Here is a 57,671-nt window from a genome sequence, read left to right as displayed (position 1 = left end):
CGTAGGTAATATCATGAGACGCCATAGAATCGAATTTAATCTTCAAATTATCCATCGATGCTGACGTATTATGATTTTTTAAAATAGAATAGGCAATCGTTCCCTTCTTTGCGTCTTCTTTGGAAACAGTCTTTCCCGTAAGCTGCTGAACCTTAGCCGCTTCCTGTTCCGGTACGATATCCTTACCGTTAACTAAATAGACACCACCATCGTATAACTGAATCATACGTAACCCCTCCTTTGTCATCGCTGACGCGACGGCTTTTCACAATATGAAATTTAGTAAAATAATTTTCACAATATAAAATTTATTCCATTTCAGTAAATATTATATCATACAAAAAAAGGCCTTGACTACCCTTTAAACGTTACATAGTTTGCATGATTTTTATTTTACTTTGTCCATTAATATGCTATAATAACTTATACTTTACAGGAATATTCTGAAAAATATTCCCTATAAAAAAAATATGAATATTCCTGAATAACCGATAATTTATAAGTTATTCCTCTATATTCATACTCGAAGGAAAGAGAGGAATCAAATTGGATAAAAATATTTATTTAGCCCAATTTTACGGCAAGTCACAGAACTACACGCAGATTCCCCGCGAATGGTTTTCCAAGTACGGTGTAAAGCGTGGCTTGCGTAATGAAGATCATACCGGCGTCCTCGTCGGTTTGACCCGCATTGCCGATGTCGTCGGCTACCGTCGCGACGAAAATGACCAAAAAATCGACTGTGACGGCATCTTATACTACCGCGGCATCGATATTCGCGAGCTGGTCAAAGAAACGAATTATAAAGGTTATTTATACGAAGAAGCGAGTTTTCTTCTCCTCTTCGGCTACTTGCCGACCGAAGACGAATTGAAAGCCTTCTGTAAGGTGCTGCAAAACGGATATGATCTGCCCGATGACTTTTTGGAAATGAACCTCCTTCGCCTGCCGGGCAAAAATCTGATGAACAAGCTGCAGCACGCCTTGTTGACCTTGTACAACTATGATCCCGATCCGGACAATACGGATGTATATCAGACCCTGCGCAAAGGGCTGAACATCATGAGCAAGCTGCCCTCCATTGCCGTCTATGCTTATATGTCCAAGATTCACTATTACAATCGTAAGAGTCTGGTCATTCACTACCCTCGCAAGGACTATTCGACAGCCGAAAATATTTTATCCATGCTGCGCCCGGACAGCAAATTCTCTCCCAAAGAAGCGCAGCTCCTCGATCTCTTGCTCTTTCTCCATGCCGACCACGGCGGCGGTACCAACTCGACCTTTACCAATATCGTCGTTTCCTCTACAGACACCGATATTTATTCGAGTATGGCAAGTTCCGTCGGCGCCCTTAAAGGACCGCGTCACGGCGGCGCCAACATCCGTGTCTCCTTGATGATGGAACAGATCATCGATGCCATCGGCATCAAGGCTACGGACGACCAAATTGTGGAAGTCATCCATCAAATACTCAATAAAACCTTCAAGGGAAGCGACAAGGGCCTGGTATACGGTTTCGGCCATGCCGTCTATACCCTGTCCGACCCCCGAGCTGAAATCATGCGTCATTACTGCGGCATCTTGGCCAAAGAAAAAGGCATGAACGACGTCTTCCGCTTCTACAACCGTTTTGAAAGATTGGCCATGGATACCCTTACCAAAGAAAAAGGCGTCACCATGTGCAGCAACGTCGATTTTTACAGCGGCTTTGCCTATAATATGCTGGGCATTCCCCGCGATTTATACACGCCGCTGTTCGTCATCAGCCGTATGGTCGGCTGGCTGGCCCACAACATCGAACACAAGCTCTACGACAACCGCATCGTCCGTCCGGCCGCCAAGTACGTCGGCGACCTCATGGATTATATTCCCCGAAAGGACAGATAACCATGAAGACAATCACCGTATTCAAAGGCGACGGCATCGGTCCCGAAATCACCGATGCTGTCCTTGCCATCCTCGACGCTGCCAAAGCGCCTCTCAGCTACGAAATTTTCAATGTCGGCGCTGCTGAATATGAAAAGAACGGCGCCCTCATTCCCGATGCTGCCTTTGCTTCTTTTGAAAAGACCCGCATCCTCTTAAAGTCGCCCATTACGACGCCCATTGGCAAGGGATTTCGTTCGTTAAACGTCACCTTGCGCAATAAATACGATCTCTATGCCAATATCCGTCCGGCCAAGTCGAATACGGCCGTACCGACCCCCTTCCCCAACGTCGACGTCGTCACCTTCCGTGAAAACACAGAAGATTTATATATCGGCGTCGAATATAAGATGAATGAAGATACGGTTCACGCCATCAAACTCATCACGAGAAAAGCCAGTGAACGCATCATTCGCTCGGCCTTTGAATATGCCATTGCCCACGGACGCAAAAAAGTCACTTGTGTCCATAAGGCCAACATCCTCAAGATGAGCGACGGTTTATTCCTCGACACCTTCCGCACCGTCGCCGCTGACTATCCGCAGATTGAAAGCGATGATAAAATCGTCGACAACACCTGCATGCAGCTGGTCATGCGTCCGGAACAGTTCGATGTCATCGTCATGCCAAACCTCTACGGCGATATTATTTCCGACCTTACGAGCGGCCTCATCGGCGGCCTGGGTCTCCTGCCTTCCATGAATATCGGCGACGATTACGCCATGTTCGAAGCCGTCCACGGCAGCGCTCCCGATATTGCCGGCAAGCACATTGCCAATCCGACGGCTCTTCTTTGGTCAGCCTGCATGCTCCTTGAACATATCGGCGAAACGGCCATTGCCGAAAAGATTCGCAAAGCCGTCGATGCCGTCCTGGCAGAAAAGAACGCCCTCACGCCGGACCTTGGCGGAAAGGCGACGACCGAAGCCTATCGCGACGCTGTCATCGCCCATTTATAAAGAATCATATCATGAATAAAAATCGGACCTCTCGAGGGAGAGATCCGATTTTTTTTATGAGACAGAAGAGGCTTATTTTGCCAGAGACTTTGCAAAATCGTGCCCAAAGTCACGGCAGAGGTTTTGTGATTCCATGTCGGGGTTCCACTGGCAGCGGAGTCCGTCGTTAACCAGTTCAAATCCGGCTTCTTTTAAAAGGCCCGTAATCTGTTTGACCGATTCACCGCTCCAGCCGTAGCTGCCAAAGGCTGCGGCCTTCTTGTTTTTAAACTTCAGACCGCGAATCATTTCCATGATACCGCCGATAGAGTAGAGAAATCCGTAGTTGATTGTCGGTGAGCCGACTAAAATAGCCTTCGATTTGAAGACTTCCGTGACGATATCGTTCTTATCGTCGACGGCTGAATTATACAACTTGACCGTCAGCGTCGGATCGGCCTCACGAAGGCCTTGGGCAATCGATTCAGCCATGCGCCGCGTGGCGTTCCACATCGTATCATAAATGATGGTAATCTGATTTTCCTGATATTCTTTAGCCCACTTCTGATACGTTTCCACGATTTGCAGGGGATTATCGCGCCAGATGACGCCGTGGCTGGGGCAGATCATGTTGACGGGAACGTTCATCTTTAAGATCTCATCAATCTTACGGATGACCATGGGACTGTAGAGATTCAAGATATTGGCATAATACTTCATGGCTTCATGATAGAGTTCTGCCTGGTCGACGCAGTCGTTATACATCCATTCGCTGGCAAAATGCTGACCGAAGCCGTCATTACTGAAGAGGATATTGTCACCGGTCATATAGGTAAACATCGTATCCGGCCAGTGGAGCATGGGCGCTTCAATGAATACCAGCTTACTGTCGCCCAGATCCAGGGTATCGCCCGTTTTGACGTTGACGTAATTCCAATCTTGGTGATACAGCCCGCGAAGAATGGCTTCGCCTTTTTGGGTACAGTAAATGGGAACGTCGGGGATTTCCCGCATCAAAGCCGGCAGTGCCCCACTGTGGTCATTTTCATTATGATTCATGACGATGTAATCGATTTTATTCAAGTCGATTTCCTGTTTTAAGTAATCGACGAATTCTTCATCGAAGGGTTTCCATACCGTATCGATCAAGGCGACTTTCTGGTCGCGAACTAGATAGGAATTATAAGACGAACCCTTTTCCGTCGAATATTCATGGCCGTGAAACTTATTCAGTTCCCAATCGATTTTTCCGACCCAAGTAACTTTTTCTGTAATTTTTCTTCCCATAAGGCATACTCCTTTCGCGGCAGACTAGCTGCTGACTCACGACATACCGAAACAAGAGGGCTTATCACTGCCCTTTCTGAGTTCAGTATATCCAATGAGGGGACAAATATCCATTGCAATTCCAACAAAATTCAACATCCTTGCCAAAAAAGTATACTTTGGTTAAAGCCCTTATCCATCGTCACAAACTGTCTGAATCGATGAATCCATGTTATAATTTAATTACAAAAACTTATTCTGAGGGGAGAAACCACTATGAATATCACCGTCTTAGGCTGTGGCCGCTGGGGCAGTTTCCATGCCTGGTATGCCGACCATATCGGTCATGACGTGACCTTATGGGGACGACCGGGTTCTAAAAACCTGAGCCGCCTGAAAGAAACAAGGAAAAATGATTATCTTACCTTACCGAACGCAATCACCCTGACCGACGACCTGAAAGAGGCCATGTCCGGTGCCGATATCTGCATTATTTCTATCAGTGCCCAGCAGCTTCGTTCCTTTGCCAAGGATATTCGGAGCGCCGGATACGACAAGCACTTGCCCTTCGTATTGGCCATGAAGGGCCTCGAAGCCGGCAGCGGCAAGCGGCTGACAACGGTAATGGCAGAAGAACTTGGGGAGGCCGTACGGACTGCGGTCTGGGTCGGCCCCGGCCATGTCCAGGACTTCATTAGCGGCATGCCCAATTGTATGGTCATCGCCTCGGCAGACGATGAGTTGACCCATTTCTTAGTCGATACTTTTACCAGCCCGCTGATCCGCTTCTATTACGGCCAAGATCTTCTCGGCATTGAAATCGGAGCTGCTGCCAAAAACGTCGTCGGTATTGCAGCCGGCATGCTCGACGGGGCCCATATGACGGCCTTAAAAGGTGCCCTCATGGCCCGCGGTGCCCATGAGTTATCGGTTTTAGTCTCTGCCATGGGCGGCCAGGCCATGACCGTGTACGGCCTCAGTCACTTAGGCGACTATGAAGCGACCCTCTTTTCGCCGCACAGCAACAACCGCCGCTTCGGCCAAGATTTTATCGAAGGAAACACTTTTTCAAAACTTGCTGAAGGCGTCAGCACGACCGAAGCCCTGTTAGATCTATCGGCCCACTACGGCGTAGAACTGCCCATTACGTCGGCCGTTCATTCCATCATACAGGAACATCAGGACCCTCATGAAGTCTTAAAAAATCTCTTTCTCCGCTCGACCAAAAGTGAATAAGTACGACAAAAGGAGCTGTACCCATTGATTGAGGTACAGCTCCCTTTTTTCATGCCTTTATTTTTCTTCTTCATCATCTTCAGAATAATCTGGATTGCGAGTGACGAGGATTTTATCGACGCGGAGGTTATCCATATCGACGACTTCAAAGGTAAAGTCCTTCCATACGTAGGTATCCGTTTCCCGTGGGATCCGGCCGACACCATAGGTAATCAGGCCGGCCAGGGTTTTATACAAGTCTTCTTCTTCGTCAGGCAGTTCATCTTCGATGCCGAAGAAATCTTTAAATTCTTCAATCGTAAGCAGTCCTTCGATAAGCCAGTCGTTCGGTCCCCGTTGGATGATGCGATTGGCTTCTTCCTTCTTTTCTTCTTCCCCGGCCGGCATGATGCCGACTAATTCTTCGAGGATATCGTGAAGGGTCAGGATGCCGCTAAAGTTTCCGTATTCATCAAGGACGGCGACTTCATGAACGCTGTGTTCGCGAAAGACGTGGACGACTTTCATGATGTCCATCGATTCCGGAATATAAATCGGTTTGTGGACGCATTCTTCTACAATAACAGGCAGAGACGCCGGTTTTTGATGGCGAATATTTTCATAATACTTCTGAAAGATTTCACTGACCGATACCATGCCGATGAAGTCATCCAAAGACCCCCGCCCGACAGGAAGATTATTGTGATTGAAAGCCACCAATTCATTCATCATCGTCGCTTCCGGATCTTCCACGTCGAGCCAATCGACTTGGGTCCGGTTAGTCATGATGTCGCCGACGTCCATATCGGCCAGGCGAAAGACGCGGGTGACCAGCTCCGGTTCTTCTTTTTCAAAAGCCCCGAGTTCGACGCCCTGCTCTAAGAGCAATTTTATTTCGTCTTCCGTAACCGGCAGCACTTCCGGCTTCTTGACACCCATCATTTTGGTGACAGCCGTCGTCGACCACGACAGGATCCAGACGACAGGCGTACAAATGGCCGAAAAGTACAGCATGGGACGGGCCAGCAAGCAGGCTACTTTTTCAGGATTGTCAATGGCAATCCGTTTAGGAACAATTTCACCGAGGATAATCGTCAAATAGGTAATCAATACGACGACACTGGTCAGACTGATCGTATAGGCATACGGTTCAAGGCCTGGAATCTTGGCTACATAAACGGATAAAGGGCCGGCCATTTCCGTACCGCCGTAGACACCGGTCAGGAGGCTGATCAAGGTGATGCCGAACTGGACCGTAGAAAACATCTTATTCGGATTTTCACGCAGTTTCAGGACGATAGCCGCCGACTTGCTACCTTCATCGGCAATCGCTTCCAATCGAGATTGATGACTGCTGACGATAGCCATTTCCAATAATGAAAAGACGCCGTTGCCAAAGATAAGTAAGATGATGACCAGTAACTGTTTTCCTAGGGAAAACTCCACAGTAGATACACTCTCCTTTTAGATTACCACCAAGGTCCTACACCGATGCCGATTCCACCGCCATGATGCCATCCGCTGCCCCAGCCAATACCGATACCGACACCGACGCTGGGATTATTGCGGGACTTTGATTCTCTGCGGTCCGCTTCATCGACGACGGTAATTTCTTTAGTCACCGTGCGAAGGGAATCGCCGATTTTCACATCGACGACGAGATCGACTTTCCCCGCTTCCAGCGGGCGGATATTCATATGCTCCGTAATATCGGCAATTTTCGTATTGAGGCTGGTCGCCTTGATATCATAGGGAATCATTCCCGGTACATGAACGCGGATGATACCGTAACTGCCAAGAGGGATTTTTTGCGGATACACGACGACTTCAACCTTATCCATCAGCTTTTCGGCACTGCCGTAGATAAGGGATGCCTGCTGGTCGTTCTGAAGCTTCCAGGCACTGCTCTCATCTTTAGCCACAAAATAGTTTCCCTTTAAGACGTGGGAGTCCGTATCGTAAGCTTTGACGTGATAGAAGTAGTCGCCGACGACCTGCTTGTCAACGCGAAAATAATAATCGCCTGTAAGGCCTGTCGTCTGCGGCGGCAAGGCCATAAGCAATCCGGTTACCTTGTCATAGGTACGGCCTTCAAGAATATAAAAATCACTCAAATTCTTCATATTTACCGTCGGATCAGTGAGGATGACGGCTGACGACTGTCCCGTCTGCGTACCTTCCGGAACGCCGTCGGCCAGGACTGTCATCGTACTGACTGTCAGACAAAGGGCAGCGAGAAGCAGGTGCCATTTTTTCATCGGTAATCCCTCCTTATGATAAGGTAACGAGATAAATTATTTTTTTAGTTTATGAATGCCTTCCAGACGATGCATGGCTTCGGCTAAGGTTTCATCGCGGACGGCAAACTGCAATCTTGCCAAGTGATGGACAGGTTCTTTAAAAAAGGTCGATGCCGGAACGAGGGCGACACCGATTTTTTCCGCTAAATCCCGGCAAAAGGCTTCATCGTCATCATACCCGTAGGTACCGATGTCGAGGAGCATATAAAAAGCTCCTTGAGGGACGTTATGAGCTATGCCGATGGCATCGAGGCCCTTCATGACGAAATCTCGCTTTTTCCGATAGAGCTCTCGAAGGCACTGATAGTAGTCAGGACCGAACTCCAGACCGGTTACAGCCGCTTCTTGAAGGGGACTGGGAGCACTGATCGTCAGATAGACGTGCAGCTTTTTAATAGCATCGGTTACTGATGGAGAGGCAAAGATATAGCCTAACCGCCAGCCCGTAATCGAATACGTCTTCGATAGGGAGCCGCAGGAAATGGTCCGTTCATACATCCCGGGAAGGGTCGAAAAATAGGTATACTCCGTCGGTTCGTAGACGATGTGTTCATAGACTTCATCGATGACGGCAAAGGTATCATACTTTTCGACAAGGGACGCAATGGTAAGCAGTTCTTCTTTCGAAAAAACCTTACCGCAGGGATTGGACGGGTTACAAATAAAGATTGCCTTCGGCCGCTGTTTAAAGGCCGCTTCTAATTCATCGCCGTCAAAGGTGTAATCATCCCCTTTGAGGGACACATAAATCGGCTCGGCGCCGCAGAGCAGGGCATCCGTTGCGTAGGCTTCATAAAAAGGTGAAAAGAGGATGATTTTGTCGCCGGGATTGACGATGGCCATCATGGCCGTCATCAGCGCTTCCGTACCGCCGCAGGTAACGACGATTTCCGTTTCCGGATCGGGGCGCCTTCCGGTAAAGCTTTTTCGATAATCAGCCAGAGCCCGGCGCAGGTTCGAAGCCCCGTTATCGAGACTGTACTGATGAGGTCCCTCCTTGGCGACTTCGGCCAAGCGGTCGAGCATAGCCTTAGGCGGCGGAAAATCGGGAAAGCCCTCTGACAGGTTAATGGCCCCGCAGCCTTCAGCTACCTTTGACATGCGGGCAATGACGGAATCGGTAAATAAGTTTATCTTTCGAGAAAGTTTCGGCATAGGTTCTCCTGATTATAAGTCGAGGTTACGGACCTTTTTCGCATTGTCTTCAATGAATTTACGCCGCGGTTCGACCTTATCGCCCATGAGGACCGAAAAAATACGGTCGGCTTCCACAGCATCTTCCAAGTGGACTTGGAGCATGGTCCGGTTTTCCGGATCCATCGTCGTTTCCCAGAGCTGTTCCGGATTCATTTCACCAAGACCTTTATAACGCTGGACGACGACAGAATTGTTGTCGCGTCCTAATTCATCGAGCTTGCTCTGCATCGATTCATCGGTATAGAAATACCATACCTGTTTTCCCTTGCGTACCTGATACAGCGGCGGCTGAGCGATGAAGACGTGGCCTTCCGTAATGAGGGGCTTCATAAACCGATAGAAGAAGGTCAAGAGCAGCGTGCGGATATGGGCACCGTCGACATCGGCATCGGTCATGATGATAATTTTATCGTAACGGCGTTTGCTGATGTCGAATTCCTGACCGATACCGGTACCGAAAGCCGTGATCATGGAGCGAATTTCTTCGTTAGCCAAAATCTTATCGAGACGAGCTTTTTCGACATTGATGATTTTCCCGCGGAGCGGAAGGATAGCCTGGAATCTTCGATCTCGGCCCTGTTTGGCGCTGCCGCCTGCCGAGTCACCTTCGACTAAGTAAATTTCCGTCTGATCAGGATTTTTTTCTGAGCAGTCGGCCAATTTACCGGGAAGACTACTGATTTCCAAAGCATTTTTCCGGCGCGTCAATTCGCGGGCACGGCGGGCTGCCTGGCGGGCACGAGACGCCGAAATGGTCTTATTGATGACCGCCTTTGCTTCCGACGGATGTTCTTCAAAAAATTCTTTCAAGCCATCAGAAATGATGTTATCGACGATGCCTTTGACTTCGCCATTTCCGAGCTTGGTCTTCGTCTGCCCTTCAAACTGAGGTTCCCGGACTTTGACACTTATGACAGCCGTCAACCCTTCGCGGACGTCTTCACCGGATAAATTATCTTCATTGTCCTTTAAAATACCGGCACTGCGGCCATAGTCGTTGATGGTACGAGTCAAACCGGAACGGAACCCGCTGAGGTGCGTGCCCCCTTCTTCGGTAAAGATATCATTGACAAAGGTCAGGATATTTTCACTGTAGCCGTCGTTATACTGCATAGCGATATCGACGATAACCTTATTTTTTTCACCATCGATGCTGACCACCGTCGGATTAACGGCCTGGTGTTTTTCATTTAAGAAGGAAACAAAGGAAACGAGACCGCCTTCATAGCAGTATACTTCTTGTTTGCCTTCGCCTCTTTTATCCGTAAGTGTGATGTTTAAGCCTTTATTCAAAAATGCGAGTTCCCGCAGGCGGGTCTTCAGGGTATTGAAATCGTATACCGTATCGGGGAAAATGTCATGATCCGGTTTAAACGAGACTCGGGTTCCCGTTTCTTCCCCGGCTTCCAAGGGCCGGATTTTTTTCAACGGCGACTCCGTCAACCCGCGGGCAAAAGAAATGTCCCATAGATAGCCGTCGCGCTTTACTTCGACCTTAGTCCAGGCACTCAGAGCATTGACGACAGAAATACCGACGCCATGAAGGCCGCCGGAAATGGGATAGCCGTCGCCGCCGAATTTACCGCCGGCATGGAGGACAGTCAATACGACTTCAACAGCAGGCTTGCCGATCTTATGCATGGCAACCGGAATCCCACGGCCGTTATCGACAACGGTGATACTGTTGTCTTCCTGAATCGTAACTTCGATATGTGTACAATACCCGGCCAAGGCTTCGTCGATACTATTGTCGACGACTTCATAAACCAGATGGTGCAGACCGCGTTCAGACGTACTGCCGATGTACATCCCAGGCCGTTTACGAACGGCTTCCAGGCCTTCTAATACTTGAATCTGTTCGGCACCATATCGCGCTTTGTCTTTCGACATATAAATTCTCAACTCCTGTTTCTTGCAATTTTTAATGATTAACTAGGCAACTAACACTTTATTATACCGTAAAATCAATAATTTTTAAATACGTACCGCCCTTACGCCTGTTCGCAATGCGACAAAATCTGCAAACATTTCTGATATCGGCGAAGCATGGTCTCCCCGGTCAGGGGCAGAGAATAGACTGCCTCCCCGGTAATCACTAAAGAGCGCCAATTCCGTTCTGACGAAACTCCGACCTCTCGCACGGGGAGATCGAAAGACTGTAAAATAGCCGCGCCCTTTTGTTTCGGATACGGTACGATAGCCACGATATCCTTGATGGGAATCATCGTGTCAGGACTCAGATGGAGATACATTATGTTCTGGTTTCCTCCGATATTTTGCAACGAGATTTTCAATAAATTTAGGCGGTATATCGCCGGGGACACGGCGGGTAATGAGGATGGCCAAAACGAGGTCATCAGCAGCCGTATCGTATTCATAATACACCTTTTCAATATACCGATAGATAAGGCTGCGCCTAACGTCATTATAGGCCTGTTCACCGGATTTATCCGTTGTCGGAACAGTCAGGGCCTCGGCCATTTTCTCCCAGGTCAGCCAGGGCATATCTTCTAAAACGGCACGTACCTTCATTTTCAGGGCATGGTGGGCAGCGCTCCGGCAAAAGATGCAAATCTTTTCGCCTTTAGCCATCCAGCGGCCACAGGAGGGACAGGGAATGAAGCCGCTTACGGCATAGGCTTTTACCCGTTTAGCCTGGGCAAAACGAAGCTGTACGACCCGTTCCCGTAAGCCGTCCGGGAGGTTTTCCGTTTCACGACGAATGTTGGCCACCGTCGAATCGTCAAGAATGACTTGGCGGATATTCCCCTCAGGAAGGACATCTTTTTCTTCTCCTTCTAAGGTTTCATAGACCGTCTGAACCGGCTTTTTCCCCTTTTTGACAAAACGGACATCGGCAATAGCCTGATGCCCAATATAGGAATTAACTTCCTCTATTATTTTATTTTTATACATAAATAAATAATTCATGTAAACGGGATTCATGACGGCAATGACAATAACATTATTCTTAAAATCTAATATATATGAATATTTAGCAATTTGCTCGCCTACGATTTTTTTCCAGTCCCGCTTAGCCTGGTACATCCGGTAGGGAAGGAGCAGACGGTGTTTGGCCAAGACTTCAGGAATGGCAAGTCCGGCTTTTTCAAGTTTAAGACTTCGCTTCTCCATGAGAAACCACCCTCCCTTGTTCAATACAGATGGGATGACAGCCATCCATACCGGCAAAAATGTCAGGCTCTGTCGTCGTAATAAAGGTTTGAATCCGGTTGCGGACAAAGTCCAGCAAGGCCTGGCGCCGGCTTTGATCGAGCTCACTCATGACGTCATCCAATAAGAGAACGGGGTATTCGCCGGTCTCCGATTTGATAAATTCCAGCTCCGACAATTTCAGCGCCAAGACAGCCGTCCGCTGTTGTCCCTGAGAACCGTATTTCTTTAAATCCCCTTGGCCGACAGAAAATAAGAGATCGTCACGATGAGGCCCGACCGACGTAGCTTGACGGCGGATATCTTCAGGGAGATGCTGCTGTAAGCAATCATAATACCATTTCGGATCAGTCTGATGGCGGCCCTCCCCAGTCCCATAAGGTTGGACATAGGTCAGATGGAGCATTTCTTTTCCCCGACTGAGCCTTTTATGGAGAACCCCTGCCAAAAACGATAATTTCTGAAGAGCTTCTAAGCGTTTGCTTACGATGGACGCTGCAAAACCGGCAATCTGACGATCCCATTCATCAAGCGATTGATTGCCGTTGTATTTCATCTTTTTCAATAAGAGATTGCGCTGCGACACGGCCCGGTTATACTGCAGTAAATCCCGGTAATAAGACCGGCTGACCTGAGAAATCTCCATGTCGATAAAACGGCGCCGCAAAGAAGGGCTGCCCTTGATGAGCTGAAGGTCATCGGGCGAAAACAGGACCTCATTCAAGGTTCCGATCAATTCTTTCTGCGATACCTTTGTTTCATTGACCCACAGTTCTTTTTTCTCGAGTTTGGACAAGATCACTTTTATCTGCTGTGTCGTATCGTTACGGTTAAAATCGATGATAACGCTGGCTTTCTCGTGCTCCCAGGAAATGAGATCAGAATCGGCAATGCCCCGATAAGACTTGCCGATTCCGCCTAAATATAAAGATTCCAGAAGATTGGTCTTCCCTTGTCCGTTTTGCCCATATAAGAGAATCGTCGCCTTAGGAAAGGAGATTTTTTGATTCTCATAATTTCGGAACCGGTGCAGTCGAACCGACTCAATCATCATAATTATTCACCTTTAATCAAATATGTACCGACATCCTTAATTTCTACCGTATCTCCCGGATAGAGTTTTTTTCTCTTAGCTTTGCATAAAATTCCATTTACTAAAATTTTATCTTCATCCAATAAAAAGCGGATTTCGCCGCCGCTTTGTAAAATACTGGCCCATTTCAAAAACTGGTCCAATTGGATCATCGGCGTTTCAATTTTAATTGTTTCCATTATTTTGTCCTCATAGGGGTTACAACAAATACACAAGAATCGTCATCCTTATCCTGAACGAGCATCGGGCTGTTTTCTTTCGATTTCAAGATGACGTCGCTGCTCTGACAATGTTTCAAGATGTCGAGGATAAATTTTCCATTGAAGGAGATATCCAATTCTTCGCCGTCCATGTCGCAGGAGACGTAGTCTTCGACGGTACCGTAATCGGGATGCTGACTCATCAATTTAATCTGGCCCTCGCTGATGAGGAAGTTGATGACATTATACTGAGCATCTTTGGCTACGATGGAAGCTCGTTCCACAGCGCCAGTAAATTCGGAGCGATTGACTTTGGCAATACATTTAAAGTCCGTCGGAATGACGCGGCGGTAATTGGGGAAGTCCCCTTCGATAAGGCGCGTACGGATGTAGACGTTGCCGAACTGAACGGCCAGGTAGTTGCGGACGGCTGTGATTTCGACGGTCTCCGGAATATCAGTTGGCAGCTGACGAGAAATTTCCGCCAAGAGCCGGCTGGGGATAACAGCCTGCAGCGGATTATTCACCGGTTCATCGAGGGTCGTCTTTTTCAGAGCCAGGCGGTGCGTATCCGTAGCTACCATGGTCATCTGATCGCCTTGGACATCGAGGAAGGTCCCCATGAAAATCGGACGTGCTACGTCAGTGGCACAGGCATAAGACGTATTATCGATTAAATCCTTTAAGACGACACTCGTCGTTTTAAAGCTGGCATAACCGTTTTCGACGATTTCGACTTCATTAAAGTCATCGGGGTTGATGGTCAGGCATTCAAATTTCAGCTTGTCGCCTTTAATGAGCAGCTGCGTATCCGTATCGGCCTTGATGATTTCAATTTCATCACTTGGAATTCGTCGGGTCAAGTCCATTAAATAAGGATTGGCAATAAAGGCTTCTCCTTTTTCTTCAATGATTCCGGGAACGGTGATCTTGATTCCCATGTCATAATCATTGGCCTGAAATTCGATAATGCCGTGAAGGGCTTTAATCAGAAGGCCGTTTTCAGAAGACATATTGTTGTTTTTGTTCTGAGCTACTTTTTGGACAGCTTGTAAGCCTTTGTTCAGATCTTCTTTTTTTAGTTTCAGTCTCAATGGAGTATCCCCTTTTCTGCGCTGAGTAAATTAATTAAATGTGAATTAAAAAATAGTAGTCTTAGTAGTAGGGCCTGTGAATTTGTGGATAAGTGATGAATAAGAGCCAATTTCAGCTATCCACAGGTGTGGATAGAATGTGGATAACAAGTTATTTTTTGTCCACATTTCCACTGTGGATTTCTTTTTTTACCTTATCCACAATCTATCGATATTTTTATCAACCTAGTTATCCACACCGCGGATTTCATTCATCATCTTTTCGATATGTTCTTTGAAATGACGATCTTCTTTGGCTCGTTCCATGATCTTGGTACAGGCATGCATAACCGTCGTATGGTCACGACCATTGAAAGCCGTTCCGATATGAGGATAAGTGTTCCCGGTCAGTTCACGGCACATATACATGGCAATTTGACGAGGGAGGGCAATATCCTTGGTCTTTTTTTTGCCCATCAATTCTTTATAATTGATATTATAATGTTGGCAGATATAGGTCGTAATTTCATCGATGGTAATATACTTCTTTTCATCTTGCGCATCGGTGATATAGCTGATTGCATGTTTAACCAACGGCAAGGTGACATTACTCTTGGTCTGCAAGGCTTCTAAGAGGACGCGGATAAAAGCGCCATGCAGCTTTCTGATATTTTCGCTGACATTGGCGGCAATGTAATTTAAGGCATCTAAATCATAGACGATATTTTCTTTTTCGGACCAGGTTCGTAAGATGGCGGTCCTCGTTTCCAAATCAGGCGGTTCGATTTGCGTGACCATGCCGTTTTCAAAGCGTGAGCGCAGGCGTTCTTCCAGTTTTTTTATGTCGCGGGGCGGACGATCACTGGTAAATACCATCTGCTTTTTATCCTGGTAGAGCTTATTAAAGGTATGGAAGAATTCTTCCTTAGAGCTTTCCTTTTCACCGCGGCCGAGGAACTGGATATCATCGACAAAGAGGACGTCGACGTTGCGGTACCGGCGGCGGAAGCTTTCCGTATTCTGGTCCTGGATGCATTGGATGAATTCATTGACGAAGTCTTCGCTGGTAATGCATAAGAGACGCATATTCGGGAAGTTTTTTAACAGTTCATGGCCGATGGCATGCATTAAATGGGTCTTGCCCAGGCCGCTGTCCCCGTAAATATAAAAAGGATTCCATTTTTGAGCCGGAGCGGCAGCGATCGACTTGGCAACGGCCGTAGCTACGCGATTGCTGTTGCCGACGATGAAGTTGTCAAAGGTATAATCTTTATTTAAATTATTATTATAAGGACTGGATTCTGTTGTCAGTGATAACGGAGCGGCATCCTTTATGGCCGGCATGGTATCGTTCATGGGAAGTTCAGGTTGAACCCATTCGGTAGGGACTGCCTGGGCCGGTTTTCCGACGTGGGAGGTTGTCACGGGTTCAGCCGGCGTCGTGTTTTGTTTTGGCGGAAGGGTAATCGTTTCGGCGACGGCTTCGGTTTTGTCGTGGGTCGGCGTTTTTTCTTGGCTGGTAATGAGCTGAACCCTGGTTTTATGGCCAATGACTTCTTCGGCGATTGTCTCCAGGACATCGGTATACTTTTTGCTGACATAATCGCGAAGAAAATTGGTCATCGTGTCGAGGATGAGCAGATTTTCTTCTTCGGAATACGAGTAGGGAATGATGTTGCCTTCAAACCAATTAGTGAAAATTTCTTTTGGCAAGACTTGTTTCAAATTGGCTAACATTTTTTCCCATAAACTGAGCAGATCCATAATAATCCTTCCTGTCTGTACGAAAAATTTAAGTGTGTATAATGGGCGTTCATATGTGTACAACTTCATTGTGGACAACGTGAACAAATGAAATGTAAAAAGCCGGAAAGCCGATATACATCGAGTTTCCGATTCTTTCCACTTATCCACAAAATGTGGATGGATTGTTGATAACTGTATTTATCTATCCACATTCTACAACAAAACCCCGGTTATGGGAAGGAATTTTTGCTGGAATACTTATGCATACGGTATTCTCAAATGGAATAATCTACTAAAAATAAGGCTTGACAGGCCTTCATTCACTTACTATAATTAACCTGTTATGGTGTAAATTAATTACAGTCAATGATGGAAAAGGAGGTGTCTAGCTTGAAACAGACATATCAGCCGAATACATTGTGGAGAAAAAGAACTCATGGTTTTCGTGAAAGAATGAAGACTAAGGGCGGCCGCATGGTTTTAAAAAGAAGACGCATGAAAGGCAGAAAAAAACTCTCTGCTTAATTATTACGAGATAAACAGAAAAGTTCCGGCATGTGGAATTTTTCTGTTTTTCTAGCATTACTAGGACAATTATGTATGTATGAACTAACGAAAGAGCAACGGCTGTGTAAAAATCGCGAATACCAGCTCGTATACCGCCGCGGGAAGTCGTATGTCAATCGCCGCGTCGTTTTATACGTCCTGCCGCGGTCGCCAAAACAACCGACCCGCATTGGTTTTGTGACGGGGAAAAAAATCGGTTGTGCCGTTGAGCGCAACCGCTGCCGCCGTCTGATGAAGGAAGTATACCGACTCCATCAGTTTGATCTGAAGGACGGTTTCGATTTAGTCCTCATTGGCCGCAGCAGTCTGAAATATGCCGGATATGCAGAAGCAGAGCAGTCTATTTTGCAGTTATTCCGGCATGCCAGGGTATTGAAAAAGAAGTGATGATGCATGAAATGGTGTTTCATAGCCCTGATTCGGGGCTACCAGTTATTTATATCGCCGCTTCACCGGCCATGCTGCCGGTTTTATCCCACTTGTTCTGCCTATGCTCTTGAAGCATTGCAGAAATACGGTGCGTTAAAAGGGAGTTACTTGGCAATAAGGCGCATTTTAAAATGCCATCCCTTTCATAAGGGTGGATATGATCCCGTACCGTAAATCCTTATTTTTACAACTGAACAGGAGTTGAGCACATTGGGCTTTTTCAGTGGAATAATGGATGTCCTCAGTGGTATTATGACGACATTTATGAATTACTGTTATGCTTTTACCCAGAACATGGGCTATCCGAGCTATGGCATTGCCATTATCTTGCTCACCTTGATTATTAAATTGGTGCTGTCTCCCCTTACGGCGAAACAGATCCGTTCCATGGAAGGTATGCAGCTTTTGCAGCCTAAGATTAAAGAGATACAGAAGAAATATAAGGGAAATCAGAAGAAGATGCAGGAAGAAATGTCTAAACTGTATCGGGAAATGGGCGTTAACCCCTTGTCGGGCTGCCTTCCCATTCTCATTCAGATGCCTTTCCTTATTTCTATATTCTATGCTCTAAGAGAGTATCCTTATGATCCTGCCTTTGAAAGCTTTTTATGGCTTCCCAGTCTCGGTCAGCCGGATCCTATTTACGTCATGCCGATCCTGTCGGCCATTTCGACGTACTTTATTCAGAACCAGATGTCCGGCGCACAGGTAGCTGCCTCGGAGGCTCAAGCGAAACAGCAGAAAATCATGAAAGTCGTCATGCCGCTGTTTATCGGTTGGATCAGCCTCAACTTCCCGAGCGGCTTGGTCATTTACTGGGTCGTTTCTAACCTTTTCCAGTGGGGCCAGCAGATGATTATGGCTCACCTCAAGAATAAAGGAGCAGAAGCATGAGTACTATCGAAGCAACAGGAAAAACGATCGAAGATGCCGTGCGCTCCGGTCTGGTGCGCCTCGGCAGAATGAAAGAAGAAGTCGATATCGAGATTTTAGAAGAACCGAAAAGCGGTTTCTTTGGATTTGGCAGTAAACCGGCCCGGGTCCGTATTACTGAAAAGGCCGATGTCACGCCGGTACCGTCTGACGTCGTTCAGGCCGAACCGGAAAAGGAAGTTCTCGTTGAAGAACCGCAAATAGCTGAAACGTCTGAAGATGCAAAGGATCCAGAAGTCTCACCATCCGATGTGGAAGAAGACGGGATTTCTGAAGCGGTCGTACATGAACCGGAGGAAGCTGTTTTTTCGGCAGAAGAAGCGGCTGCCAAGGGCAAGGCTTTCCTTCAGGAAGTCCTTAAGAACATGGGCATTGACGTAGTCATTGAAAAGATGATTAAATCCGATAAGATCCTTCTTCATCTCCATGGCAAGAACTTAGGCATTCTTATAGGCAAGCACGGTCAAACCTTGGATGCCCTCCAATATTTGACCAACCTGACGACCAATCAAGGTGAGAATGCACGGTACTTTATTATGCTCGATGTTGAAAACTACCGCCATCGCCGTGAAGAAACGCTGAAGCAGCTGGCTCATCGTTTGGCCAACCGGGTCAAACAAAATGGCGAGTCCGTTACCTTAGAGCCGATGAATGGCTATGAACGAAAAATCATTCACGTAGCCCTGCAAAATGACTCGGAAGTGCGGACGGAAAGCGAAGGCAAAGATCCGTACCGTCACGTCGTCATTTATTATCAAGGATAACGCATAACGATAGATATGAAAAAGGAGTTGTCGCTGACAACTCCTTTTAGACTATGGAAGGAGTCATATATGATGTATGATACGGCCGATACGATTGCGGCCATTGCAACCCCGCTCGGTGAAAGCGGCATCGGCGTCATTCGTATCAGCGGCAGCAAGGCCTATGCGGTCGGCGATGCCGTTTTTAAGAGTTCCTCTGAGGTTCCTTTGGCGAACCGTCGGGACCGTTCCATCCAGCACGGTATGATCGTGTCTGATGACGGCCGGCCAATCGATGAAGTTTTGCTGCTCATCATGAAGGGGCCTCATTCATATACAGCTGAAGATGTCTTAGAAATCCAGTGCCACGGGGGCTACAAGGCCTTAGAAGAAATATTGGCTCAGGTCCTTTCCCATGGGGCCCGCCTGGCCAATCCCGGCGAATTTACGCAGCGGGCCTTCGTGAACGGCCGTATCGACCTGGCTCAGGCCGAGGCCGTCATGGATGTCATCCAGGCCAAGAGCGATCAGGGCCTTACCAATGCTGTCAGTCAGCTTGAAGGACGGCTTTCGAAGGCCGTCGGTGCCATGCGCAAGGAACTGACTGATTTTATTACACGCCTGGAAGTCATGATCGACTATCCTGAAGAAGACTTAGAAGATATTACGGTCCCAGATGTTGCCGGTTCTATTCGGACTCAAATTGAAGCCCTCGATGAGATGTTGACTGCTTCGCGGGAAGGGCGAATGATCCGTGACGGCGTCATGGCAGCCATTGCCGGCACACCGAACGCCGGCAAATCGAGCCTGCTCAACTGCCTGCTTCAAAGCGATCGGGCTATCGTCACCGATGTGCCGGGCACGACGAGGGACGTTCTCGAAGAATGGATTTCTTTAAAGGGCGTTCCCGTCTGTTTGGTCGATACGGCAGGAATTCGCGAGACCGATGACCGGGTCGAACAGATTGGCGTAACGAAGGCTAAATCCTATATGGACAAGGCCGATATCACCGTCGTTGTCATCGACCGTTCTCGGCCTCTTTCTGAGGAAGATAAGAGCATCTTAGCGGCAACGGCTGATAAAAATGCCCTCATCGTCCTCAATAAACTCGATTTGCCGGCTGTCGTCGGCGAAGGCGATCTTACGGCTTATGACCATCCGATCCTGTCTATTTCGGCCAGTACCGGCGAAGGCCTGGAGGTTTTAAAAGACCGGCTTTTGGAACAGGCCCTGCCACGTACGAATCAATCGGGCAGTGCTCTTTTAACCAATACGCGTCATATTGAGCTGGTCCGCCAAAGCCGGGAGGCCTTGAGCCGTGCCCTGAAGACGATGGAAGACGGCATGCCTGTCGATTTTGCCGTCGTAGACTTGCGGGAAGCCTGGAGCCTCTTGGGCTCTATCACGGGGGATACCGTTCATGACGATATCGTTGAAGAAATCTTCAGCCGATTCTGTTTGGGAAAATAAAGAGGTGGAACTATGTTTACCGTCGATACATATGATGTCATCGTCATCGGCGCCGGCCATGCCGGCTGTGAAGCGGCTCTTGCCAGTGCCCGCTTAGGTGCCAAGACGTTGATGGCTACTTTAAATTTAGATAATATTGCCCTCATGCCCTGCAATCCGGCCGTAGGAGGTCCCGGAAAGAGTCATTTGGTCCGGGAAATCGATGCCTTAGGCGGAGAAATGGGAATCAATACCGATAAAACGTGCCTGCAAATGCGGATGCTCAATACCGGCAAGGGTCCTGCTGTCTATTCGCTGCGGGCGCAGTCCGATAAAAAGCTGTATCAGATGGACATGACCAAGACCCTGGAAAACCAGGAAAATCTCGATGTCAAACAGCTTATGATTACTGACTTGCTGCTCGAAGACGGTAAGGTTTCTGGCGTGCGGACGGAACTGGACGAAGTCTATAAGGCATCCTGCGTCATCTTGGCGACAGGAACCTATTTAAAGGGGAAAATCATCATTGGCGACTGCACCTATTCCGGCGGCCCCATCGGCCAGCGTTCGGCAGAAGACCTGTCGGGATCGCTCTTAAAAGCCGGGATCAAGCTCATGCGCTTTAAGACCGGTACGCCGGCCCGCGTCGACCGCCGCACCCTTCGGACTGATGAAATGACTAAGCAGGAAGGGGATAAAGACGGCCATGCATTTTCCTTCTTGTCGGAACGAAAGAACCGCAACAAGGCTTGCTGCTGGCTGACCTTTACCAATGAAGAAACGCATAAAATCATTCGCGACAACCTTGATCGGGCACCGATGTGCAACGGCGTCATCGAAGGCATCGGTCCCCGGTACTGCCCGTCCATTGAATCGAAAATCGTCCGCTTTGCCGATAAAAAGCGGCACCAGCTTTTCGTTGAACCGGAAGGGGAATCGACAGAAGAAATGTACGTCCAGGGCATGAGTACCAGTATGCCTGCCGACGTTCAGTACGCCTTCCTGCGGACGATACCGGGCCTTGAAGACGTAAAAATCATGCGTCCCGGCTACGCCATCGAATACGACTGCCTTGATCCGACGCAGCTCACGCCATGGCTGGAAACGAAAAAGATTTCCGGCCTCTTTTCAGCCGGCCAGGCCAACGGCACCAGCGGTTATGAAGAAGCGGCAGCTCAAGGGCTGATTGCCGGTATCAATGCGGCTTTAAAAGTGCAGCATAAAGATCCCTTCGTCCTGACCCGTTCCGAAGCCTACATCGGCGTCCTCATCGATGATTTAGTCACCAAGGGAACGAACGAGCCTTACCGCATCATGACCAGCCGCAGTGAGTACCGCCTCATCCTGAGGCAGGATAATGCCGATTTGCGCCTGACCCAGAAGGGCTATGATATTGGCCTGGTTACAGAAGAACGATATCAGGCATTCACAAATAAGAAACAGGCTATTGAGGCAGGGATTTCGGCCTTGAAGGAAATTTCAGTTACGCCGTCTAAAGATAACTTGGCGAAACTTGAAAAACTCGGCACAGCGCCTATCCATACGGCCCTCACAGCCTATGACCTTCTTCGTCGTGATGACGTGACCTATGCGTCCCTACAGACTGTCTTTGACTTGCCGGACTTAGCGGAAGACGTTGAGGAAGAAATCGAAATCATGATTAAGTACGAAGGCTACATCAGCCGTCAGATGGAACAGGTCGATAAGATGAACCGTCTGGAAAAGAAGAAAATGCCCAAAGACATCGTCTATGCCGACATCGACACTTTGTCTGCCGAAGCGCGGCAGAAGCTCGATGAAATCCGCCCCTTGTCCTTAGGTCAGGCCAGCCGTATTTCCGGCGTTTCACCGGCCGATATTACGGCCCTTCTGATTCTCTTGGAACAACACAACCGGGGGGATAAGTGATATGTTTGGCAGTGAATTACAATCGGCTCTTACAGCCATGGGACTTTCGGTTACGGAGGAACAGCTCCGCCAATTCGACGTCTTTCATGAACAATTAATTGAAACCAATAAGGTCATGAACCTGACGGCCATTACCGAGCCTAAAGAAGTAGCGATAAAACACATGGCCGACAGTCTTTCCTGTTATGAAGCGGATTGCTTTACGCCGGGGGCGTCCGTTCTTGATTTGGGAACCGGCGCCGGTTTTCCCGGCCTGCCCCTGCTCATCTATCGCCCGGATTTGAAGGTTACCTTTTTTGACTCCCTGCAAAAGAGACTTACTTTTTTGCAGAACTTGGTCGATCAATTGGGACTTACTGCCGATTTCCTTCACGGTCGGGCCGAAGAGGCGGCCCATCAGCCTATCTACCGCAGTGCCTTTGACGTCGTGACCAGCCGAGCCGTGGCTCGTTTAAATATTCTGGCCGAATGGGCTCTGCCCTATGTCAAACAGGACGGTTATTTCATTTCTTTAAAGGGCGCCCAGTATGAGGACGAACTGAAAGAAGCTGAAAAGGCCTTGAAGATTTTAGGCGGTACGGTGGACCATGTGAAGGCCGTTCAGCTTCCGGGACTCGATGAGGTGCGGGCCGTCATCTATATTCAAAAGACTGGCGAAAGTCCTAAAAAATATCCGCGCAAGCCGAAAATGGCTGTAAAAAATCCTTTATAAAGGAGAGGTGCAATTATGTCTTTGAAAAAAATGATTTGTTTGGCTGCTGCTGCCTGTATGACGATGGCAGCGCCGGTCTTTGCCGATGAACTGCAGAAACCGGATATCGAGGCTCATGCAGCCTATGTCATGGATGCCGATACGGGGGATGAACTCTATGCGAAAAATGCCGATGACCTGGCCTATCCCGGCAGTACGACGAAAATTATGACGGCCATCCTCGGCATTGAGCTCGGGAAGAGTCAAAATCTGATGGATAAACCCCTTAATATTACGAATGATATCTATGACATCGAAAGTGATGCTTCGGTCCTCGGCATCAAACCGGGCGATCAGATTACCCTCAGTAATGGCATGACCGGCATGATGCTCGTATCGGGCTGTGATGCGGCCGTTGCCGTCGCCGAAACGGTGACGCCGACAGAATCTGATTTTGTCGCCAAGATGAATGAAAAAGCAGCTGCTTTAGGCGCTTCTCATACGCACTTTGCCAATCCTCACGGCCTTCCCGATACGAACCATTACTCGACGGCTCGCGACATGGCTGTTATCGCTGCCTATGGCATGAAGATTCCTGAATTTCAGGATATGGTCAGCCGAAGCGAATTCGACATGCCCTATATGGACGGCGGATTTAAGCACTGCACGTCGACCAACGAGTTTTTGACCAGCGGCTTTTCCGGCGCCAACGGCATCAAGACCGGTACGACCAATGCCGGTGGTCCTTGTCTTGTCGTTTCGGCAACGAGAGACGGTCGGACGGTCATCGCATCGATCATGAATTCGAGTGACCGCTATGGCGATGCCCAGAAACTGATGACCTACGCTTTTTCGGCTCTGAAAGATGCGGAACCGGCAGAAAATGTCTACATCGTGCGCCATGCACCGGCAGGCCAGACCTTATCGGATATTCAGGAAAAGCAGCAGCAGGCTGCTGAATTAGCCGCTCAGCAGGGGCAGGAACAATCGTCGAGTGCAGCAACGACACAAAAAGCTGCCGGCCAGTCACAGGAATCGAAGGATTACGTTCCTTTTTCTCCGGCCGCTTAAAATTTGATATTGACAAAATAAATCAATATTCGTATAATAACATCAGCAGATTCGTACAGGACTGACGGATTCAAGTGGAGCAACCACGTGAACTGTACGAAGCCATTTCATGCCGACCGTCTGGGCAAGTGTATGCTACTAACATATTCTTGGGCCCGGGGGTCGGTATATTTTTTTTCAGACCTCTTGGCTCCCTACCTGGAAGGAGATAATGGATCATGAAAAGAAATCGTTGGCTCATCGCTTTGTCGGCTATCGGCCTCCATATTTGTATCGGCAGTGTCTACGCTTGGAGCGTTTTGACCAAGCCGATCATGGAAGCTATGGGCTTTAGCCTGCAGGAAACGACGTGGACTTTTTCTTTAGCTATTTTATTCCTCGGATTGTCGGCCGGTTTCTTGGGCAGTTTTGTTCAAAAAATCGGACCTCGCAAATCCGGGCTCTTGTCGATGACCTTCTTCGTCTTGGCTATGTTCGGTACGGCAGCTGCCCTCTACCTGCACAGCCTGCCCATGCTCTACTTGTTCTACGGCGTCATCGGCGGCATCGGCCTGGGGACGGGCTACATTACGCCGGTATCGACGTTGGTTAAGTGGTTCCCTGAAAACCGCGGCTTTGCAACGGGTTTGGCTATCATGGGCTTCGGTTTTGCCAGCTTGATTGCAGGTCCTGCCATGCAAATTCTGGTTCAGTCTTTTGGTCTGGTGGCTAATTTCATCATCCTCGGTATTGTATATATGGTCATTATGACGGCCTCTTCCTTATATTTAGCGCCTCCCGAAGAAGATTCGGCAGCGGCTGCTGAAAAGAAATCGAACGTTGAATATGCCGATGCACAGCCTCAGTTTACCGTTCGCGACTCCATGAAAACGTGGCAGTTCTACGCCATTTGGTGGCTCTTCTTTACGAACATTACCTGCGGCATCGCCCTCTTGGCCGTCGCTTCTCCCATGGCCCAGGATGTCGTCGGCATGTCTCCCATGGCAGCAGCTTCTATGGTCGGCCTCATCGGTCTCTTGAACGGTGCCGGCCGCATTGCTTGGGCTACCGTTTCCGACTATATCGGCCGTTCGTCGACATATGTCTTATTCTTCGCCATTGAAATCCTGGCCTTCTGGCAGCTTGCCAATGTAACCAGCGCTTTCAGCTTCCAAATCCTCCTCCTGCTCATCATTACTTGCTATGGCGGCGGTTTTTCCTGCATGCCGGCTTACCTCAGCGACCTTTTTGGGACCAAGTATCTCAGCGCCATTCACGGCCGTATCCTGACGGCTTGGGGGGCTGCCGGCGTTGCCGGTCCGGTCTTGGTATCGATCATCAAAGAAACGACGAACAGCTACGCTACGACGCTGTACTTCTTCGTCGGAGCCTTCGTAGTGGCTTTGGTACTGATGGCATTCTTGAAATACCAGACCCGTCACGGAATTGAAACGACGGCCCAGCCGTCTCGGAGTACCGGTATGTAAGTGCTTTCTTAAATAGAAATGATTGACCCGACCGATTCATCATCGGGTTATGGAAGTTCATGGAAGGAAATTGTCCCTTATATGACAGTTTCCTTCTTTTTTTTATTTCTATGTGAATAAAATCACTTGAATGAGCTGAGCACATAAATGAACGAATTTGATTGCTTTTTGATTATAATGGTTGTATTTGATTGAAAATGAATGAAATTAACGATATAATATGGCGAGAGGAGGCTGGAAAAGGAAGTGATGCGATGCTGACTGAAGAAAGACATGAAAAAATAATGCGACTCGTCAATACGAGCGGAGCCGTATCTGTTCAGGATTTAGTTAGTTTTTTGAACATCTCGGAATCGACAGTCCGAAGGGATTTACTGACCCTTGATCGGGAAGGCCGCCTGCGCCGTGTTCATGGCGGAGCGACGACGCTTCGAGACGATTCTTTATATGAAGCGGATATGGAGAATTTGCAGGATAAATATTCTATTCATATGAGTGAAAAGCGGCGTATTGCTCAGTATGCAGCCCGACTGATTCATAAAGAGGACTTTGTATATCTCGATGCCGGTTCGACGACGGAACAGCTCGTCGAGTTCCTGGCCGGTTCAGAAGCGACATTTGTTACGAACAGTATTCCCTTGGCACAGAAATTAGGCCGCATCGGCGGCAGGGTCTATATCGTTCCCGGACGAGTGAAGGGCGATACGGAAGCCATCGTCGGCAGTGAAATGAGAGACATGATTGGCCGATACCATTTTACCAAAGGATTTTTTGGTGCCAACGGCATTGCAGTCCATTCCGGCTGCACGACGCCCGATGATGAAGAGGCCGTTTGTAAAAGAGCCGCTTTGGGGCAGTGCTTGGATCGCTTTGTCTTGGCCGATTCCAGTAAGTTCGGCTTATCTTCACATATTACATTTGCAGAATTGTCAATGGTTACGCTGATTACGGCGCGGGACGATGACAGCCTCGATTACAAACCGTATCAGCAAATTACGGAGGTGCATATCCTGTGATTTATACAGTTACGTTCAACCCATCCTTAGATTATGTTGTCCATATGAAGAAGTTTACAGCCGGTGATATCAATCGGGCAGAGCAAGAAATGATTTATCCCGGTGGCAAGGGCATCAATGTATCCCTCGTTCTCGGCAACCTTCACATCCCGTCTAAGATGCTGGGCTTTGTGGCCGGCTTTACGGGTAAGGAAATCGAACGCCTGGCTAAAGAAAACGGCGGGGATACGGATTTTATCCTCCTCGATGAAGGATGCTCGCGCATTAACCTCAAGGTCAGTGCCGATGACGAAACGGCTGTTAACGGCATGGGTCCGAATATTCCTGAAGATAAGCTCAATGCCCTTTTGGCGCAAATCGATGCCATTGCGGATGGTGATACATTGGTCTTGGCCGGCAGTATTCCCAGTGATATTCCAGACGATATCTATGAACAGATCTTGAAGCGCCTTCAAGGCCGGGATATTCGCGTCGTCGTCGATGCTACAGGCGACTTATTGAAAAATGTCATTAAATATAAACCATTCCTCATTAAGCCCAATAATTTTGAATTAGGCGAACTGTTCAGCGTCGATCTCAAGACGGATGATGAAATCATCGTCTGCGCTAAACAGCTGCAGGCTATGGGGGCCCGCAACGTCCTCGTTTCTCTCGGGGGAGACGGTGCGCTTCTTCTCGGCGAAGACGGAAAAGTATACCGCCGTCCGTCCCCGAAGGGCACACTGGTCAACTCTGTCGGTGCCGGAGACAGTATGGTCGCCGGATTCCTGGCCGGTTTTGAATCGGCTAAGGGAGACCTCAATGAAGCTTTGAAGATGGGTATCAGCGCCGGCAGTGCTTCGGCCTTTAATGAATGGCTGGCAACGGAATCCCAGATTCGGGACATTTATTCCCAGTTATAAGTGAATTTGTACTTTTTGTATTAGAGAATTGAATGGTATAGAGAATTAAATCGAGAAGGAGTGATGTAGATGCGTATTGTAGATTTACTCAAGAAGCAGAGCATTGACCTTAATGCCGCTGTTGCCGATAAGACAGCGGCCATTGGCCACCTCGTCGACCTCATGGATGCCGGCGGTAATTTGAATGACAAAGAGCTGTACAAAGAACGTGTTCTGGCTCGTGAAGCCGAAGGCAGCACGGGTATCGGCGAAGGCATTGCCATTCCTCATGCCAAGACGGAAGCCGTAAACGAACCGGGGCTGGCCTCGATGATCGTTCGTGACGGCGTCGATTACGAAAGCCTCGACGACGAACCGGCTCATCTGTTTTTCATGATTGCAGCCCCGGCCGGCGGTGCAGACGTCCACTTGGAAGTATTGAGCCGTTTGAGCCGTATGCTGATGGATGATGATTTTCGCAATGCCTTGATGCAGGCTAAGACGCCGGAAGAATACCTTGCGACGATCGATAAGGCCGAAGCCGAACAGATTGAAGCCGAAGCCGCAGAAGCGGCCGCTGAAGCCGCTGCGGAAGAAGCACCGGCCGTAGAAGCGGCTCCATCCGAACGACCCTTCATCGTCGGCGTTACGGCTTGCCCGACGGGCATTGCCCATACTTATATGGCTGCCGAAGCGTTGGAAAATAAGGCCGCTGCCATGGGCGTCGACATCAAAGTCGAAACCAATGGTTCCGGCGGGGTTAAAAATCACCTGACCGAAGCCGATATCAAGCGGGCTGTCGGCGTCATCGTCGCCGTCGATAAAGACGTACCGGTCCAGCGCTTTGCCGGCAAAAAGGTCATCTTCACCAAAGTTGCCAACGGCATTAAGATCCCGGAAGAATTGATTCAGACAGTCCTCGACGGCAAAGCTCCCGTTTATCAGGGATCGGAATCGTCTTCTGAATCGGTAGCTCTTGAAAGTGCCGAAAAGGAAAGCGTCGGCCGCCAGATTTATAAGCATTTGATGAATGGCGTATCCCATATGCTGCCCTTCGTTATCGGCGGCGGTATTCTCATCGCCTTGGCCTTCCTCTTTGATATGGACAATGCCGGTGCGGCAAACTTCGGTAGTGGGACGCCTGTCGCCGCCTTATTGAAAAATATCGGCGGTCTGTCCTTCAGCATGATGATGCCTATCCTGGCCGGATACATTGCCATGAGTATCGGCGAACGACCGGCTCTGATGCCCGGTATCGTCGGCGGGTTCCTGGCGACAACGGGCGGATCCGGTTTCTTTGGCGCTCTCTTTGCAGGCTTCATTGCCGGTTACTTGGTTCTTTTATTGAAAAAAGTCTTGTCGGTCCTGCCGGAATCCCTGGAAGGCACGAAGCCCATCCTCTTTTATCCGGTGTTAGGTCTGGTTCTCATCGGCCTTATCATGACCTTTGTCATCAACCCGCCGACGGCTATCTTTAATACCTGGTTGTTCGACAGCCTCAACAGTATGACGACGTCGAGCCGTATCGTCCTCGGTTTCGTCCTCGGAGGCATGATGTCTATCGACTTTGGCGGTCCTATCAACAAGGCAGCCTACGTCTTTGGGACGGCCTCGCTCATGAGTGCTACCGGTCAGGCTGTCAGCTCGGGCATCATGGCTTCGGTCATGGCCGGCGGCATGGTTCCGCCCCTGGCAATCGCCTTGGCTATGCTGATCTTTAGAAATAAGTTTACGCCGAAAGAACGGCAGTCGACGATTACCAACTTCATCATGGGCCTGTCCTTCATTACGGAAGGTGCCATTCCTTTTGCAGCCTCTGACCCGCTTCGCGTCATTCCGACCTGCGCCATCGGTTCTGCTGTCGCCGGCTCGCTGTCGATGCTCTTTGGCTGCGCCCTTCCGGCACCTCACGGCGGTATCTTCGTATTCGGTGTCATCACCAATTGGCCCATGTATATCGTCTCTTTAATTGCCGGTGTCATCGTGGCAGCCATCTTACTCGGTATTTTCCGCAAAAAACGTCCTCAAGAGTAATTGCGTAATTTCCATAAATCAAGTACACTATATAATAGAGTTTTATCTCAACTATTCCAAACACTTATTTCCTGAAGGAGGAATTTTCATGAAAGAATTTGAATTTGTTGTAACCGATCCCCAGGGTATCCATGCTCGTCCGGCTGGCCTCTTGGTTAAAGAAGCTAAAAAATTTGAATCCAACATCAGTGTCTTCAAAGGCGCTCGTAAAGGTGATTTGAAAAAAATCTTCACCGTCATGGCTTTAGGGGTAAAGCAGGGTGAATCCATTAAAGTACAGGTAGAAGGCGCTGACGAAGAACAGGCAGCAAGTGCTGTAGAAGCCTTCTTGAAGGAAAACTTCTAAGATTTTTGAGGGGGAAAGCAGATGCTGACGTTAAAAGGTAAGAGTGTCTTTTCCGGTATCAGTATCGGACCGCTGGCACTGTTTCATCGCAACACCATTTCTACAGCCGTTCGGCCCATTGAAAGTGTCGAAGTAGAATTGGCGCGTTTCCAAAAAGCGCGTGAAGAAGCGATGAGCCAGCTGAAAGACTTATATGTTAAAGCTGTAGACAAAGTCGGTGAAGAACAAGCGGCTGTCTTTGAAGTTCATCAGATGATGCTCGATGACGATGACTATGTTGAAGGTATTGAAACAAGAATCCGCGAGGAAAAAATGAATGCTGAAGCAGCCGTTGATCAGACGGCTCAAGAACTCGCGGAGATGTTCCGCTCCATGGAAGACGCCTATATGCAGGCCCGTGCAGCCGACGTTCTCGATATTTCCCGCCGCGTAGAGCAGCAGCTCAGCGGCGGCCCGGGGATTGATTTCAGTAACTATGATCAGGTTATCATTGCTGCTGACGACTTGGCACCGAGCGAAACGTTACAGCTCGATACTGACAAGATCCTTGGCTTTGTTACGTCAGCAGGCAGCACCAACTCGCATACGGCTATCTTAGCCCGTACCTTGGGGATTGCCGCTGTCGTCAGCACGGGAACGCAGCTTCACAACGACGTTGACGGTATGATGGCTGTCATCGACGGCACGACAGGGGACGTTTACATCAATCCTGATGAAGAAACGCTGGCCCTGATGAAGAAAAAGCAGAAAGAAGAAGAACTGCGCCTTACAGCCTTAGAACAGGTGCGCGGTGTCCCGACGGTTACCAAAGACGGCAAGAAGATCAATCTCTTTGCCAATATCGGCAATCCGGGCAACCTGCCTCAGGTTCTGGCCAATGATGCCGAAGGCATCGGTCTTTTCCGCAGCGAATTCCTCTATTTGGAAAGCAGCAACTATCCGACGGAAGATCAGCAGTTCGAAGCCTATAAGCAGGCTGCAGAAGCCCTTGAAGGCAAGACCGTCGTCATCCGTACGCTTGATATCGGTGCCGATAAAAAGGTTGACTATTTCGACCTTGATCCGGAAGAAAACCCGGCTATGGGCATGCGTGCTATCCGCATCTGCCTGAGCCGCGTCGATTTGTTCAAGACACAGCTCCGCGCCTTGCTTCGTGCTTCGGCATTCGGTAAGATTGCCATCATGTTCCCCATGATTATTTCCGTCTGGGAAGTACAGCAGAGCAAAAAAATCTTGGACGAAGTCCGCCGGGAATTGGATGCCAAAGGCATTGCCTACGATAAGGATATGGAAGTCGGCATTATGGTCGAAACGCCGGCGGCTGCCGTCATGAGTGAAGAACTGGCTAAAGAAGTTGACTTCTTCAGCATCGGTTCTAACGATTTGACCCAGTACACCTTGGCTATCGACCGTCAGCAGACGAAACTCGATACCTTCTTCGATCCCCATCATCCGGCTGTCCTGAAACTGATTCAGATGACCATTGAAAATGGCCATAAAGCCGGCATTTGGGTAGGTATCTGCGGTGAACTCGGTGCTGATTTGACCTTGACGGAAACCTTCCTGCGCATGGGGGTAGACGAACTGTCGGTCAGCCCTCCGTCTGTATTGCCGCTGCGTGAAAAAGTTCGCTCTTTGGATCTCAGTAAATAATCTATCAAAGCGTTGCTCCTTCGGGAGCAGCGCTTTTTTGATATTTTAGCCTAAAATCCTCTTTACTTTTTTGTATAAAATGGTATAATAATAAAAACAAATTTAATTTTTATTCATTTTAATGGAGGAATTGGCATGGATATGAAAAAAATGGGTACTGCATTGCTTACAGGTGTTTTGGCGGCGTCACTCTTAGCCGGCTGCGGCAGCAGTCAAAAAGAAGCAGGCGATGCCAATAAGCCGCTTCGAGTCGCTACCAATGCGACCTTCGTTCCTTTTGAATTTAAAGACAGCGATCAGTCGGCCGAATACAAAGGCTTTGAAATGGATTTGATCCGTGCCGTCGCCAAAGAAATGAATCGCGATGTCGAATTTAATAATATTGCCTTTTCCGGTATCATTCCTATCATCCAGCAAGGGGACATGGACATTGCTGCGACGGGGATGACGGTTACGCCGGAACGGGCTCAGAAAGTCGCTTTTGCAGCTCCTTTCTATGAATCGAAACTGGTCATCTTAACGCCGAAGAACAGCGGTATCCATTCGGCAGCGGATCTCCAGGGCAAACAGATTGCCGTTCAAATCGGGACGACAGGGGCTAAATATGCTGAAGAACAGGGATACAATGTCAAGCAGTTCGATAATAACTCGGAAGCCATCATGGAACTCCAGGTTGGCGGCTCGCCGGCAGCTATCATCGATAAGCCTGTTGCCGATTACTTCCTGACCCAGGACGGAAAGGATAAATTCGATGTCATCGATATCAGCAATACGAAGCCGGAATATCTGGCCTTTGCCCTCAATAAGGATAATAAGGAACTCTTGCAGCAAGTAAACGAAGCTATGGAAAAATTGAAGAAGAGCGGTGAATTCCAGCAGATTTACAAAAAATGGTTCAACACGGATATGCCGGATCTCCCGACCAGTGCCGATGCCGTCTTGAAATAAACGGTAATGAACGCATCCTTCTTTAGGGACTATTAGCGATAAAAAATAAGCAGCCTTTAAGGGCTGCTTATTTTTTATGATACCGGTATTTTTGGATGCTTGCGAAACTATGCAAGGGTATAAATCTTTACTTCCGGATCTCCTGTCCAAAGGGGCTGAAGGCCGACGAAGACGTCGTTTTTGAAGAGGTCGCTGGAAAGATAAGCCTGGGCGTGTTCGGCACTGTCAAAGCCGTGGAGTACCTGTACGTCTTCATCGCGGATGAGGAGGTCTTTGGTCAAGGCTCCTTCAATAGTCGTCAGGAAGGGCTGGCGGTAGTCCGTATATACTTTGGCGGCAGCCGGTCGATTGGCGGCATCGATTTTCATGGTAATTTCTAAATAAGCCTTTACGTTCATAGTATGTTCCTCCCTTTCGGTTTTCTGTGAGCTCTTCTTCATTATAGCGGCCCTACTCGGCCGGGAGAAGATATAAGCAAATTTATGAGTCACTATTCATTTTAATAGTAACTTGAAGGGATAAAAGGGAGCTACTATAATAAAATCAGCATCAAGAAAGGTGGCGTGAACGGTGTATAAGCCTAAATTAGAAAAGGATATCCGATGTCCCTTAGAATATGGACTGTCTGTTTTTGGCGGTAAATGGAAATCGAGGATAATCTGTGTGTTAGCTGAAAACGGAAGACTGCGATACAGCGCTATCCGCAGGGAAATGGCGAATATTACTGATGCCGTCTTGGCAGCGACCTTAAAAGAATTGATGAATGACGACATGATCGAACGGCATCAGTTTTATGAAATTCCGCCTCGAGTTGAATACGGATTGACGGCCAAGGGGTACTCATCGGTTCCTATACTTCAAAGTATCTGCAAATGGTCCGGAGCTTATCATCGGGAGGATAATGAGCATACGATGCGTCAGTGTCAAAAATGTGATTACAATCAGCGGACTGACTGAGGGAGACCTATGTGTTCTTATAATCCGAGCAGGATTTTTCAACGGGTACAGCCGATAAAAAAAGAGAGATTGTCACCGAGTGGATGACGATCTCTCTTTTTCATGGATACCGTGCGTTTTTGCAGGATATGTCATTTAACTTTTCAGTTCAGGCATTTTGATGGGTGTCTTATCGACGAGGCGGACAATCAGCAAGGTGATGATACAGATGACCCATTCAAAGTAGATGACATGGGGCAGCAGGCGGACAGCCGGGCATAACTGCCAGAGAATGAGGCCGGCGATGCCAACCAAAGTCGTCCAAAAGGCCGTGTTTTTACGGCACAGGGACGGGGCGAAGAGGGTGCACAGGAATACCAAGGTAAAGGCTGTCGTAAGGCTCAGGCCAATGAGCATAACCTTTACGATGCCGACGGCATAGAAGGCCATCAGCAGGGTGATGGCGCCAATGATGACGATGATCAGGCGGTTGGCTTTGACGTAGGTCATGTCCGACATATTCGGCTTGATAAAACGTTTAAACACGTCCTGAGAGATGAGCGTGCCGGCGCCGAGGAGGATGGTGCAGGCCGTCGATACGTCAGCGGCCCAAAGGGCGGCTAAGGTCATCCCGGAAGAGAAAGGATCGAGGCTCATGATGATTTGCGGCAGGGCCAGGGTCGGATTGATATCGGGGAACTGGGCCTTGGCAGCCAGGCCTAAGATGGCCGATAAGAAGCCGATAGGGAAGATGAGCAGGCCGCCGAGGATAAATCCTTTACGGGCTTCTTTGGCGCTTTTGGCACCGCAGGCGATCTGTACCGGCCCTTGGGCGGTGATGGCCTGGGTGGTCATGACGATGATCCAGCCCATGAGGACGGCGAAGGACAGGCCGCCCATGGGAGAGAACCAGTTGAAGTCCGCTGCCGGAAGTGCTGCGTTGATGCCGCTGATGCCGCCGTCACGGATGAGGATGCGAATTAGGGAATAGATGATGCCAAGGTAAATGACGGTAACGCTTAAGATATTGGACAGGCCCGACGACCACAGGCCTCCGATGGCCGTGATGCCGACGAAGACGATGGCGCTGGTAATCATGCCGCCCTGCATGGAAAAGATATCCGGCATGAGGGCGTGCAGGATGGAGCCGCCGGCGACGTACTGCAGGGACGTGATGCAGAGCATGATGAGAGACAAGCCGATGACGCTGATGATGCGGGCTTTTTTATCGTAGCTCCGTTCAAAGAGTTCGGGAATGGTCGTACAGTTCAGCGAACGGTATTTGCCGGCAGCGACGAAGCCCATGACGATGGCCCCGATAGCCCAGGCGGCATTGTACCAACCGGCAGCCAGGCCGACTTTGACGGCACTTTCGGCGACGCCGACGGTGGAAGCTGCGCCGACGGCCATGCCGGTAATGCTGACGGCGACCAGGCCGGTGGAAAACTTACGGCCGGCAAAGAGATATTCCGTCGGGTTTTGACTGGCCCGATGTTTGACGTACATGGAAATGGCAAATAATAAGATGATGTATAAGATGACAATAGCAAGTTGAATCGACATGTTCCTTGTAGCTCCTTTTTTTGGTATTTTGCAACATTGGTTCCTTACAAGGGAACAACGTGTGACAAGAATTGGTAATATTATAGGATAAAATGATGAAAAATACAAGGATTTTATCGATGAATGGACTCTTTTTTTTCCGATTTTGCAGGGACCATTGCATGAGGCGCATAAATATGGTATGATACGGCCGAGGCAAAAGATAGCATCACGCAATGTGAGTTATACTTTTTTTATGTCTACTATCGATTCATTATCTGCTTGGATCTGATTCAGACCGAGACAGGAAGGATTGCTCATCATGTTATGGCCGTAAAGCCATATCTGTGTTTTTTCACGATATGTGCCTGTGCTAAGTGACGGTTGCAGATACCCATACCTTTCAGTCCGAGCTGAAAGGTATTTTTTTATGTCCTTTTGCCCCGAAACTAAGACAGGAGGTATAGATTGATTGAAAAAGTGTTGTGATTTTCTGGTCAGCCATATGGCCGTCTTCGTCGTCCTCATCGGCGTTGTCGGAGCGCTGTGGCCGTGGACGCTGAAGTGGGCTGCTCCTTATGTCGGCTGGCTCTTGGGCATCGTCATGTTCGGCATGGGCATGACCTTGACCGTCGCGGACTTTAAGACTGTTTTTAAGCGGCCTTGGGAAGTCCTTATCGGCATCTTTGCGCAGTTCCTGATCATGCCTTTCGTGGCTTGGGGCCTGGTCCGTATCTTTGCCCTGCCGCCGGAACTGGCCATTGGCGTCATCTTGGTAGGTACCTGCCCGGGTGGGACGGCATCGAATGTCATTTCCTACCTAGCTAAGGGCGACGTAGCCCTGTCGGTATCGATGACGATGGCAACGACCTTGTTGGCTCCCATCGTTACGCCGGCTTTGACTTGGCTTTTGGCGGGCGCATGGATCCATGTTTCTTTCTTGTCGATGATGCTTTCCATTGTCCAGATGGTCCTGGTTCCGGTGCTGCTCGGCTTAGGGGTTAACCATTTCTTTGCCCGCGGCGTCGAAAAGGTACTGCCGGCCATGCCCGTCGTCTCCGTGGTCACCATCGTCATTCTCGTAGGCTGCGTCGTATCCCTCAGTGCATCTCGCCTTTTCGATGTCGGCCTCTTAATGGCGGTCATCGTCGTCCTGCACAACGTCTTCGGACTGACCCTCGGCTACCTCATGGCCAAACTGTTCCGCCTCGATTCGAAAAAATCCCGGACCGTCGCTATCGAAGTGGGCATGCAAAATTCCGGAATGGCAGCGTCCTTGGCGGTCTTGTACTTCAATCCGGCAGCGGCTATTCCCGGTGCTATTTTCAGTGTCTGGCACAATATTTCCGGATCCCTCATTGCCAACTACTTCTCTCGCCGCGATGAAAAGGGCGATGGCGTCGGTGTTAAAGAATCGACAGCCCATGCGGCATAATCTATTTTTATAAAGGAGTTTATGATCATGAAAATTTTCCGTACTGTCAAAGAAATGCAGGCATTTTCCCGTGAACAAAAGAAGGCCGGCAAGGTCATCGGCCTGGTCCCGACTATGGGTGCCCTCCATGAAGGGCATTTGACGCTGATGCGGACGGCAAAAGCCGCCTGTGACGTCGTCGTCGCTTCGGTCTTCGTCAATCCGACCCAGTTCGGCCCCAACGAAGACTATGACGCCTATCCGCGCCGCTTTGAAGAAGACTGCCGGAAACTGGAAAGTGTCGGCGTCGATGCCGTCTTCCATCCGGAACCGTCGGAAATGTACCCCAAGGGTTACTGCACGTACGTCAATGTCGACGGCGATATTACCCATAAGCTCTGCGGTGCCCAGCGGCCCATCCATTTCCGCGGTGTGGCAACGGTCGTCACCAAGCTGATCAATATTACCGGCGCCGATGAAGCTTTCTTTGGCCAAAAAGATGCCCAACAGGTCGTCGTCGTCCGCCGTTTCGTCAGTGACCTCAATCTGCCCGTCCATATCAACATGGTCCCCATCGTCCGTGAAGAAAGCGGTCTGGCTCGGAGTTCGCGCAATGCTTATATGTCCGACACTGAAAAAGAAGCAGCCCTGGTCCTCTCGCGCAGCCTGAGAAAAGCCAAGACGGCTTATGACGGCGGCGAAAAAGATGTAGAAAAGCTGAAAGCCATTGTTACGTCTGAAATTGAAGCCGAACCGATGGCTTCCATTGATTATGTCGATCTCTTTTCCTTCCCTGACTTGGAACCGATCCAAACGGTTTCCGACGAAAGCCTTTTGGCCATTGCCGTCCGCATCGGTAAGACCCGCCTCATCGACAATATCATCTTAAAATAGTAAATCTTTATATTTTCTTGACATTTCCTCCATATCTTTTTCGCACCATTTTGGTATACTCTAACCATAGAAATGATGATGATTTTCTTTAGGAGGTTATATCTATGAAAAAGAAGGTACTGCTTATCGTAGCTGCTCTTTCCGTTATGGCAGGATTCTCTGCTTTTGCAGCCAATTCATATTCAGACCAGAATGATTCTTCTTATTACAACAATGGTTATTACTGTCACGGCAATGGCTACTACAGTGACAATGGCGATGGCTACGACGATGGCTATTGCCATGGTCCGTACATGGGCCACCATGGCTATCAGAGATAATCGTTTGTTTTAAAAGGGGGAAGTTAATATGGTAATGACTCATTACATGGAGCTCTTGTCGCTTCATTCACCGTGGTTTTTGATTCTCTTCATGCTGGTGCCGATGGTATTGGCAGAAACGATTTTGGCATCGGGTGCCTTTTCCTTGCTGTATAAGGATCATCGCAGCGAAAAATGGGACAGCCTGAGCCACATCTGCGGTATTATTCTCGGGGTATTCTTCATCATTGCGACGGTATATATCGTCACGTCTTACATTCCGACCATTCAGTGGCGCGGTCCTATCGACATGGTTTCGATTTGGGCTTACGTCCTCGGCGTCATTCCTGCCGTTTTGATTCTCTTGCAGGAATTGGGGATTATCTTCAAGAACCAGGATTCTACGTCTAAGATCAAGAATCATATCGTGCTCATGATTCTCTTCGTTCTGTTCACCCACTTGGCGATGGTCTTTGGGATGGCAGATCCGAAACTGGCCGGCTACGTTCCGACGCAGCAGGAAATGCAGATGCATGACAACATGCAGATGGACATGAATATGCCTATGGATCACAGCCAGATGAACCATGACCAGATGAATCACGACCAGATGAGCAATGGTCAGATGAACCACGATCAGATGGGTCATGACCAGATGAGTCACGATCAGATGGATTCGAATAAATAAGATTTCGTGTATTTTCAATCATAAGAATGGACTGCTTCTTCGGAGGCAGTCTTTTTTTGATGGGGTCGCTCCTATAGAGGCCATATGGTACAATAGAAACAAAGAAATTTTTGGAGGTGAGCCTTTTTGCGTACCAATTCCATTCTCATCGTCGATGACGATGAAAAGCTTTGTGCCTTGCTCCGATCCTATTTTGAAGAGGAGCGGTTTGTTGTGTACATCGCTCATGACGGCTTGGAGGCCTTGAATATTTTGCGGAACCAAAAGCCGCAGATCATGCTGCTCGATTTGATGATGCCCGGCATGGACGGGTTTGAAGTCTGCCGTAGGACGCGGCAGTTCAGTGATATACCGATTATTTTTCTGTCGGCAAAAGATGATGAAACGGATCGTTTGGTAGGGCTTAATATCGGCGGTGATGACTATGTGACCAAGCCTTTTCACGTTAAGGAAATCATTGCCCGGGTCTACAGCCTATTGCGCCGCACTCGGGGCGAGGTCCTGCAGCAGCCGACGTCGTACATGATTCGCGATTTGGTCATCGACAAGGAGAAGTTCACCGTTCTTCGAAACGGCCAGCCTATCGTGCTGACGCCGACGGAATTTAACCTCTTGGAAGTCTTGTCGGCTTCACCGGACCGTGTATTCAGCCGCATGCAGCTCATGGATAAGATACAGGGAGGATACAGCTTTGAGGGCTATGAGCGGACTATCGATACGCACATCCGCAATCTGCGCAAAAAGCTGGAGCCTAATCCGGCCGAACCTACGTATATCTTGACCGTGTACGGTATCGGCTATAAATTTGTAGGAGGCAGCCATGAAGAGGTCTGACAGCATCGTGATCCGCCTGACGGCTTTGGTATTTATTCTGCTGCTTTTGACGATTGCTATCTTGCTCATTTTAGTCAATAATCAGATGAATAACCATTTTTCCCAATACCTGACCAATATGTCTCATATGATGGGCAATGCCCAGAACGGTATGGGAATGGGCATGAGCGGTATGCACGGATCGATGCACGGGCCGGCAGAGAGTACTTATATTTCTGCTGTCCACCAGTCCTTGCTGTGGGTCGGTATCGGCATGATCATCGTCAGTGTTATTGTCAGCTATTTTGTCGTTCGGGAAATCATGCGCCCCTTATCGACCCTGACCGGTGCCGTACAAAAAATCAGGACCGGAAGTTACGGTCAAACGGTATCCGTGGAACGCCACGATGAGGTCGGTGTCCTGACGGAGTCCTTTAATGAGATGTCGGAAGAACTGGCGCGAAATGACAAGATGAGGCGGCAGCTATTTGCTAATATTGCCCATGAGCTTCGGACCCCTCTGGCCATTCTCCAGGGGAATTTAGAAGGCATGATCGATGATATTATTCCCACGGATAAAAAAATACTCTTGTCTATGGCCGATGAGACGGTGCGCATGGGTCGCCTTATTCAGGATCTTCGGGACCTGTCCTTGGCAGAAATCGATGAATTGACCCTCCATAAGGAGCCGGCCGATATCAATACGATGTTAGAACGGGCGGTCAGTATGCTTCAGCCTTTATGTGAGGAAAAATCGCTGACAGTTCGACAAAACCTAAGTCGTGATCTGCCGTCTCTTGTCATCGACGTCGATCGCATCAATCAGGTCATTTATAATTTACTGAACAATGCCATCCGCTATATCGACAAGGGCTGTACGATTACCGTTTCAACCATGAAGGTTGCCGTAGAGGGGAAACCTTATGTCCAGGTACAGGTTGCCGATACGGGAAAGGGGATTGCTCCGGAAGATTTGAATCATATTTTTCAATACTTCTATCGCAGTGAGCAGTCACGGAATCGAAAAAGTGGCGGAAGCGGCATCGGCCTCGCTTTGGCACAGCAGTTTATCCGCAGCCACGGCGGCAACATCTGGGCTGACAGTACGGTCGGCAAGGGAACGACCTTTACCTTTATTCTCCCCCTTAAGGCCAAAATCTAGGGCAAACATTAAGTCTGTTAAGCAGAAAAAGGGCTCATCCGAAAAATCGGATGAGCCCTTTCCTATAGTTCGATTATTTTACTAATTCATAGCCTGCGTCGGCAATGACCTTAGCAAAATCTTCCATGGGAATATCTTTGCTGAGGGTGACGTCGGCTTTTTTACCTTCCAAGTCAACCGTAACAGCGGTGACGCCGTCCATAGCGGACAATGCTTCATGTACGTGATTCTGGCAGTGTTGGCACATCATGCCTTCGATTTTCAGTGTTTTTTCCATCGTTTCATCATTTCCTTTCTTAGGTTCGTTAGAAACTTTTCCTGTATCTTCAGCAGTTTTATCTGCGGAAACGGAGGTTGTGGCTGCTTCGACCGCTTTTGATTCAGCGGCGGTAACAGCAGGCTGGGATTTATCGGTACGTGTTTCACGTGAAACACGGGAGCTGTGCGTCGTTTGGAAGAAACGCAGGCGCAGGGCGTTCATGCAGACGGTAAAGCTTGAGAGACTCATGGCTGCGGCGCCAATCATGGGGCTCAGGCGGATGCCGAAGGCCGGATAGAGGAGGCCGGCGGCCAAGGGAATGCAGATGACGTTGTAGAAGAACGCCCAGAACAGGTTTTCCTTAATGTTCTTGATGACGGCTTTACTGAGGCGGATGGCGCTGACGGCGTCGAGAAGGTCGCTGCGCATGAGGACTGCGTCAGCGCTTTCGATGGCGACGTCGGTGCCGGCACCGATGGCCATGCCCAAATCGGCTTTAGCAAGGGCCGGAGCGTCGTTTATGCCGTCGCCGATCATGGCGACTTTATGGCCTTTCGCCTGGAGGGCGGCAATGTGTTTTTCTTTATCCTGAGGCAGGACACCGGCGATGACCTGAGGAATGTTGAGACGCTGGCGAATGGCTTCAGCCGTGCGCTGGTTGTCCCCGGTCAGCATGACGACGTTGATGCCCATTTTGGCAAAGTCGGCAATGGCTTCGGCACTCGTTTCTTTTTCGACGTCGGCGACGGCGATGATGCCGATAACTTCTTTTTCATCGGCAAAGAGGAGCGGCGTCTTGCCGTCGTCGGCCAGGGTGTTGAGGGTTGCCGTAATGGCTGTCGTATCGATGTGGACTTCATCCATGAGGCGGATGTTGCCGGCGTAATAGGTTTTTCCGTCGATGACGGCTTGGACACCGCGGCCGAAGAGAGCCTTAAAATCACTGGCGGTTTTCCCTGTGAGGCTGTGATCGGCGGCATAGGTATTGATAGCTTCGGCCAAGGGGTGTTCACTGCCTTTTTCGAGGGCGGCAGCGAGGCTGACTAATTGATCGTCACTGCCCTTAAGGGCGATGATGTCAGTAACTTTCGGGCGACCTTCGGTAATGGTGCCGGTTTTATCCATGACGACGGTATCGATGGCATGGGCCGTTTCTAAGGCTTCGCCGGACTTGATGAGGATCCCGTTTTCAGCGCCTTTACCGGTACCGACCATGATGGCCACCGGTGTTGCCAGGCCCAGGGCGCAGGGGCAGGAAATAACCAGGACGGCAATGGCTGTCGAGAAGGCGAATTCAGCGCTGAAGCCTAAGACGAAGTACCATACGATACCGGTTACTAGAGCGATGGCGATGACGGCCGGTACGAAGTAACCGGAGATGGTGTCGGCCAGTTTGGCAATAGGAGCCTTGCTGGCGCTGGCTTCGTCGACGAGTTTGATGATTTGGCTGATGGTCGTGTCGGAGCCGACGCGCTGGGCTTTAATGTGGATGAAGCCTGTTTTATTGATCGTAGCCGACGTAACCTTGTCGCTGGCCTGTTTTTCGACAGGGATGCTTTCACCGGTAATGGCCGATTCGTCGACGCTCGTCGAGCCTTCCGAAATGATCCCGTCAGCGGGGATGCTTTCGCCCGGGCGGATGACGATTTCATCGCCGACGACTAATTCTTCGACGGGAATGACCGTTTCGATTCCGTTACGAAGGACCGTCGCCTGTTTCGGTGCCAGATCCATCAGTTTTTCGATGGCCGTGCTGGTCTTGCCTTTGGCGCGGGCTTCCAGGTATTTGCCGATGTCGATGAGGGTGACGATCATACCGGCCGATTCAAAGTACAGGTTCATGCTGTATTGAGAGACCAGTGCTAAATCGCCGTGGCCGAGGCCCCAGCTCATGCGGAAAATGGCGAAGACGCCGTAGAGGGCAGCAGCCATCGAGCCTAAACCTACCAGACTGTCCATGTTCGGCGCCCCTTCAAAGAGGTTGCGGAAACCGTTGATATAGTACTTGCGGTTCAGGTACAGGATGGGAAGGATTAATAAGAACTGGGTAAATGCAAAGGTAATGGCGTTTTGCGGCCCATGAAATATGTAGTGCATAAAATTCGGAATAGGAAGACCGAACCATTCATTGAACATATGATACATCGAAATGTACATGACCGGGATCAAGAAGATGATGGATCCGATGAGACGCTGCTTCATGGACTTCATTTCTTCTTTTGCTAAATCGGAGGCGCTCTTCTGCGGCGCTCCGGATGAGGCGGAACTTCCCGTATCGGCCGGGCTGGCACCGTAGCCGGCATCGACGACGGCTTTGATGATATCTTGCTGGCTGACGACGTTTTCGTCGTAGTCGGCCTGCATGCTGTTGGTCAAGAGGTTGACGCTGGCTTTATCGATGCCGTCCAGCTTATTGACTGCTTTTTCAACACGCGTTGAGCAGGCAGAGCAGCTCATGCCGGTAATGGTAAATTTTTCGTGTTTCACTAGGCTCACTCCTTTATTTCATGAGTTTTTGCAAGGCTCCGACGAGTTCATCGACGACTTCGTCTTTGCCATCGCGAATATCATCGACGACGCATCCCTTGATATGCTGACCTAAGAGCTCTTTATTAAAGGCATTCAATGCCGATTGGATGGCACTGACTTGAGTCAGGATATCGATACAGTAGCGGTCGTCTTCCAACATGTTTCTCACGCCTCGGACCTGGCCTTCGATACGGTTCAGCCGCGATACGAGAGATTTATACTCTTTGCCCTCTTTGCTGCGGTACTTATGTTTTTCAGAATTGCAGCAGGGACAGACATCTTTTTCTTCCATAGTATTGGTTCCCTCCTTAGATACCCCCTTGGGGTACATTGTTATGATATACCCAATGGGGGTATATGTCAAGAGTGAGTGTGGGATTTTGATATATTTTTACAAAAAGGTTGGAAAAGGGCTTTGTTATAGCTTCTATAGGCACGAAGAAGGCACAAAAAAAGACTGCCACGAAGGTGACAGTCTTTGGAAAATCGATGATTTTATTTTAACAAGGCTTTGACGGCATCCGTTTCGTCGGTAGCATTTTCAGCACCGGCGATGATAGCTCCCTGAGCGACGATGCTGTCGAGGCCTTTTTCTTTGCGGACCTGTTCAACTTTAGAGACGACGTCTTTTTCAATCGGAACGACGAGTTTCGTTTCAAGCTGGCTGAGGTTCTGTGCCAATTCACGGCCGAGGTTCTGTCTTTCCTGATCGGTCTTCAGTTTCGGGGCCTGTTTAGAGAACTTGTCGTTAGCGTCTTTAATAGCCGACTGCATCTGAGCGCTGACTTTCGGGAAGTCTTTGTGCGCCTGAACGAGGGCGTCGAAATTAACGTAACCGACACCAGCAGCAAAGGCTGACGATGCAGCTGCAAGACTCATCATACCCATAACGGCGAGAGATGCCAATTGTTTTTTTAATTTCATAATTTATTCCTCCTATACCGCGGTGCGGTTCAAATACTAAATATGATTATTATTATATTATAACAAATTTAGTTAAGAATTACAATAATGAGCAAAAGAGCTAAGCTTATTTTTCCTCTTTTTCAGGGGATTCATCTTCTGCATCGTCGTGGATATAAATATATTTATCCTTCTTCATCTTGTCGATGATTTCCGGTGCCATGGCGATGAGCTTTTCAAAGGCCGAGGCCTGATAGCCGCCTTTTTTGATGGAGAACATTTCGACGCGGTCGCCTTTGATTACCAGGATAGCTGCCGGTTCGAGTCTGGCTCCACCGCCGCTGCCGATACTGTCGCGGCCGTTGTCGGTCTTACCGTTCAGTCCGCCGGTACCAAAACCGAAGGTGACGTCGACGAAAGGAACCAAGATGGCATCGCCGATGTGGACTGCCTGGCCGACGACGGTTTCGACTTTGATCATTTCTCTGAAACTTTCAAAAATTTGCTCTAAATTGTTTTTGATATTCGAGTTATCCATAGCGCGTCTCCTTATTCACAGCAAACCAATGAGTTATTATATGGCGTACAGGTCGCGACAAGGCAAACATCAAGGTGAACAAGAGGAGCATTGCCGGATAGAGGCGACCTGAAGCGTAGGCGGTGCAGTCATATTGTTCTTCCAAAAAGTTGAAGTGAAGGTTTTCGAGATTTCCGGGACAATAGGCGTATAGTGCGCCGGCTAAGAAACCGGTTTTATGCGGAGCCGGAAGGCCTAGGATTCCGCATAAGGACAGGTGACGAATTTGACCGTGGCCGATGAGGCGGGACAGCCAAGTGAAAAGAGCGGCCAAGAAGTCGGTGTTGACGATGAGGGGAATCCACTCTCCGAGGCTGCCCTTCTTCTTTTCAGGAGGGTCCTTGCCGGCTTCCTTGTCAGGTTCTTTTTCAACCTCTTTTTTAACAGCCTTTTCGACTTCTTTTTCGATATCTTCCATAGGCGGAAGCGTCTCATCTGCTGTTTTTCGGATTTCCTCAGCTGGAGGCGGTTTTTCCCGGGATTCTTCCATCGGGGTTGACTCTTTTTCCGAGGGCAGGCTGTCCTTTTTTCCGAGGATATAGAGTTCATCCTTAAATTCTTCACCTACGGTATAGGACCAGGATTTTCGAATCAGCTGTCGTCCCCAACCGGCACTGAAGGCCAAGTGGAAGGGCGGGCCGATATGGACTTTGATCTCATAAGTGACAGGCAGACATAAAATGAGCAGGATCGTGCTGAATAGTATGACGGCAATGGCGATAAGCGTCATGACCAGCCCTCCTCTTCCATGCGTACAAAATCAACACGTAGCGAATCTCTTTATTTCAGTATAGAATCTCAGACTTCTTGATTTTCTTTTTCCCGCTTATTGAAGATGCAGTCGACGTTTTCAGCACCGAAGCAGCGCGAACAGGAAATGCATAAGGACGGCTCGGTATCGCCTTCGCGCCACCGTTTGGGAAGATCCGGCTGACGCAGGAAAGGGCGGCTCATGGAAATAAAGGCCAAATCCGTTTCACTAAGGGCCTGTTCCATTTCTTCGGCACTGCGGAAGCCGCCGACGACGCCGATATCGATTTTACCTTTTAATAAGGAAGCGGCTTCGGCAGCATAGTTTTTAAAATACATCGGTTCTTTCGTGCGCTTAATGGCCCGGATCGGCCCTTTGCGCGGAAGGGACGATGTATTGCCTCCGCTGACTTCGATGGCGTCGACACCTTCTTCAGCAAGCCAGGTCATGACCTGTTTGCTTTCTTCAAAGGTCAGGCTGCCGTCTTTCATGAAGTCGGCACAGTTCAGCTTGACCCAAATGGGGTAGTCCGGACCGACGGATTTTCTCATAGCCGCAATGGCTTCTAAGAGGAAGCGGGCCCGGTTTTCTAAGCTGCCGCCGTATTCATCGGTACGGGTATTAAAGTGGGGGGACAAGAATTTGCTGGCCAAATAACCGTGAGCCCCATGGAACTGGACGCCGTCGAAGCCGGCTTCTTGGGCTCGTTTGGCTGCCCGGGCAACGGCTTCGATCAGTTCATGAATCTGATCGATTGTCAAGGCCTTCGATTCTTGGGTCCACTTGGCGACCTTTTCGGTAACGCCGCTGGGACTGAAGATGAAGCGTTCTTCCCCTTCGGGTACTTCCGGCAGGAGGATGGCCGATCCCATGACGACGAGCTGAGCGACGACTTTACTGCCGTGGTCGTGGACGTGCTGGGTAACCTTGGCGAGGGGTTCGATGCACTGGTCATCGTCAATGCGAATCTGGCAGTGCTGCCGCGGTTCCATTTTATTGGTAGCCATCATACCGGTAATGATGATACCGGCACCGCCGTCTGCCAATTTTTCATACATTTTGGTCAGATTTTCTGTCGGCACACCGTACCTTCCCATTCCTTCAAACGTAGCAGAACGGATAATACGGCAGTTCGTTTCAATACGGCCGATGCGACAGGTATCAAATAACATAGTAAAAATCTCTCCTTGGTAATAAAAATTGAATTTCAGTTTTTTCTTTGGTATTTCCATATTATACAATATTTGTTGAAATAAGCCAATGAGTTGTTTTATCAAGTCTGTATCGAAATGTTTCTTTTTTATTTTTATAGGGATCCCGAGGGAAAATTTTTTTTATTCAAGCTGACATCGTAAAAAAGGGGTAAAAGCTATTGCCTTTTTAGTAGCATAACTATAAGGCCTATGGTATAATGTAAGTGTTTGTTAATTTTGCAATTCATGAAGGGATGTTGAATACATGGCTACAGCAATGGTAATCGGAACCCAGTGGGGCGACGAAGGAAAAGGTAAAATCGTAGATTATTTGGCCCAAAAAGCCGACGTCGTCATCCGCTCCCAAGGTGGGAATAATGCCGGCCATACGGTCGTCGTTGACGATAAGTCCTTTGCACTGCGCCTCTTGCCGTCGGGAATCCTCTTTTCCGACAAAACTTGTATCATCGGCAGCGGTGTCGTTGTTAACCCGAAAGTCCTCCTCGAAGAAATTGAAAGCATGACTTCAAAAGGCGTAACTATCAGTAAGCTGGAAATTTCTACGCGGGCACACGTCATTATGCCGTACCATGTCCGTATTGATGAAGAAGATGAAAAGCTCAAGGGCGATGCTAAAATCGGCACGACGAAAAATGGTATCGGCCCCTGCTATGCCGATAAAATCAACCGTGTCGGCATTCGCATTGGCGATCTCATGGACCGCGATGTTTTTGCGGAAAAATTGCGTAGCAATATGGAATTGAAAAATCGTCTCTTTGAAAAATATTACGGCTGCCAGGGCTTCGATTACGATGAAGTACTCCAGGAATACCTCGGTTATGCCGACCAAATCCGCCAGTATGTAAAGGATACGAACTACTCGGCTAACCTCTACGTCAGTGAAGGTAAGAAGGTCCTCTTTGAAGGGGCTCAGGCAGCTATGCTTGATTTAGACCATGGTACATATCCCTTCGTCACCAGCTCGAATCCGACGGCCGGCGGTGCCTGCACCGGTTCCGGTGTCGGTCCTCGCCGCATGGAAAATATCGTCGGTGTCGTAAAAGCCTATACGACGCGTGTCGGTGCCGGTCCGTTCCCGGCGGAACAGCTCAATGAAATCGGTGATTATCTGCGCAATACGGGTCGCGAATTCGGTACCGTTACCGGTCGTCCCCGCCGCTGCGGATGGCTCGATACGGCCGTTGTAAAATACGCAGCTATGTTGAACAGCCTCGATTATTTGGCTATTACCCGCCTCGACATCCTCGACGACTTGGATACGATTAAAATCTGCACGGGATACAAATACAAGGGCCAGCAGCTGAAAGAATATCCGGCCAGCCTCGATGTCCTTGAAAACGTCGAACCGATTTATGAAGATATGCCGGGTTGGAAGACGTCGATTTCAAACTGCAAATCCTATGATGAACTGCCGGAAGCAGCCCGTCATTATGTGGAACGGATTAGCGAACTCGTCGGCGTACCTCTGGGAATCGTCTCTGTCGGTCCGAACCGCAATCAGACCATCATTCTTAAAACCATTTTTTAAGTAACTGAATTATACCATAACAAAAAGGACCTGCCATTTACATGGCAGGTCCTTTAACATAGATATTCAAGTTATGGAGACGGACGGTGTTATAATTTATTCTCCGCAGTGACCGGCCATGGCGCAGCCGCCGCAGGAACCGCCGCAGGAACTGCATCCGCCGGCTTCGGCAAAGTTAAGGCCAATCATACCGGCCACCGTTTTGCGGGGCATGAGCATGCCGCTGGGAAGAAGGGATACGCCTATCTGTTCGGCGTGGACGGCCTGGGCGATGTTGGCCGTCTGTCCGGCCGGCCAGTCGCCTGTTCCGGGGCTCATGGCCCATACGGCTTTATAACCTTTATCGGCACTGGCTTCATCGAGGGTTTCGACGAGCTGCTTGGTGTAGCCTGCCGTGGCAACGGCTGCGGCCGAATCGAGGGCTAAGCCTCGGGTGATTTCTTTATCCATGAACAGCTTGTCGATTTCCTGTTCCACGGCTTCGCCGAGGGTGACGGCATACATCAATACGATGGCCGAGTCTTCGATGAGCTGGCGGGCCGCTTGACTGTTGACGGTAAAAGGACTGTCGCAGAGTACCATGTGCGACGTATTATCGTAGAAGCACTGCTGGCACGAGGCCTGTGGTTTTGCCAGTTCCATGACGCGTTGGCAGGCTTCGTTTACAATATCATCGGACAGCTCTTGAGCGCCGCGCTGCTGGGCATATTCTTTGACGCTGGCAGCGTCTATTTCCTTTAAGGGATCTGTAAATAGTGGCATATGTTACATCCTTTCTGAATGAGGTATTTTTTCCTTATTATATCATATAACTTTCATAAAATTGGAGAAAAGATGAGAGAATAAATATTTGATTAAATGAGTGATAGACTATATACTATAATATAGACCTAAAAATAATTACGAGAGAAATGAGGTGGCCATGGTGGCAGGCGACGGTCATTCTGCGAAAAAGGAAGGAATCACTGAAATTGCTGTCGAATGTATTGTACCCAACCCCCGGCAGCCGCGTCGCTCCTTTGATGAAGCGGCTTTAGAGGCCTTAGCCGAGTCTATCCGCCAGCATGGTTTGGTTCAGCCCATTGTCGTCCAAAAGTCAGGACCCGGTCAGTACGAACTCATTGCCGGAGAGCGAAGGCTGCGGGCGGCCAGGCGATGCGGGCTGAAACTGATTCCGGCGATTATTCGTCGGTATACCCTTGCAGAAGCCGCTGAAATCGCGCTTATTGAAAATTTGCAGCGCGAAGACTTGGATGCGATTGAAGAAGGCCTGGCTTATGATCGCTTGATGACTGAGTTTGGTCTGACCCAAGAGCAGACGGCGCAGAAAGTTGGAAAAAGTCGCTCTCATATCGCCAATATGGTGCGGCTGCTGCAGCTGCCGGAAGCGATTAAAAGTTTGATTGTCGAAGGCAAACTGTCTATGGGACAGACTCGTCCCTTATTGCAGCTTCCGACGGAGAAACAGCAGTGCGAAGCGGCCCTTTACATCTTGAAATACGAGTTGTCCGCCCGAAAGGCCGAAGCTTTTGTACGGCGACTACTGGCTGAGAACGGTCCGAAACCGGAGCCCGATGCCCATCTGGCGCTCTTACAGGATAAGCTGAAGATGGCTTTGGGAACGGATGTTTCTATTCAGATGCGGCCCGGACCGGGACGAGGAAAAATTGAAATTTCATTTTCATCAGAAGCGGAGTTTGAACGACTGATGTCGATACTCACCGAAGAAAACGACGGCCGTGAGCGGTCGACCTTTTCTTCGTTTCATATATAATCTATTGGTATATCTACGGGAGGAACAAAATGTTTAATGTTGACATGCAGGTTGCTGCGATGGCGCTTGCCGGTATAGGCGGTTTGCTTTTATTGATTTTGCTCGTCTATATTGCCTTTTTACACTGGAAAATCAAAAAATTAGAAACGAAGTATACCTTTTTTATGCAGGATGAAACGGGAACCAGCGTCGAAGCGAAACTGCGGGATGATGTTGAAAAGCTGCACAATCTGCAGGGGACCCTGGATTTGATTCATCAGACACAAAAAGATATCATGGCTGTACAGAACCACTGTTTCCGTAAAATCGGTTTCGTAAAATACAATGCCTTTGACAATATCGGTAATAATTTAAGCTTTGCCTTTACGGTTCTCGATGGGAAAAATGACGGATTCTGTCTTTCCAGTGTGTATGGCCGCAATGAATCCCGTATTTTTGCAAAACCAATTGTCGACGGAAAGTGTCTTTATGGCATGAGTGAAGAAGAAAAAGAAAGCCTGGACAACGCTTTGAATTACAGTGGTGACATGCAGGCTGTTCAGAAGGATATGGAAGAATAAAGAGGGGAAAAAGGTGAAGTTCCAACTTAAGGACTATCCATGGATGAAGGCCCTGCAAAATTGGTGGCAGCGAGTAAAGCCGACGAAGATGCCGGCTTGGTGGCCTGCCTCTTTGCAGGTTGACCGGACCGAACCATTGGTGGTAACGCCGGAGCAGTATAAAAAATTCATTCGAATCGGAGTCGCGACAGCAATTTTCATTGTAATTGCTGTCGGCATCGGTATTTATGAATTCGTTTCGCTCCAACAGGCTAAAGACCAAGAAATGCTGCATGAACAGCAGCTGGAGCTGATGCGGGATAAGACGACATCGCTCCAAGAAAAAATGGATAAAATGGATGCACTCGACCAGGAACTGCGGCAAATGGTCAAGGGATCGGGGGCTGGTGACAGCCCAAAAGGTGACGGTGGCGTAGCAGGGGGACAGAAGAAATCTCCGGACCTTTCGAATGCCAGCTACAATGACCTGTTATTGGCCACCTCTCGTTTGGAAACGCGCAGCAATGCCCGTATTATCAGCTTTATCACCTTAAAGACCGTCCTTAGCGATACGGCCGGTCAACAAGTACTGCAGATGCAGCAAAACAGCCGTATGTACCAGGTCGGCGGCAATTCAGGCAGTCCCAACAGCGCATCTACCGTGCCGTCTATTTGGCCGGTCACAGGGACCGTTACGTCTGAATTCGGGTATCGAGGGAATCCTATTGGCGGTGGTTCCGGCTTCCATGAAGGGATCGATATCGGCGTTGACTACGGTGTCCCCGTTCGGGCAACGGCAGCCGGCAAGGTTACCATGGCCGGCTGGGTCGATGGCTACGGCAACCTCGTTGAAATCGATCATGGCAACGGTTTTGTTACCCGCTATGGTCATAATTCCATGCTCCTCGTTACAGTCGGACAGGAAGTCCAGGCCGGATCTATTATTTCACTGGCCGGCAGCACCGGCCGGAGTACGGGACCTCACGTCCACTATGAGGTCCGGGTCAATGGATCGCCGACGAACCCCTTGCTGTTTTTGCCTTGATAAAAAAACTTTGGCAGACTTTTTTTCAAATGAGGAAGGAGGACTTTCATGAAAAAAAATGTTCAGTTCCTTGTCCTATTTGTCTTTTTGTCTGCCTTTTTGCTGGGCGGATGTGCCTTTGTTCGCCAGTATACAGGCGTTCTCATCGGAACCAATCTGGCTCTGAGCGGAAAAGGGATGTCCTATTCGGCGTCAACCGAACGAGGCATCGAATTGGCGAAGGATATTGTCAATGAACGCGGCGGCCTGCTGGGCAAACCGGTACAGCTGGTATCGGTAGATAATCACGGAAAGCCCGAAGATGCCGTGGCTGCGATTCAGCAGCTGAACGTACGACACGTGTCGGCTATCATCGGTCCTGATATAACCGACTGTACGAGAGCCGTCATTCCAAATGTGGAAGCCGTTAAGATTCCCCTTATCAGTCCGGCCGGGACACAGCCCGATATTACTGTCGATATTCGGGCCAATGAAGTCTATCAATACATGTTCCGAGCAGCCTTTATCGACGCCTCTCAAGGTCGGGCTATGGTAGATTATGCCCGCCATAACCTTCATGCCGGCAGGGCGGCTGTCTTTTACTATCCTGATAAGATGTATGCGCAAGGACTGGCAGAATACTTTCGCAGCGCTTTTCTTGCCGGCGGAGGCGAGGTCCCTATCTTTCGAGCTGTATCGGATCCGGGAGAACTCGTTCAGGTTGTATCTGAATTAAAAGCCGACGGCGTCGATGTCATTTATCTGCCGGGATACGACGATTGGACGATTCCGGCTATTAAAGTATTGAGAAGTCAAGGAATCTCCGTGCCGTTGTTGGGGCCTGACGGCTGGAACAGCCTTAAAATGGAAAGGGATATTGAGCCTCAATATCTGACGAATCTTTATTATACCGATCACTATGCCGGAAACGAGTCGAGTGAGGCTGCTCGTCAGTTTTCTCAAGCCTATTATGAAAAATACGGCGTTTGGCCCGATGGCTATGCAGCCCTTGGCTACGATGCCTTTATGATGACGGCAGCCGCCATTTCACGCTGTCAGTCCGGGGATCCGACAGAGGTCGCTAAAGAATTGGTCAAGACGATTGACTACCAAGGGGCGACCGGGACGATTTCCCTTGACGCCAATCACGATGCGATTAAAGATGTGTTCATCCTGACTTTCAAAGACGGAGAGCCGGAACTTGCAGCGACGATTCCACCTGATTATCAGATGCAGTAGGGCAGATAGCGGTTCATGGCCTTGCGGCGCTCCTTCCAGTCCGGCATGCGGACGGTCATGACGTCATAAAAATGGCGGGAATGGTTGGGGTGGATGAAGTGGCAGAGCTCATGGAGCATGACGTGGTCAATGATGGCTTCCGGCATAATGACCAAGTAGGTGTTCATGGTCACGATGCCTTTTAGGGGCATGCACGAGCCCCAGCGAGAGCGCATGATTCGTTGTTTGAGGACCGGTTCTTTGAGGTTATATTCTTTAAATAAGGGCAGCATTCGTTGGAGACTGTCTGAAAAAAGGGGTGCTCCGATGCGCTGCAAAAGCTGATGATACAGTTTCTGCCTCGTCTGCGGCGTATCTTCCTTGAGTTCCATAAACACCGTGTCCTGGTTTCGCCGGATGGAATTGCGAAGGCCTAGACGGACGTCGAGACGGTAAGGCTTGCCTGTAATCAAGAGGGTTTCGCCGTCACTCAGTGTCAGGAAGGGAGAATTTTTCTGTTGTTCCTGCATCTTTTGGAAGGCTCGGCAGATAAGGTCGCTCTTTTTTTGTAAGAAGGCTTCGATATACTCCCAGGGCACACGGGGCGATGCGGAAATGAACAGGGATCCGTCGCCTCGGATATGGAGATTGATGTTCTTTACTTTTTTGCGGACGACCGTTACGGAAAATGTCCGGTCCTGAGCCGCAAAAGTATATTGTTCACTGGTCATAGAAATACCTCGTACAGATAACGTAATCAGAATGCAGATTTTATTGTAAGTAGATTTTAGATTTTTGTCAAAAGGATGGTATCGTATGCTTGATTTTACGGCATTTGATTTTGAAACGGCCAATAAATACGCCAACAGTGCCTGCTCATTGGCGGCGGTCACCATGAATGACGATCAGTGTGTCCGCCAGGGCTATACGCTGATTCGGCCGCCCTTTATGGTATTCGACCCGGGAAACATTGAAATTCACGGGATTCAGCCGGAACAAGTCGCCCATAAACCGAAATTCGATGCCTTGTGGGGGAATATCCGAACCCATTTAGAAGGGCGGATTTTGGTGGCTCATTACGCCGTTTTTGATACGCGCGTCCTGCGCAGTCTCCTGAAGTATTACCATTTAGAAAAACCACAGGCTTCGTATGCCTGCACGGTAGAAATATCGCGCCGCGTGTGGCCGGATCTGCCCAACCATAAACTCGATACGGTTGCCGGTTATCTGGGCTATTCTTTCCAGCACCATCAAGCCCTTGATGATGCCAGAGCCTGTGCTCACATCGTCTTAAAAGCGGCCGAAGCCGTAGGCGCTTCGTCGATGGAAGAATTGTTGTGGGAGACGAATTTAAAATTAAAACAGCTATAATTTACTGTTGGCAGTCCTTCACGATTGCCGGCAGTATTTTTTTCCTTATTTTTGATGTATGCTATCTGTTTTTTGTATAGCATTACATTTTATATGCTTATTTTCCATAGAGGATTACAAATCCCTACTATCTGCGTATAATTAAGACAGTGATTACTATCCTGAAAGGAGCTTTTTAACATGAAAATCGTCTTATTAGAATCGTTAGGTATCAGTCAGGAATTACTTGACTCTTATGTAAAACCGCTTACGGAAAAAGGCTATGAATTTGCAGCCTATGAAAGAAATGATGACGTCGCTGTCCAAATCGAAGAAGCAAAAGATGCCGATATCCTCATTATTGCCAATATGCCCCTTAAGGCAGAGGTCATCAACGCCTGCCCGAACTTGAAATACATCGATGTCGCTTTTACCGGTGTCGATCACGTGGCCCTCGATGCGGCTAAAGCAAGAGGCATAAAAGTCAGCAACGCGTCGGGCTATTCGACCGTTGCCGTTGCAGAACTGACCATTGCCATGATGCTTGATTTACTGCGCCGCGTTCCTCAAGTCGACGCAGCCTGCCGGGCCGGAGGCACCAAAGCAGGGCTTGTCGGCAACGAATTGGAAGGGAAAACCGTCGGCCTTATCGGGACCGGTCATATCGGCCATCGCGTAGCCGAATTGGTCCATGCCTTCGGTGCTAAGGTCATCGCTTATAATGGTTTCTCCCATAAAGAAGATACGGAATTAATCAAGTATTTGCCGTTGAAAGAATTGATGGCCCAGTCTGACATCGTCAGCCTTCATTGCCCGGTAACGGAACAGTCTAAGGGCATGATTAACGCAGAAACCCTGTCTTATATGAAGCCGACAGCCTTCCTTATCAATGAAGCTCGCGGTCCGGTTGTCGTCTCAAAGGACTTAGCCGACGCCCTCAACAGTGGTAAAATCGCCGGTGCCGGCATCGACGTCTTTGAAAAAGAACCGCCCCTCGACACCGATCATCCCCTCCTCCATTCAAAGAACACCATCGTCACGCCTCACGTAGCCTTTGCGACGGCTGAATCGATGGCCAAACGCGCCGTTATCGTCTTTGATAATATTGACGCCTATCTTGCCGGAAATCAGAAGAATGTCGTCTTATAATTAAAATATACTCTAACGTACGTCCCAAGCAGGGCTGCTCTCACACGGCAACCCTGTTTTTTATGTGTAAAAATCATCTTACGAAATCAATCATTCTATTTCTTCAAGATGGGGAAGTTTTTATTGCACTGCGAACACTAGTATGGTAGTATGCAACCGTAGCAAAAATAAATGAAAACACAATAAAAATAAAAAGTTTATTTTTTAGTTACTATTAGGAGGAATTAATCTATGAGAATGACATTCCGTTGGTACGGAGAGAAAGATGACAAAATTACACTGCAGCAGATCGACCAAATTCCGGGCATGGATGGCATCGTCGGTGCCTTATTTGATATTCCTGTCGGTGAAGTGTGGCCGGTTGAACCGTTGATGCATATCAAAAAGCAGGCGGAAGCCAACAACTTAGTATTCAAAGATTTGGAAAGCATCAATGTCCATGAAGACATTAAATTAGGCCTGCCGAGCCGCGACCAGTACATCGAAAATTATATTACGTCCCTTCGCAATGCTGCCAAGGCCGGTATCGAAATGGTATGCTACAATTTCATGCCTGTCTTTGACTGGACTCGGACGGAACTTGCTAAACCCTTGTATGACGGCTCGACGGTTCTCGCTTATGACTACCATCTCATTGCCGGTAAGACGCCGGAAGACATGACTCGGGAAATCCTTGATAATACGAATGGTTTTGTCCTTCCCGGATGGGAACCGGAACGGTTGAAAGAACTGTCCCACCTGATTGAACAGTACCAGGGCATGGATGAAGACGGTCTGCGCAAAAATCTCGAATATTTCCTGAAAGCCATTGTTCCCGTTGCTGAAGAAGTGGGCATCAAAATGGCGATTCATCCCGACGATCCCCCCATTTCTGTTTTTGGACTGCCCCGCATCGTCAAAAACGAAAGTGACCTCACGAAGATTGCCAAGATGGTCGACAGCGAAAGCAACGGCTTTACGATTTGCACGGGCTCTCTCGGCTCGAACCGTCAAAACGATATTCCTCACATCATTCGTAAATTCGGTAAAATGGGCCGCATAAACTTCCTTCATGTCCGCAACATCCAGGTCCATGAACCGTGGGTGTTCAATGAAGTAGCCCATAAATCCCAGATCGGGAACTTAGATATGTATGAAATTATGAAAGCTGCTTACGATATCGGTTTTGAAGGCCCCGTCCGTCCTGACCACGGCCGTATGATTTGGGGAGAAGAAGGTCGTCCGGGCTATGGTTTATATGACCGTGCACTTGGGGCTAACTATCTCTGTGGCTTGTGGGATGCGATTAACCGTACATGCGGACAGTTGTAAAGGAGAATTATCATGACAAAAGGAAACTTTAAAAATATGAGATGGATTATTATCGGTCTCTGCTTCCTGGCAAATGCCATTAACTATATTGACCGTGCCAACTTGGCAATTGCAGCTCCTCATATCCGAGCTGAACTGGCCTTGGATCCGGCTACGATGGGCGTCATCATGAGTGCTTTCTTTTGGACCTATGCCCTGTGCCAGATGCCGGCAGGCTGGTTTATCGATAAAGTCGGTGTTCGTCTGAGCTTGGCCTTTGCTGTTGCCTGGTGGTCTGTCTTTACGGCCGTGACCGGTATGGTTCATACTTTCGGTCATATGGTCGGGTCCCGACTCTTGTTAGGTGTCGGTGAATCGGCGGCGATGCCTTCCTTTGCAAAAGCTGCATATAACTGGTTTCCCCGAAAAGAACGCGGCATTGCTTGCAGTATCTTTGACAGCGGGTCCCGTGTCGGTTCGGCCTTATCGCTGCCGTTGATTGCTTGGATCATTTCTGTAATGGGCTGGCGAGGCTCCTTTATTATTACAGGCCTTATCGGTATTGGTTGGGCCCTCGCCTGGTGGTTCATTTATCGTGATCCGGAAAAATATCGCGATATTGCACCGGAACAAGTAGAAGCTTTATTAGCTGAACGCGGTGAAAATCAGGCTTCGGAATCTAAAGAAGCCGGTGAAGGCAAGGTTTCTTGGGCTGATTTGTTCCGCTATAAGACCGTTTGGGGCCTTATGATCGGCCTGTTCTGCCTGAATTTTGCCATCTACTTTTTTATCACTTGGTTCCCCAGCTACTTAATGGAAACCCGCGGCTTTTCTTTGAAAGCATTGGGGACCTTGGGGATGCTGCCGGCACTGTTGGCGATTCCCGGCGGATGGCTTGGCGGCCTTACCTCTGACTATCTCTTGCGTCGCGGCCATTCGGCTACGTTTTCACGTAAACTTTGTTTAGTTGGCGGCATGCTTCTTTCTTCCTGCATTGCCCTTTGTGCATTCGTCGATAATATCTATATCTGCTTGGCCCTTTTTGCCTTGTCTTATGCAAGCTTATCCTTTGCTGGCTCTAATACGTGGGTTATTGTCGGTGAAATTGCGCCTACGCCTAAGCATGTGGCTTCTATCGGCGGGATTATGAACTTTGCCGGCAACTTAGCAGGTATTTTCATTACGACCTTTACCGGTGTCATGCTGACGATTACCGAAGGCTCTTTCCTGGTTCCCCTTGCAGCGGCTGGTGTCTTGTGCATACTCGGTGCCTTGTCTTACTTGTTCCTCGTTGGTCGAGTTGAACCGTTACCGTTAAAATAATTAAACCATAATTGTTGATGAGCCGCTGTTTCAAGCGGCTCTATCTTTTTAAAAGGAGTTTATCATGAAGAATGTGCTTACTATTGGGGAAGCGATGGGGCTTCTCATCGCCGAAGAAGCGGGGCCGTTGGAATCGGTGGAACATTTTTCCCGCCACGTCTGCGGGGCGGAACTGAACTATGCTGTCGGCATGGCTCGTTTGGGAAACAACGTATCGTATATCTCCAAG

Annotated in this window: 58 protein-coding genes and 1 riboswitch (1 of these 59 running past the window's edge); of the genes, 36 read left to right on the top strand and 22 right to left on the bottom strand. The window is 48.9% G+C overall.

The window, feature by feature from the left end; translation table 11 throughout:
- Positions 1-226, bottom strand: partial view of a hydratase gene (locus UCI88_RS04255; RefSeq protein ID WP_256179721.1) — the 5' portion only. It extends 2,057 nt beyond the left edge of the window; only the first 226 of its 2,283 coding nucleotides appear in the window; it begins with the start codon at positions 224-226; its stop codon lies beyond the left edge, outside the window.
- A 320-nt stretch (positions 227-546) separates the two neighbouring features.
- Here UCI88_RS04255 and UCI88_RS04250 point away from each other — a divergent pair, with 320 nt between their 5' ends.
- A complete protein-coding gene (locus tag UCI88_RS04250; protein WP_044503430.1) occupies positions 547-1,890 on the top strand; it encodes a citrate synthase in 1,344 nt (447 codons plus the stop codon).
- Positions 1,891-1,892: 2 nt separating this feature from the next.
- Complete coding sequence (locus UCI88_RS04245; RefSeq protein ID WP_256179720.1) at positions 1,893-2,888, top strand: isocitrate/isopropylmalate dehydrogenase family protein; 996 nt, start codon at positions 1,893-1,895, stop codon at positions 2,886-2,888.
- A 72-nt stretch (positions 2,889-2,960) separates the two neighbouring features.
- On the opposite strand, the gene UCI88_RS04240 is transcribed toward UCI88_RS04245, so the two are convergent.
- Positions 2,961-4,154 (bottom strand): anaerobic nitric oxide reductase flavorubredoxin, encoded by a 1,194-nt coding sequence (locus UCI88_RS04240; RefSeq protein WP_256179719.1) that lies wholly within the window; start codon positions 4,152-4,154, stop codon positions 2,961-2,963.
- 255 nt (positions 4,155-4,409) lie between these two features.
- Between UCI88_RS04240 and UCI88_RS04235 the strand changes: the two genes are divergently transcribed.
- Positions 4,410-5,369: an NAD(P)H-dependent glycerol-3-phosphate dehydrogenase gene (locus UCI88_RS04235; RefSeq protein ID WP_256179718.1), complete on the top strand. Its 960-nt coding sequence runs from the start codon at positions 4,410-4,412 to the stop codon at positions 5,367-5,369.
- Positions 5,370-5,426: 57 nt separating this feature from the next.
- Here UCI88_RS04235 and UCI88_RS04230 read toward each other — a convergent pair whose 3' ends face one another.
- The 10 genes from UCI88_RS04230 to dnaA form a co-directional block, all read right to left on the bottom strand.
- Positions 5,427-6,794 (bottom strand): hemolysin family protein, encoded by a 1,368-nt coding sequence (locus tag UCI88_RS04230; RefSeq protein WP_044503426.1) that lies wholly within the window; start codon positions 6,792-6,794, stop codon positions 5,427-5,429.
- 23 nt (positions 6,795-6,817) lie between these two features.
- On the bottom strand, positions 6,818-7,606 hold the full coding sequence (locus UCI88_RS04225) for a hypothetical protein (RefSeq protein WP_256179717.1): 789 nt from the start codon (positions 7,604-7,606) through the stop codon (positions 6,818-6,820).
- A 36-nt stretch (positions 7,607-7,642) separates the two neighbouring features.
- On the bottom strand, positions 7,643-8,803 hold the full coding sequence (locus UCI88_RS04220) for a pyridoxal phosphate-dependent aminotransferase (protein ID WP_256179716.1): 1,161 nt from the start codon (positions 8,801-8,803) through the stop codon (positions 7,643-7,645).
- A gap of 12 nt (positions 8,804-8,815) precedes the next feature.
- Positions 8,816-10,735 carry a DNA topoisomerase (ATP-hydrolyzing) subunit B gene (gene gyrB, locus UCI88_RS04215; RefSeq protein WP_065360053.1) on the bottom strand — a complete coding sequence of 640 codons (1,920 nt, stop codon included), beginning with the start codon at positions 10,733-10,735 and terminating at the stop codon, positions 8,816-8,818.
- Positions 10,736-10,836: 101 nt separating this feature from the next.
- Entirely contained in the window at positions 10,837-11,097 is a 261-nt protein-coding gene (remB, locus tag UCI88_RS04210) for an extracellular matrix regulator RemB (protein WP_044503423.1), read from the bottom strand.
- Positions 11,075-11,980, bottom strand: coding sequence for a DciA family protein (locus UCI88_RS04205; RefSeq protein WP_256179715.1), 906 nt, complete (start codon positions 11,978-11,980; stop codon positions 11,075-11,077). The genes remB and UCI88_RS04205 overlap by 23 nt, the downstream gene beginning before the upstream one ends.
- Entirely contained in the window at positions 11,961-13,073 is a 1,113-nt protein-coding gene (gene recF, locus UCI88_RS04200) for a DNA replication/repair protein RecF (protein WP_044503421.1), read from the bottom strand. The genes UCI88_RS04205 and recF overlap by 20 nt, the downstream gene beginning before the upstream one ends.
- A gap of 2 nt (positions 13,074-13,075) precedes the next feature.
- Positions 13,076-13,291 (bottom strand): RNA-binding S4 domain-containing protein, encoded by a 216-nt coding sequence (locus UCI88_RS04195; RefSeq protein ID WP_044503420.1) that lies wholly within the window; start codon positions 13,289-13,291, stop codon positions 13,076-13,078.
- A complete protein-coding gene (gene dnaN, locus UCI88_RS04190; RefSeq protein ID WP_256179714.1) occupies positions 13,291-14,406 on the bottom strand; it encodes a DNA polymerase III subunit beta in 1,116 nt (371 codons plus the stop codon). The genes UCI88_RS04195 and dnaN overlap by 1 nt, the downstream gene beginning before the upstream one ends.
- Before the next feature lie 225 nt (positions 14,407-14,631).
- Complete coding sequence (dnaA, locus tag UCI88_RS04185) at positions 14,632-16,149, bottom strand: chromosomal replication initiator protein DnaA (RefSeq protein ID WP_044503418.1); 1,518 nt, start codon at positions 16,147-16,149, stop codon at positions 14,632-14,634.
- Between the two features lie 372 nt (positions 16,150-16,521).
- Between dnaA and rpmH the strand changes: the two genes are divergently transcribed.
- The 16 genes from rpmH (at position 16,522) to UCI88_RS04105 (ending at position 32,266) form a co-directional block, all read left to right on the top strand.
- The gene (rpmH, locus tag UCI88_RS04180) at positions 16,522-16,656 is read left to right on the top strand and encodes a 50S ribosomal protein L34 (protein ID WP_071822304.1); all 135 of its coding nucleotides are present in this window, start codon (positions 16,522-16,524) and stop codon (positions 16,654-16,656) included.
- Positions 16,657-16,731: 75 nt separating this feature from the next.
- On the top strand, positions 16,732-17,085 hold the full coding sequence (gene rnpA, locus UCI88_RS04175) for a ribonuclease P protein component (protein WP_044503417.1): 354 nt from the start codon (positions 16,732-16,734) through the stop codon (positions 17,083-17,085).
- A 6-nt stretch (positions 17,086-17,091) separates the two neighbouring features.
- Positions 17,092-17,301: a membrane protein insertion efficiency factor YidD gene (gene yidD, locus UCI88_RS04170; RefSeq protein WP_071822302.1), complete on the top strand. Its 210-nt coding sequence runs from the start codon at positions 17,092-17,094 to the stop codon at positions 17,299-17,301.
- Positions 17,302-17,358: 57 nt separating this feature from the next.
- The gene (locus tag UCI88_RS04165) at positions 17,359-18,021 is read left to right on the top strand and encodes a YidC/Oxa1 family membrane protein insertase (protein WP_044503416.1); all 663 of its coding nucleotides are present in this window, start codon (positions 17,359-17,361) and stop codon (positions 18,019-18,021) included.
- A complete protein-coding gene (jag, locus tag UCI88_RS04160) occupies positions 18,018-18,824 on the top strand; it encodes an RNA-binding cell elongation regulator Jag/EloR (RefSeq protein ID WP_256179713.1) in 807 nt (268 codons plus the stop codon). Before UCI88_RS04165 ends, jag begins: the two co-directional genes overlap by 4 nt.
- A gap of 72 nt (positions 18,825-18,896) precedes the next feature.
- Entirely contained in the window at positions 18,897-20,273 is a 1,377-nt protein-coding gene (gene mnmE, locus UCI88_RS04155; RefSeq protein WP_256179733.1) for a tRNA uridine-5-carboxymethylaminomethyl(34) synthesis GTPase MnmE, read from the top strand.
- A 12-nt stretch (positions 20,274-20,285) separates the two neighbouring features.
- Positions 20,286-22,160 (top strand): tRNA uridine-5-carboxymethylaminomethyl(34) synthesis enzyme MnmG, encoded by a 1,875-nt coding sequence (gene mnmG, locus UCI88_RS04150; RefSeq protein WP_044503413.1) that lies wholly within the window; start codon positions 20,286-20,288, stop codon positions 22,158-22,160.
- A gap of 1 nt (position 22,161) precedes the next feature.
- Complete coding sequence (gene rsmG, locus UCI88_RS04145) at positions 22,162-22,872, top strand: 16S rRNA (guanine(527)-N(7))-methyltransferase RsmG (protein ID WP_256179712.1); 711 nt, start codon at positions 22,162-22,164, stop codon at positions 22,870-22,872.
- Positions 22,873-22,887: 15 nt separating this feature from the next.
- Positions 22,888-23,922, top strand: coding sequence for a D-alanyl-D-alanine carboxypeptidase family protein (locus UCI88_RS04140; RefSeq protein WP_256179711.1), 1,035 nt, complete (start codon positions 22,888-22,890; stop codon positions 23,920-23,922).
- A gap of 47 nt (positions 23,923-23,969) precedes the next feature.
- A riboswitch (ZMP/ZTP riboswitch) is annotated at positions 23,970-24,055 on the top strand.
- An 85-nt stretch (positions 24,056-24,140) separates the two neighbouring features.
- Positions 24,141-25,388: an L-lactate MFS transporter gene (locus tag UCI88_RS04135; RefSeq protein ID WP_065360061.1), complete on the top strand. Its 1,248-nt coding sequence runs from the start codon at positions 24,141-24,143 to the stop codon at positions 25,386-25,388.
- Between the two features lie 254 nt (positions 25,389-25,642).
- The gene (locus tag UCI88_RS04130; protein ID WP_044503410.1) at positions 25,643-26,404 is read left to right on the top strand and encodes a DeoR/GlpR family DNA-binding transcription regulator; all 762 of its coding nucleotides are present in this window, start codon (positions 25,643-25,645) and stop codon (positions 26,402-26,404) included.
- Positions 26,401-27,306, top strand: coding sequence for a 1-phosphofructokinase (gene pfkB / locus UCI88_RS04125; RefSeq protein WP_044503409.1), 906 nt, complete (start codon positions 26,401-26,403; stop codon positions 27,304-27,306). The genes UCI88_RS04130 and pfkB overlap by 4 nt, the downstream gene beginning before the upstream one ends.
- A 69-nt stretch (positions 27,307-27,375) precedes the next feature.
- Positions 27,376-29,319, top strand: a complete 1,944-nt coding sequence (locus UCI88_RS04120) for a PTS fructose transporter subunit IIABC (protein WP_256179710.1) — start codon at positions 27,376-27,378, stop codon at positions 29,317-29,319.
- An 88-nt stretch (positions 29,320-29,407) separates the two neighbouring features.
- Positions 29,408-29,665, top strand: coding sequence for an HPr family phosphocarrier protein (locus UCI88_RS04115; protein ID WP_044503407.1), 258 nt, complete (start codon positions 29,408-29,410; stop codon positions 29,663-29,665).
- Positions 29,666-29,686: 21 nt separating this feature from the next.
- Positions 29,687-31,318 carry a phosphoenolpyruvate--protein phosphotransferase gene (ptsP, locus tag UCI88_RS04110; RefSeq protein WP_044503406.1) on the top strand — a complete coding sequence of 544 codons (1,632 nt, stop codon included), beginning with the start codon at positions 29,687-29,689 and terminating at the stop codon, positions 31,316-31,318.
- Positions 31,319-31,453: 135 nt separating this feature from the next.
- Positions 31,454-32,266: a basic amino acid ABC transporter substrate-binding protein gene (locus UCI88_RS04105; protein ID WP_044503405.1), complete on the top strand. Its 813-nt coding sequence runs from the start codon at positions 31,454-31,456 to the stop codon at positions 32,264-32,266.
- Between the two features lie 107 nt (positions 32,267-32,373).
- Here the strand turns inward: UCI88_RS04105 and UCI88_RS04100 are convergent, their stop codons facing one another.
- Positions 32,374-32,664, bottom strand: coding sequence for a hypothetical protein (locus tag UCI88_RS04100; protein ID WP_044503404.1), 291 nt, complete (start codon positions 32,662-32,664; stop codon positions 32,374-32,376).
- A gap of 172 nt (positions 32,665-32,836) precedes the next feature.
- On the opposite strand from UCI88_RS04100, the gene UCI88_RS04095 reads away from it, so the two are divergent.
- Complete coding sequence (locus tag UCI88_RS04095) at positions 32,837-33,223, top strand: winged helix-turn-helix transcriptional regulator (RefSeq protein WP_256179709.1); 387 nt, start codon at positions 32,837-32,839, stop codon at positions 33,221-33,223.
- Between the two features lie 135 nt (positions 33,224-33,358).
- Here UCI88_RS04095 and UCI88_RS04090 read toward each other — a convergent pair whose 3' ends face one another.
- The gene (locus UCI88_RS04090) at positions 33,359-34,765 is read right to left on the bottom strand and encodes a sodium:solute symporter family protein (protein WP_065359831.1); all 1,407 of its coding nucleotides are present in this window, start codon (positions 34,763-34,765) and stop codon (positions 33,359-33,361) included.
- 451 nt (positions 34,766-35,216) lie between these two features.
- Here UCI88_RS04090 and UCI88_RS04085 point away from each other — a divergent pair, with 451 nt between their 5' ends.
- From UCI88_RS04085 to UCI88_RS04060, 6 genes are all read left to right on the top strand, one after another.
- Entirely contained in the window at positions 35,217-36,179 is a 963-nt protein-coding gene (locus UCI88_RS04085) for a bile acid:sodium symporter family protein (protein ID WP_256179708.1), read from the top strand.
- A gap of 27 nt (positions 36,180-36,206) precedes the next feature.
- A complete protein-coding gene (gene panC / locus UCI88_RS04080; protein WP_256179707.1) occupies positions 36,207-37,052 on the top strand; it encodes a pantoate--beta-alanine ligase in 846 nt (281 codons plus the stop codon).
- A 104-nt stretch (positions 37,053-37,156) separates the two neighbouring features.
- Positions 37,157-37,372: a hypothetical protein gene (locus UCI88_RS04075; RefSeq protein WP_044503400.1), complete on the top strand. Its 216-nt coding sequence runs from the start codon at positions 37,157-37,159 to the stop codon at positions 37,370-37,372.
- Positions 37,373-37,400: 28 nt separating this feature from the next.
- Positions 37,401-38,039: a DUF6803 family protein gene (locus UCI88_RS04070; protein WP_256179706.1), complete on the top strand. Its 639-nt coding sequence runs from the start codon at positions 37,401-37,403 to the stop codon at positions 38,037-38,039.
- A 126-nt stretch (positions 38,040-38,165) separates the two neighbouring features.
- Positions 38,166-38,873: a response regulator transcription factor gene (locus tag UCI88_RS04065; protein WP_256179705.1), complete on the top strand. Its 708-nt coding sequence runs from the start codon at positions 38,166-38,168 to the stop codon at positions 38,871-38,873.
- Positions 38,860-40,014 carry a sensor histidine kinase gene (locus tag UCI88_RS04060; RefSeq protein ID WP_256179704.1) on the top strand — a complete coding sequence of 385 codons (1,155 nt, stop codon included), beginning with the start codon at positions 38,860-38,862 and terminating at the stop codon, positions 40,012-40,014. The genes UCI88_RS04065 and UCI88_RS04060 overlap by 14 nt, the downstream gene beginning before the upstream one ends.
- A 73-nt stretch (positions 40,015-40,087) precedes the next feature.
- Here the strand turns inward: UCI88_RS04060 and UCI88_RS04055 are convergent, their stop codons facing one another.
- The 6 genes from UCI88_RS04055 to UCI88_RS04030 all read right to left on the bottom strand — a co-directional run bounded on the left by UCI88_RS04055 (position 40,088) and on the right by UCI88_RS04030 (position 46,205).
- Complete coding sequence (locus tag UCI88_RS04055) at positions 40,088-42,760, bottom strand: heavy metal translocating P-type ATPase (protein ID WP_256179703.1); 2,673 nt, start codon at positions 42,758-42,760, stop codon at positions 40,088-40,090.
- 13 nt (positions 42,761-42,773) lie between these two features.
- A complete protein-coding gene (locus UCI88_RS04050; RefSeq protein ID WP_044503395.1) occupies positions 42,774-43,094 on the bottom strand; it encodes a metal-sensing transcriptional repressor in 321 nt (106 codons plus the stop codon).
- Between the two features lie 203 nt (positions 43,095-43,297).
- Positions 43,298-43,726, bottom strand: coding sequence for an OmpH/Skp family outer membrane protein (locus tag UCI88_RS04045; RefSeq protein ID WP_044503394.1), 429 nt, complete (start codon positions 43,724-43,726; stop codon positions 43,298-43,300).
- A 106-nt stretch (positions 43,727-43,832) separates the two neighbouring features.
- Entirely contained in the window at positions 43,833-44,243 is a 411-nt protein-coding gene (locus UCI88_RS04040; protein ID WP_044503393.1) for a GerW family sporulation protein, read from the bottom strand.
- Positions 44,236-45,012, bottom strand: a complete 777-nt coding sequence (locus UCI88_RS04035) for a hypothetical protein (protein ID WP_256179702.1) — start codon at positions 45,010-45,012, stop codon at positions 44,236-44,238. Before UCI88_RS04035 ends, UCI88_RS04040 begins: the two co-directional genes overlap by 8 nt.
- 68 nt (positions 45,013-45,080) lie before the next feature.
- Positions 45,081-46,205, bottom strand: coding sequence for an NADH:flavin oxidoreductase (locus tag UCI88_RS04030; RefSeq protein ID WP_256179701.1), 1,125 nt, complete (start codon positions 46,203-46,205; stop codon positions 45,081-45,083).
- A gap of 286 nt (positions 46,206-46,491) precedes the next feature.
- On the opposite strand from UCI88_RS04030, the gene UCI88_RS04025 reads away from it, so the two are divergent.
- Entirely contained in the window at positions 46,492-47,775 is a 1,284-nt protein-coding gene (locus tag UCI88_RS04025; RefSeq protein WP_256179699.1) for an adenylosuccinate synthase, read from the top strand.
- Positions 47,776-47,871: 96 nt separating this feature from the next.
- Here the strand turns inward: UCI88_RS04025 and UCI88_RS04020 are convergent, their stop codons facing one another.
- Entirely contained in the window at positions 47,872-48,537 is a 666-nt protein-coding gene (locus UCI88_RS04020; protein WP_044503389.1) for a hypothetical protein, read from the bottom strand.
- A gap of 160 nt (positions 48,538-48,697) precedes the next feature.
- On the opposite strand from UCI88_RS04020, the gene UCI88_RS04015 reads away from it, so the two are divergent.
- Genes UCI88_RS04015 through UCI88_RS04000 form a run of 4 tightly spaced genes read left to right on the top strand, consistent with a single transcriptional unit; the run spans position 48,698 to position 52,351 of the window.
- On the top strand, positions 48,698-49,549 hold the full coding sequence (locus UCI88_RS04015; RefSeq protein WP_044503388.1) for a ParB/RepB/Spo0J family partition protein: 852 nt from the start codon (positions 48,698-48,700) through the stop codon (positions 49,547-49,549).
- A gap of 29 nt (positions 49,550-49,578) precedes the next feature.
- Entirely contained in the window at positions 49,579-50,109 is a 531-nt protein-coding gene (locus tag UCI88_RS04010) for a DUF4446 family protein (protein WP_225068620.1), read from the top strand.
- Positions 50,110-50,122: 13 nt separating this feature from the next.
- Entirely contained in the window at positions 50,123-51,133 is a 1,011-nt protein-coding gene (locus UCI88_RS04005) for a M23 family metallopeptidase (protein WP_044503386.1), read from the top strand.
- Between the two features lie 48 nt (positions 51,134-51,181).
- The gene (locus UCI88_RS04000) at positions 51,182-52,351 is read left to right on the top strand and encodes an ABC transporter substrate-binding protein (RefSeq protein WP_256179698.1); all 1,170 of its coding nucleotides are present in this window, start codon (positions 51,182-51,184) and stop codon (positions 52,349-52,351) included.
- Here UCI88_RS04000 and UCI88_RS03995 read toward each other — a convergent pair.
- The gene (locus UCI88_RS03995; RefSeq protein ID WP_256179697.1) at positions 52,339-53,061 is read right to left on the bottom strand and encodes a M48 family metallopeptidase; all 723 of its coding nucleotides are present in this window, start codon (positions 53,059-53,061) and stop codon (positions 52,339-52,341) included. The genes UCI88_RS04000 and UCI88_RS03995 overlap by 13 nt on opposite strands.
- A gap of 85 nt (positions 53,062-53,146) precedes the next feature.
- Between UCI88_RS03995 and UCI88_RS03990 the strand changes: the two genes are divergently transcribed.
- The 5 genes from UCI88_RS03990 to UCI88_RS03970 form a co-directional block, all read left to right on the top strand.
- A complete protein-coding gene (locus tag UCI88_RS03990; protein ID WP_044503384.1) occupies positions 53,147-53,701 on the top strand; it encodes a 3'-5' exonuclease in 555 nt (184 codons plus the stop codon).
- Between the two features lie 180 nt (positions 53,702-53,881).
- On the top strand, positions 53,882-54,829 hold the full coding sequence (locus UCI88_RS03985; RefSeq protein ID WP_044503383.1) for a 2-hydroxyacid dehydrogenase: 948 nt from the start codon (positions 53,882-53,884) through the stop codon (positions 54,827-54,829).
- 231 nt (positions 54,830-55,060) lie between these two features.
- Positions 55,061-56,140 (top strand): mannonate dehydratase, encoded by a 1,080-nt coding sequence (gene uxuA / locus UCI88_RS03980; protein ID WP_256179696.1) that lies wholly within the window; start codon positions 55,061-55,063, stop codon positions 56,138-56,140.
- A gap of 36 nt (positions 56,141-56,176) precedes the next feature.
- A complete protein-coding gene (locus UCI88_RS03975; protein ID WP_302357274.1) occupies positions 56,177-57,442 on the top strand; it encodes an MFS transporter in 1,266 nt (421 codons plus the stop codon).
- Positions 57,443-57,506: 64 nt separating this feature from the next.
- Positions 57,507-57,671 (top strand): PfkB family carbohydrate kinase (locus UCI88_RS03970; protein WP_330024047.1); only part of this gene is annotated, 165 nt, incomplete at its 3' end.

This window comes from Megasphaera massiliensis (assembly GCF_036305205.1).
In the GTDB taxonomy this organism is placed as follows: domain Bacteria; phylum Bacillota; class Negativicutes; order Veillonellales; family Megasphaeraceae; genus Megasphaera; species Megasphaera massiliensis.
Note: the sequence above shows the minus strand (reverse complement) of the source record. Positions and strands in the feature narration are given on the sequence as shown.

Coding starts and splice junctions, on each gene's coding strand:
- UCI88_RS04245 (WP_256179720.1), top strand. CDS start 1,893: ATGAAGACAATCACCGTATTCAAAGGCGACGGCATCGGTCCCGAAATC.
- UCI88_RS04240 (WP_256179719.1), bottom strand. CDS start 4,154: ATGGGAAGAAAAATTACAGAAAAAGTTACTTGGGTCGGAAAAATCGAT.
- UCI88_RS04235 (WP_256179718.1), top strand. CDS start 4,410: ATGAATATCACCGTCTTAGGCTGTGGCCGCTGGGGCAGTTTCCATGCC.
- UCI88_RS04225 (WP_256179717.1), bottom strand. CDS start 7,606: ATGAAAAAATGGCACCTGCTTCTCGCTGCCCTTTGTCTGACAGTCAGT.
- UCI88_RS04220 (WP_256179716.1), bottom strand. CDS start 8,803: ATGCCGAAACTTTCTCGAAAGATAAACTTATTTACCGATTCCGTCATT.
- gyrB (WP_065360053.1), bottom strand. CDS start 10,735: ATGTCGAAAGACAAAGCGCGATATGGTGCCGAACAGATTCAAGTATTA.
- remB (WP_044503423.1), bottom strand. CDS start 11,097: ATGTATCTCCATCTGAGTCCTGACACGATGATTCCCATCAAGGATATC.
- UCI88_RS04205 (WP_256179715.1), bottom strand. CDS start 11,980: ATGGAGAAGCGAAGTCTTAAACTTGAAAAAGCCGGACTTGCCATTCCT.
- recF (WP_044503421.1), bottom strand. CDS start 13,073: ATGATGATTGAGTCGGTTCGACTGCACCGGTTCCGAAATTATGAGAAT.
- UCI88_RS04195 (WP_044503420.1), bottom strand. CDS start 13,291: ATGGAAACAATTAAAATTGAAACGCCGATGATCCAATTGGACCAGTTT.
- dnaA (WP_044503418.1), bottom strand. CDS start 16,149: ATGGATCTGCTCAGTTTATGGGAAAAAATGTTAGCCAATTTGAAACAA.
- rnpA (WP_044503417.1), top strand. CDS start 16,732: ATGTATGAACTAACGAAAGAGCAACGGCTGTGTAAAAATCGCGAATAC.
- yidD (WP_071822302.1), top strand. CDS start 17,092: ATGAAATGGTGTTTCATAGCCCTGATTCGGGGCTACCAGTTATTTATA.
- UCI88_RS04165 (WP_044503416.1), top strand. CDS start 17,359: ATGGATGTCCTCAGTGGTATTATGACGACATTTATGAATTACTGTTAT.
- jag (WP_256179713.1), top strand. CDS start 18,018: ATGAGTACTATCGAAGCAACAGGAAAAACGATCGAAGATGCCGTGCGC.
- mnmE (WP_256179733.1), top strand. CDS start 18,897: ATGTATGATACGGCCGATACGATTGCGGCCATTGCAACCCCGCTCGGT.
- mnmG (WP_044503413.1), top strand. CDS start 20,286: ATGTTTACCGTCGATACATATGATGTCATCGTCATCGGCGCCGGCCAT.
- rsmG (WP_256179712.1), top strand. CDS start 22,162: ATGTTTGGCAGTGAATTACAATCGGCTCTTACAGCCATGGGACTTTCG.
- UCI88_RS04140 (WP_256179711.1), top strand. CDS start 22,888: ATGTCTTTGAAAAAAATGATTTGTTTGGCTGCTGCTGCCTGTATGACG.
- UCI88_RS04135 (WP_065360061.1), top strand. CDS start 24,141: ATGAAAAGAAATCGTTGGCTCATCGCTTTGTCGGCTATCGGCCTCCAT.
- UCI88_RS04130 (WP_044503410.1), top strand. CDS start 25,643: ATGCTGACTGAAGAAAGACATGAAAAAATAATGCGACTCGTCAATACG.
- UCI88_RS04120 (WP_256179710.1), top strand. CDS start 27,376: ATGCGTATTGTAGATTTACTCAAGAAGCAGAGCATTGACCTTAATGCC.
- UCI88_RS04115 (WP_044503407.1), top strand. CDS start 29,408: ATGAAAGAATTTGAATTTGTTGTAACCGATCCCCAGGGTATCCATGCT.
- ptsP (WP_044503406.1), top strand. CDS start 29,687: ATGCTGACGTTAAAAGGTAAGAGTGTCTTTTCCGGTATCAGTATCGGA.
- UCI88_RS04105 (WP_044503405.1), top strand. CDS start 31,454: ATGGATATGAAAAAAATGGGTACTGCATTGCTTACAGGTGTTTTGGCG.
- UCI88_RS04100 (WP_044503404.1), bottom strand. CDS start 32,664: ATGAACGTAAAGGCTTATTTAGAAATTACCATGAAAATCGATGCCGCC.
- UCI88_RS04090 (WP_065359831.1), bottom strand. CDS start 34,765: ATGTCGATTCAACTTGCTATTGTCATCTTATACATCATCTTATTATTT.
- panC (WP_256179707.1), top strand. CDS start 36,207: ATGAAAATTTTCCGTACTGTCAAAGAAATGCAGGCATTTTCCCGTGAA.
- UCI88_RS04075 (WP_044503400.1), top strand. CDS start 37,157: ATGAAAAAGAAGGTACTGCTTATCGTAGCTGCTCTTTCCGTTATGGCA.
- UCI88_RS04070 (WP_256179706.1), top strand. CDS start 37,401: ATGGTAATGACTCATTACATGGAGCTCTTGTCGCTTCATTCACCGTGG.
- UCI88_RS04060 (WP_256179704.1), top strand. CDS start 38,860: ATGAAGAGGTCTGACAGCATCGTGATCCGCCTGACGGCTTTGGTATTT.
- UCI88_RS04050 (WP_044503395.1), bottom strand. CDS start 43,094: ATGGAAGAAAAAGATGTCTGTCCCTGCTGCAATTCTGAAAAACATAAG.
- UCI88_RS04045 (WP_044503394.1), bottom strand. CDS start 43,726: ATGAAATTAAAAAAACAATTGGCATCTCTCGCCGTTATGGGTATGATG.
- UCI88_RS04040 (WP_044503393.1), bottom strand. CDS start 44,243: ATGGATAACTCGAATATCAAAAACAATTTAGAGCAAATTTTTGAAAGT.
- UCI88_RS04035 (WP_256179702.1), bottom strand. CDS start 45,012: ATGACGCTTATCGCCATTGCCGTCATACTATTCAGCACGATCCTGCTC.
- UCI88_RS04030 (WP_256179701.1), bottom strand. CDS start 46,205: ATGTTATTTGATACCTGTCGCATCGGCCGTATTGAAACGAACTGCCGT.
- UCI88_RS04025 (WP_256179699.1), top strand. CDS start 46,492: ATGGCTACAGCAATGGTAATCGGAACCCAGTGGGGCGACGAAGGAAAA.
- UCI88_RS04020 (WP_044503389.1), bottom strand. CDS start 48,537: ATGCCACTATTTACAGATCCCTTAAAGGAAATAGACGCTGCCAGCGTC.
- UCI88_RS04015 (WP_044503388.1), top strand. CDS start 48,698: ATGGTGGCAGGCGACGGTCATTCTGCGAAAAAGGAAGGAATCACTGAA.
- UCI88_RS04010 (WP_225068620.1), top strand. CDS start 49,579: ATGTTTAATGTTGACATGCAGGTTGCTGCGATGGCGCTTGCCGGTATA.
- UCI88_RS04000 (WP_256179698.1), top strand. CDS start 51,182: ATGAAAAAAAATGTTCAGTTCCTTGTCCTATTTGTCTTTTTGTCTGCC.
- UCI88_RS03995 (WP_256179697.1), bottom strand. CDS start 53,061: ATGACCAGTGAACAATATACTTTTGCGGCTCAGGACCGGACATTTTCC.
- UCI88_RS03990 (WP_044503384.1), top strand. CDS start 53,147: ATGCTTGATTTTACGGCATTTGATTTTGAAACGGCCAATAAATACGCC.
- UCI88_RS03985 (WP_044503383.1), top strand. CDS start 53,882: ATGAAAATCGTCTTATTAGAATCGTTAGGTATCAGTCAGGAATTACTT.
- uxuA (WP_256179696.1), top strand. CDS start 55,061: ATGAGAATGACATTCCGTTGGTACGGAGAGAAAGATGACAAAATTACA.
- UCI88_RS03975 (WP_302357274.1), top strand. CDS start 56,177: ATGAGATGGATTATTATCGGTCTCTGCTTCCTGGCAAATGCCATTAAC.